This is a genomic window from uncultured Campylobacter sp. (assembly GCF_938030785.1).
Classification (GTDB): domain Bacteria; phylum Campylobacterota; class Campylobacteria; order Campylobacterales; family Campylobacteraceae; genus Campylobacter_B.
In genome coordinates this window covers 1-55,446 of the sequence record NZ_CALHIK010000004.1, presented here as the reverse complement: position 1 = coordinate 55,446, position 55,446 = coordinate 1, and the positions used below count along the sequence as shown (strand labels likewise).

At 45.9% G+C, this 55,446-nt stretch carries 53 protein-coding genes, 1 tRNA gene and 1 pseudogene; 36 read left to right on the top strand and 19 right to left on the bottom strand.

What is annotated here, in order from left to right; translation table 11 throughout:
- From Q0438_RS00475 to Q0438_RS00425, 11 genes are all read right to left on the bottom strand, one after another.
- A partial coding sequence (locus Q0438_RS00475; RefSeq protein WP_299186095.1) for a hypothetical protein occupies positions 1–691 on the bottom strand: 691 nt, incomplete at its 3' end.
- Positions 684–1,514, bottom strand: coding sequence for an ATP-binding protein (locus tag Q0438_RS00470; RefSeq protein ID WP_297915632.1), 831 nt, complete (start codon positions 1,512–1,514; stop codon positions 684–686). The genes Q0438_RS00470 and Q0438_RS00475, both read right to left, overlap by 8 nt.
- Positions 1,507–3,084 carry a pilus (MSHA type) biogenesis protein MshL gene (mshL, locus tag Q0438_RS00465; protein WP_299186091.1) on the bottom strand — a complete coding sequence of 526 codons (1,578 nt, stop codon included), beginning with the start codon at positions 3,082–3,084 and terminating at the stop codon, positions 1,507–1,509. The genes Q0438_RS00470 and mshL overlap by 8 nt, the downstream gene beginning before the upstream one ends.
- Positions 3,062–3,496 carry a hypothetical protein gene (locus Q0438_RS00460; RefSeq protein WP_299186088.1) on the bottom strand — a complete coding sequence of 145 codons (435 nt, stop codon included), beginning with the start codon at positions 3,494–3,496 and terminating at the stop codon, positions 3,062–3,064. Before Q0438_RS00460 ends, mshL begins: the two co-directional genes overlap by 23 nt.
- Complete coding sequence (locus Q0438_RS00455) at positions 3,493–4,149, bottom strand: hypothetical protein (RefSeq protein ID WP_299186085.1); 657 nt, start codon at positions 4,147–4,149, stop codon at positions 3,493–3,495. Before Q0438_RS00455 ends, Q0438_RS00460 begins: the two co-directional genes overlap by 4 nt.
- On the bottom strand, positions 4,149–5,669 hold the full coding sequence (locus Q0438_RS00450) for a hypothetical protein (protein ID WP_299186082.1): 1,521 nt from the start codon (positions 5,667–5,669) through the stop codon (positions 4,149–4,151). The genes Q0438_RS00455 and Q0438_RS00450 overlap by 1 nt, the downstream gene beginning before the upstream one ends.
- 62 nt (positions 5,670–5,731) lie before the next feature.
- A complete protein-coding gene (gene era, locus Q0438_RS00445; protein WP_299186080.1) occupies positions 5,732–6,601 on the bottom strand; it encodes a GTPase Era in 870 nt (289 codons plus the stop codon).
- A gap of 474 nt (positions 6,602–7,075) precedes the next feature.
- Positions 7,076–8,395 (bottom strand): HslU--HslV peptidase ATPase subunit, encoded by a 1,320-nt coding sequence (gene hslU, locus Q0438_RS00440; RefSeq protein ID WP_299186079.1) that lies wholly within the window; start codon positions 8,393–8,395, stop codon positions 7,076–7,078.
- Positions 8,392–8,940: an ATP-dependent protease subunit HslV gene (hslV, locus tag Q0438_RS00435; RefSeq protein ID WP_297904003.1), complete on the bottom strand. Its 549-nt coding sequence runs from the start codon at positions 8,938–8,940 to the stop codon at positions 8,392–8,394. Before hslV ends, hslU begins: the two co-directional genes overlap by 4 nt.
- Positions 8,933–9,376: a 50S ribosomal protein L9 gene (rplI, locus tag Q0438_RS00430; RefSeq protein WP_299186075.1), complete on the bottom strand. Its 444-nt coding sequence runs from the start codon at positions 9,374–9,376 to the stop codon at positions 8,933–8,935. The genes hslV and rplI overlap by 8 nt, the downstream gene beginning before the upstream one ends.
- 160 nt (positions 9,377–9,536) lie before the next feature.
- Positions 9,537–10,757, bottom strand: coding sequence for an argininosuccinate synthase (locus Q0438_RS00425; RefSeq protein WP_299186072.1), 1,221 nt, complete (start codon positions 10,755–10,757; stop codon positions 9,537–9,539).
- A gap of 89 nt (positions 10,758–10,846) precedes the next feature.
- On the opposite strand from Q0438_RS00425, the gene Q0438_RS00420 reads away from it, so the two are divergent.
- The 4 genes from Q0438_RS00420 to Q0438_RS00405 all read left to right on the top strand — a co-directional run bounded on the left by Q0438_RS00420 (position 10,847) and on the right by Q0438_RS00405 (position 13,664).
- The gene (locus tag Q0438_RS00420) at positions 10,847–11,092 is read left to right on the top strand and encodes an RNA-binding S4 domain-containing protein (RefSeq protein WP_299186069.1); all 246 of its coding nucleotides are present in this window, start codon (positions 10,847–10,849) and stop codon (positions 11,090–11,092) included.
- On the top strand, positions 11,076–11,483 hold the full coding sequence (tsaE, locus tag Q0438_RS00415) for a tRNA (adenosine(37)-N6)-threonylcarbamoyltransferase complex ATPase subunit type 1 TsaE (RefSeq protein WP_298021515.1): 408 nt from the start codon (positions 11,076–11,078) through the stop codon (positions 11,481–11,483). Before Q0438_RS00420 ends, tsaE begins: the two co-directional genes overlap by 17 nt.
- Positions 11,476–12,198: an LPS export ABC transporter ATP-binding protein gene (gene lptB, locus Q0438_RS00410; RefSeq protein ID WP_299186066.1), complete on the top strand. Its 723-nt coding sequence runs from the start codon at positions 11,476–11,478 to the stop codon at positions 12,196–12,198. Before tsaE ends, lptB begins: the two co-directional genes overlap by 8 nt.
- 647 nt (positions 12,199–12,845) lie before the next feature.
- Positions 12,846–13,664, top strand: coding sequence for an ATP-binding protein (locus tag Q0438_RS00405; RefSeq protein WP_299186064.1), 819 nt, complete (start codon positions 12,846–12,848; stop codon positions 13,662–13,664).
- Positions 13,665–14,120: 456 nt separating this feature from the next.
- Here the strand turns inward: Q0438_RS00405 and Q0438_RS00400 are convergent, their stop codons facing one another.
- The 5 genes from Q0438_RS00400 to Q0438_RS00380 all read right to left on the bottom strand — a co-directional run bounded on the left by Q0438_RS00400 (position 14,121) and on the right by Q0438_RS00380 (position 17,139).
- The gene (locus Q0438_RS00400; protein ID WP_299186062.1) at positions 14,121–14,855 is read right to left on the bottom strand and encodes an arginyltransferase; all 735 of its coding nucleotides are present in this window, start codon (positions 14,853–14,855) and stop codon (positions 14,121–14,123) included.
- Complete coding sequence (locus Q0438_RS00395) at positions 14,848–15,129, bottom strand: hypothetical protein (protein WP_299186059.1); 282 nt, start codon at positions 15,127–15,129, stop codon at positions 14,848–14,850. Before Q0438_RS00395 ends, Q0438_RS00400 begins: the two co-directional genes overlap by 8 nt.
- Before the next feature lie 8 nt (positions 15,130–15,137).
- Positions 15,138–16,571, bottom strand: a complete 1,434-nt coding sequence (locus Q0438_RS00390) for an acetyl-CoA carboxylase subunit A (RefSeq protein WP_298098876.1) — start codon at positions 16,569–16,571, stop codon at positions 15,138–15,140.
- Positions 16,572–16,686: 115 nt separating this feature from the next.
- A tRNA-Leu gene (locus tag Q0438_RS00385) sits at positions 16,687–16,773 on the bottom strand.
- A gap of 69 nt (positions 16,774–16,842) precedes the next feature.
- Positions 16,843–17,139 (bottom strand): HU family DNA-binding protein, encoded by a 297-nt coding sequence (locus Q0438_RS00380; RefSeq protein WP_177389243.1) that lies wholly within the window; start codon positions 17,137–17,139, stop codon positions 16,843–16,845.
- Between the two features lie 327 nt (positions 17,140–17,466).
- Here Q0438_RS00380 and Q0438_RS00375 point away from each other — a divergent pair, with 327 nt between their 5' ends.
- From Q0438_RS00375 to Q0438_RS00280, 20 genes and pseudogenes are all read left to right on the top strand, one after another.
- Positions 17,467–18,144, top strand: coding sequence for a response regulator transcription factor (locus tag Q0438_RS00375; protein ID WP_299186055.1), 678 nt, complete (start codon positions 17,467–17,469; stop codon positions 18,142–18,144).
- Positions 18,145–18,649: 505 nt separating this feature from the next.
- Positions 18,650–19,891 carry an ArsS family sensor histidine kinase gene (locus Q0438_RS00370; RefSeq protein ID WP_299186052.1) on the top strand — a complete coding sequence of 414 codons (1,242 nt, stop codon included), beginning with the start codon at positions 18,650–18,652 and terminating at the stop codon, positions 19,889–19,891.
- Between the two features lie 50 nt (positions 19,892–19,941).
- Positions 19,942–20,334 carry a cytochrome C oxidase subunit III gene (locus Q0438_RS00365; protein WP_299186051.1) on the top strand — a complete coding sequence of 131 codons (393 nt, stop codon included), beginning with the start codon at positions 19,942–19,944 and terminating at the stop codon, positions 20,332–20,334.
- Complete coding sequence (gene hemL, locus Q0438_RS00360) at positions 20,331–21,602, top strand: glutamate-1-semialdehyde 2,1-aminomutase (protein ID WP_299186049.1); 1,272 nt, start codon at positions 20,331–20,333, stop codon at positions 21,600–21,602. Before Q0438_RS00365 ends, hemL begins: the two co-directional genes overlap by 4 nt.
- Positions 21,603–21,633: 31 nt before the next feature.
- Complete coding sequence (locus Q0438_RS00355) at positions 21,634–21,933, top strand: AtpZ/AtpI family protein (RefSeq protein ID WP_299186048.1); 300 nt, start codon at positions 21,634–21,636, stop codon at positions 21,931–21,933.
- Positions 21,934–21,944: 11 nt separating this feature from the next.
- Positions 21,945–23,117, top strand: a complete 1,173-nt coding sequence (locus Q0438_RS00350; protein WP_299186046.1) for a hypothetical protein — start codon at positions 21,945–21,947, stop codon at positions 23,115–23,117.
- 357 nt (positions 23,118–23,474) lie between these two features.
- Positions 23,475–24,527, top strand: a pseudogene (locus tag Q0438_RS00345) (quinone-dependent dihydroorotate dehydrogenase); the annotation flags it as partial.
- A 1,070-nt stretch (positions 24,528–25,597) separates the two neighbouring features.
- A complete protein-coding gene (locus tag Q0438_RS00340; RefSeq protein WP_299186044.1) occupies positions 25,598–26,851 on the top strand; it encodes a pitrilysin family protein in 1,254 nt (417 codons plus the stop codon).
- Positions 26,844–27,740, top strand: coding sequence for a 4-hydroxy-tetrahydrodipicolinate synthase (gene dapA, locus Q0438_RS00335; RefSeq protein ID WP_299186041.1), 897 nt, complete (start codon positions 26,844–26,846; stop codon positions 27,738–27,740). The genes Q0438_RS00340 and dapA overlap by 8 nt, the downstream gene beginning before the upstream one ends.
- Entirely contained in the window at positions 27,741–28,520 is a 780-nt protein-coding gene (locus Q0438_RS00330; RefSeq protein ID WP_291937459.1) for an enoyl-ACP reductase, read from the top strand. It abuts the gene before it with no gap.
- Positions 28,517–29,071 (top strand): CDP-diacylglycerol--glycerol-3-phosphate 3-phosphatidyltransferase, encoded by a 555-nt coding sequence (gene pgsA, locus Q0438_RS00325; RefSeq protein ID WP_299186097.1) that lies wholly within the window; start codon positions 28,517–28,519, stop codon positions 29,069–29,071. The genes Q0438_RS00330 and pgsA overlap by 4 nt, the downstream gene beginning before the upstream one ends.
- Before the next feature lie 93 nt (positions 29,072–29,164).
- A complete protein-coding gene (locus Q0438_RS00320; protein WP_299186038.1) occupies positions 29,165–29,803 on the top strand; it encodes a PAS domain-containing protein in 639 nt (212 codons plus the stop codon).
- Positions 29,804–30,053: 250 nt separating this feature from the next.
- A complete protein-coding gene (locus Q0438_RS00315) occupies positions 30,054–30,410 on the top strand; it encodes a Rid family detoxifying hydrolase (protein WP_299186036.1) in 357 nt (118 codons plus the stop codon).
- Positions 30,411–30,522: 112 nt separating this feature from the next.
- Positions 30,523–31,899 carry a C4-dicarboxylate transporter DcuC gene (gene dcuC / locus Q0438_RS00310; RefSeq protein WP_299186032.1) on the top strand — a complete coding sequence of 459 codons (1,377 nt, stop codon included), beginning with the start codon at positions 30,523–30,525 and terminating at the stop codon, positions 31,897–31,899.
- Between the two features lie 10 nt (positions 31,900–31,909).
- Positions 31,910–33,073, top strand: coding sequence for a PLP-dependent aspartate aminotransferase family protein (locus Q0438_RS00305; RefSeq protein ID WP_299186029.1), 1,164 nt, complete (start codon positions 31,910–31,912; stop codon positions 33,071–33,073).
- A gap of 12 nt (positions 33,074–33,085) precedes the next feature.
- Entirely contained in the window at positions 33,086–34,453 is a 1,368-nt protein-coding gene (gene purB, locus Q0438_RS00300; RefSeq protein ID WP_299186026.1) for an adenylosuccinate lyase, read from the top strand.
- 5 nt (positions 34,454–34,458) lie between these two features.
- The gene (locus Q0438_RS00295) at positions 34,459–35,808 is read left to right on the top strand and encodes an MmgE/PrpD family protein (protein WP_299186023.1); all 1,350 of its coding nucleotides are present in this window, start codon (positions 34,459–34,461) and stop codon (positions 35,806–35,808) included.
- Positions 35,809–36,154: 346 nt separating this feature from the next.
- Positions 36,155–37,270: an RIP metalloprotease RseP gene (gene rseP, locus Q0438_RS00290; RefSeq protein WP_299186020.1), complete on the top strand. Its 1,116-nt coding sequence runs from the start codon at positions 36,155–36,157 to the stop codon at positions 37,268–37,270.
- Positions 37,267–37,905, top strand: coding sequence for a YggS family pyridoxal phosphate-dependent enzyme (locus Q0438_RS00285; protein ID WP_299186017.1), 639 nt, complete (start codon positions 37,267–37,269; stop codon positions 37,903–37,905). Before rseP ends, Q0438_RS00285 begins: the two co-directional genes overlap by 4 nt.
- Before the next feature lie 352 nt (positions 37,906–38,257).
- Positions 38,258–38,509: a hypothetical protein gene (locus tag Q0438_RS00280; RefSeq protein WP_299186014.1), complete on the top strand. Its 252-nt coding sequence runs from the start codon at positions 38,258–38,260 to the stop codon at positions 38,507–38,509.
- Positions 38,510–38,952: 443 nt separating this feature from the next.
- On the opposite strand, the gene Q0438_RS00275 is transcribed toward Q0438_RS00280, so the two are convergent.
- A complete protein-coding gene (locus Q0438_RS00275; RefSeq protein ID WP_299186012.1) occupies positions 38,953–39,477 on the bottom strand; it encodes a hypothetical protein in 525 nt (174 codons plus the stop codon).
- A 134-nt stretch (positions 39,478–39,611) separates the two neighbouring features.
- On the opposite strand from Q0438_RS00275, the gene Q0438_RS00270 reads away from it, so the two are divergent.
- The 12 genes from Q0438_RS00270 (at position 39,612) to Q0438_RS00215 (ending at position 52,229) form a co-directional block, all read left to right on the top strand.
- The gene (locus Q0438_RS00270) at positions 39,612–41,648 is read left to right on the top strand and encodes a TonB-dependent receptor (protein WP_299186009.1); all 2,037 of its coding nucleotides are present in this window, start codon (positions 39,612–39,614) and stop codon (positions 41,646–41,648) included.
- Positions 41,649–41,907: 259 nt separating this feature from the next.
- The gene (locus Q0438_RS00265; protein WP_299186006.1) at positions 41,908–42,957 is read left to right on the top strand and encodes an ABC transporter substrate-binding protein; all 1,050 of its coding nucleotides are present in this window, start codon (positions 41,908–41,910) and stop codon (positions 42,955–42,957) included.
- A gap of 10 nt (positions 42,958–42,967) precedes the next feature.
- On the top strand, positions 42,968–43,969 hold the full coding sequence (locus Q0438_RS00260; protein ID WP_299186003.1) for an iron ABC transporter permease: 1,002 nt from the start codon (positions 42,968–42,970) through the stop codon (positions 43,967–43,969).
- A complete protein-coding gene (locus Q0438_RS00255; protein ID WP_299186000.1) occupies positions 43,969–44,715 on the top strand; it encodes an ABC transporter ATP-binding protein in 747 nt (248 codons plus the stop codon). The genes Q0438_RS00260 and Q0438_RS00255 overlap by 1 nt, the downstream gene beginning before the upstream one ends.
- Before the next feature lie 197 nt (positions 44,716–44,912).
- Positions 44,913–45,596: a hypothetical protein gene (locus tag Q0438_RS00250; RefSeq protein ID WP_299185997.1), complete on the top strand. Its 684-nt coding sequence runs from the start codon at positions 44,913–44,915 to the stop codon at positions 45,594–45,596.
- A complete protein-coding gene (locus Q0438_RS00245) occupies positions 45,589–46,122 on the top strand; it encodes a hypothetical protein (RefSeq protein ID WP_299185995.1) in 534 nt (177 codons plus the stop codon). Before Q0438_RS00250 ends, Q0438_RS00245 begins: the two co-directional genes overlap by 8 nt.
- Before the next feature lie 239 nt (positions 46,123–46,361).
- The gene (locus Q0438_RS00240; protein ID WP_299185993.1) at positions 46,362–47,099 is read left to right on the top strand and encodes a DNA alkylation repair protein; all 738 of its coding nucleotides are present in this window, start codon (positions 46,362–46,364) and stop codon (positions 47,097–47,099) included.
- Between the two features lie 98 nt (positions 47,100–47,197).
- A complete protein-coding gene (locus tag Q0438_RS00235) occupies positions 47,198–47,998 on the top strand; it encodes a class I SAM-dependent methyltransferase (RefSeq protein WP_299185990.1) in 801 nt (266 codons plus the stop codon).
- Positions 47,999–48,571: 573 nt separating this feature from the next.
- Positions 48,572–49,090, top strand: coding sequence for a cytochrome c nitrite reductase small subunit (nrfH, locus tag Q0438_RS00230; protein ID WP_299185987.1), 519 nt, complete (start codon positions 48,572–48,574; stop codon positions 49,088–49,090).
- An 18-nt stretch (positions 49,091–49,108) separates the two neighbouring features.
- Entirely contained in the window at positions 49,109–50,815 is a 1,707-nt protein-coding gene (locus Q0438_RS00225; RefSeq protein ID WP_299185984.1) for an ammonia-forming cytochrome c nitrite reductase subunit c552, read from the top strand.
- 153 nt (positions 50,816–50,968) lie between these two features.
- Positions 50,969–51,421, top strand: coding sequence for a lysozyme inhibitor LprI family protein (locus Q0438_RS00220; RefSeq protein ID WP_299185980.1), 453 nt, complete (start codon positions 50,969–50,971; stop codon positions 51,419–51,421).
- A 223-nt stretch (positions 51,422–51,644) separates the two neighbouring features.
- The gene (locus Q0438_RS00215) at positions 51,645–52,229 is read left to right on the top strand and encodes a DUF4410 domain-containing protein (RefSeq protein WP_299185978.1); all 585 of its coding nucleotides are present in this window, start codon (positions 51,645–51,647) and stop codon (positions 52,227–52,229) included.
- 491 nt (positions 52,230–52,720) lie between these two features.
- On the opposite strand, the gene Q0438_RS00210 is transcribed toward Q0438_RS00215, so the two are convergent.
- A complete protein-coding gene (locus Q0438_RS00210; protein WP_299185976.1) occupies positions 52,721–54,358 on the bottom strand; it encodes a cation:proton antiporter in 1,638 nt (545 codons plus the stop codon).
- Positions 54,359–54,731: 373 nt separating this feature from the next.
- The gene (locus tag Q0438_RS00205; RefSeq protein WP_299185975.1) at positions 54,732–55,040 is read right to left on the bottom strand and encodes a hypothetical protein; all 309 of its coding nucleotides are present in this window, start codon (positions 55,038–55,040) and stop codon (positions 54,732–54,734) included.
- Positions 55,041–55,446: the final 406 nt, after the last annotated feature.

Sequence of the window (55,446 nt, the reverse complement as noted above, 5' to 3'; positions counted from 1 at the left end):
CAAACGACACGATTATAAAGCGCAAGGTTGCGCCGCTTGAACTTGGCGATCTACCGCCGAAATTTGATCTAGGCGGCACGGGGGCGCGGCCGAAATCTATAACCTCGCTTTTAGGAGGTTGGTTTGCAAACACACCGTTATTGGTATTTGGTACGTTAAAGCCCGGCGCGCTTTGCGTATTAAAATTTGAACCGCCAAAATTTTGAACCTGGGCTTGGTTTGAAAAACCACCGCTATTTTCGTAATTATTAGTTATCTTAAATCCCGCAGAATCCTCGCTAGATAGCACGCCTACGTCGTTTAAATTTAAACTCGGGCGCTCCGAAGATTTTTGCGCATGCTTGGCGGCGCGAGTATCTTTTGGAGCGCTGATATTATAATCATCGCGCGATATGTTATTTTGCACCGCAAGATCGGCGCTTTGCTCCGCATGCGTATCCGAAGCGTAAGAGGAGTCTTTTTTATTCTCGATATTTTGATTTATACTCGCCATGCTCACGCTATCGCTGTCTTTAAGCAGCCAAAATATAGCGCCCATCGCCACCGAGATCAAAATCAAAAGTCCCAAAATCGTCTTGTCGAATTTCAGCACGAAATTCGGCTTAGATTTCAAAAAGGAAAACTGCTTTCTGTTTTTGTTATACTCTTCCCATTTTTTTTCAAGTTCGTTTACTTCGTAAAATTCAAGCATTTATTATCCCCGAGCCTATCGCTGCCATCTCTATAATTTTATTATTAATCTGCGAAAAACTAATTTCCGTAGGTTTGTTTACTTCATAATACTCAAAAAGCTCATACATCTTATACATAAGCTTGTTGATGTTTCTCATATTGCCGTCCGTTAAATTTAAAATCAAATCGAAATTATCGTCGCTAAACATAAAATAGTATTGTTGAAAGCCGTGAAGCACAAGCTTCTTTTCAATATACAACTTGACTTCGCCTAAATTTGAATTAGGAAGCTCGATACTCTCCCAAATTCTAGTTTTAAAATAATCCTTTGCGAGGCGATCTTCCTCGTCCGTCTTATGAACCGTAAATAAAAATTTAAATAGTCTCGTATCCGCCATAAGGCGAATTTTTTCTATTAAATTTCCAGGATACAGCTGAGCTTCGTCGAGCAAAATAACGACCTGCTCTACCGCACCCACATTGGTAGAGATCCCGAATCTCTCTCTATAAATCCGCATAAAATTTTCATAATTATCGATCGTCTCGCTAGGAGTGGAATGAAAAATCTGCGAATAAAGCTCTAAAAAAAATTCCTTCTCATCAAAAAATGGCTGCGGCATAAACACTATCCTTACCTTTTTCTCAAGATCGACCTTGATCTTATTGAGCAAAAAGGTCTTACCGCAGCCCGGTTTGCCATAAAAAAGTATTAGCTTTAGCGGTTTTTGCAAAGCATTTAAAATTTTATGATACGCAAGGGTCGATTTATCGAGATTAACGAAGTCCGAGACTTCGTTATCCTCAATAAATATCTCCTTGATCGCCGTATAGTTATTACTCATTTTCGTAGATAGATTTTGAGTAACCTAGCTCTTTAAGCGATGTAGCAAGAGGAGCGTTAGTACTGTCGATAATACGCGGCGTAACGACAAAGATAAGCTCGGTCGTAGTCAAATGATCGGCAGTACTTTTAAACAAATTTCCGATCAATGGAATTTCCGCCAGCACCGGAACCCTGGTATTATTTTTAGCCTTGGTTTGACCAATTAAACCGCCTAGAATTATAGTATCGCCATTATCAACCCAAACTACACTCGAAATTTTCTTTTGTAAAGTATCTGGTGCAATCTCTCTAATTGTCGTTTGTCTCGCATCATCTTCCGAATACTTAAAGCTACTTAAAGACGGATTGATTCGAAGCATAATTCTATTATCGTCTGAAATCTCAGGTAGAATATTAAGCAAAATACCGATGAATACGGAATATTGCGTATAGGTAACGCTGGTTGTTCCGCTTAGGGTATTATTATTAGTGCTTTGCTCCTGAACTCGATAATTTATCGTATCGCCGACAGATATGATGGCGGGCTGATTATTCATCGTAGTAACTTTAGGGCTAGATATAACCTTCGACTTTCCTTTCGTCTCTAGAAAATTGATAAGTCCATCCAGCTTGAAGTTTAAATTTGCGCCGATAGCCCATGCGCCATTGGTGCCGCTTGCCTTACCGTTATAGGTCATGCCGCCAGCACCATTGTTTAAACCGGCGTTTCCGCCTTGGTTATTCATATATATCGTTCTTGAAGAGGAGTTTCCAAAGTTAAACAAACTAGGAGTACCCCTATTGTCTAGGTATGTATTAAATCCTAATTGAAATGCGCTCCAATCGATACCGGTAGTATATTCGTTATTCAACTCAACGGCAATAATATTGACATCAAGCAAGACCTGCCTACCTAACCTTTTTTGCATACCGTTAATATATCTTTCAACTCTAGCAATCTGAGATTTCATTGCAGTTACTGTAACCAAACCGGCATTTTGGTTTATGATAGGCGCAACAGCTACATATTTTTCAGTACCGTTATTTAATATTGAAGTAACCTCGTCACTAATCTTTTCCCAAAAGTCAAATTTTTCTTTGGTTTGGATCATATTGTCTTGTTTGTTTTTATCATCTTCTTCATCACCAATCTCGATAGGCGCAGAGTCTACCGATGATTTGGTGACTGCAGTTCCTTCACGGATCGATGTAATATAATCCACTTTAAACGTCCTGGTCTCCAAAGCGGAAATTTTTAAAACGCCGTTGGAATACTCATAGCTTAGATTATTTTCTGAGATCAGAAGATTAAAAACTTCACGCAAAGAAAGATCTTTAATGCTTATGCCCTGAATCGACTTAGATAGCTCCTCTTGAGCGATAGCATCCTTAGCTACTACCGAGAATTTACACATATCCGATAGCTGAGCCAGCATCTCATTTAGCGTAACGGTATCGTTAATCTTTATATTTAGCGCCTTTCTATCGCAACCGCTCGAAGCGGGAGCGGCATACAAACTAGTAGCCGTAACAGACAAAGCAAGCATAGCAACTATACTAAGCTTCTTACTTATATGTAATAGTGACATTTTTATTTCCTTGTTTTAGTGTTAGTTCGACTTTATTGTCATCGTCGTTGGCAATAATAACGCTGTTGCCCGTTATCTGCATAATTTTATATGAGCCTACATACTCGCCCAAACCGTACCACTTATCATTCAACTTGACTTTATCACCCATAATGCCTACCAGCTGATAACCGAGGTCTACTTGCTGGTTAACCTCTTTAGGCACGTTGGCTTCCTTCGGATAAAAAGGATCTTGCAAAGAAGCTATTTGAGCATCGCTGAGCCCTACCCTAGGTTTGCTAAGATCATCAAATATCGCATCATATTCGGCTTTATAGGAATAAACGTTACCTACGGGAACCACAGTTTGATTGTTATCAACAGCAAATAGCATCGTCGATAGCAATAAAGAGTATACAAATAACTTTTTCATTGATAATTTACTCCCCAGATAGATATACCGATACTTCCACCGATTTTACCGTTTTTGGTAGCGTTTATATCCATCTTATTTACATCTACGATCATCTCTGATTGCTCGATTAAATTAATATATCTAAGTACGTTCGGAAAAGCTCCTTCAAATTTAACATCTATATCAAGCAAAGCCTCGGGTTTAAAATTTTGTTCTACGCTAGGTGCTCTTCTATCGCTGTGAATAGCATAAATTTTAATATTGTTATTCTCTGCAATGGTAGATAAGCTATCCATAAAAGTAGCCCAATTCTCTTCGTTGTAAGTAAGCTTTGAAATATCTTTAAGCTTGCCGTCTATATAATTCCTCTCCTCAATAATATTATTGCGAGCAACTTTTTCCTCATTTAGCTTATCGCGCAACCTCTGAACAAAAGCATCGGGATCCCCCTCAAAAGGTCCATTATATTCGTCTTGAGCTTTTTGAAGACTATTTGTAGCCTTTTCCAAATAGGTTTCGCTGTCTTGTAAATATCTATCTGCAGGATCACCAAGGATAAGATACACAATCAAACATGCTACTGCCAAAGCCGCTAAAAAATATGTATTTGCGCTCGTTCCTTTGGAGGCAAACCATTGATCAAGTTGATCTAATGAACTTTTTCTTTTCATTATCGAACCTCCACACTGATATTACTATCGTAAAAGACGGTCTTATTACCCTCTTGCAATGCAATCGTCTTAGTATCTACGCCATATGGCTCTTTTTTACTGATATCCTCCAAAAGCTCAGTCATCTGCTTATCATTTTTAGTTCGCACCTGAATGGTAAGCGTTCTATTTTCGTCGCCAATTCTAACCATATTGCCCTTATTTTTAACCACCATATTGGTTAGATCAAAAATAGAAACGCCCTTCATGGCATAGTTATTCTTTTTATCAGAAATAGCATGTATCAAACTTTTTCTATCGGCCAATTCTTTATTTCTTTTAGCCGCATCCTCTCTCACTGCTTTTGTCTCCTGCTCTATCTGATCTCGCTGAGTTCTAGCGGGAGATAGTTTAGCTTCCACTTCTTGATATTGGCTGGTCTTGTCACTAGCCACCATATTATTATAATATCCATAGCCGAAGTTATACGCAGGATATGCAGCGCCTAATAAGCAACCGAGCAAAAAGTAACCTATGAGTTTACCGGTTGATCTTTGAGCTAAAGGCGGTGGCCTCATAAACGGCGAGTAGTTGTGATCGTCGTCTTTGGTAGCCAAATAATCCTGGCCGACTAAAAACATCAACACGTCTAATTGAGTTAGCGGATATTCCTTCGCATTGATAGCGATGCTGAAGTTAAAATCTCTATATCTTAGCTTCAGATTGTTTTCTACAAAAACCTCTATCGCAGGAATTTTACCGATATCCGTTCCGACATAGACGTTTTGGATATTAACGTTATAAATTTTGCTAATACCGCCCAACACGTCATTGATATAATAAAACATATCATCGAAGATCTGTATCATATAATCGCGTTCGGTCGGATTTTCTAAATTTATACCTTGATTAGAGAGCAGTCTGTAGAAGTTTTCTTCATCTATCCTGCTGCCGATCAGCTCGACATATTTCTCGTGCAAGAATTTTAGATTGTATCTTACCTGGCGGGATTGAAAATATTCGCCATTTTGATACACTACTAAAAATGCATCATTTCGTTGCAAATATATGAAACAATCGATTCCGTCTCGGGTCAGAACGCCTCTATTATACAAGCCCTCGTACAAAAACGGAGCCATTGCGATGTAATCGATGTAGTTAGTCCTAGCAGCGATCGCATCAAATTCAGAAGTGAGTTTGGCATTATCTACGACGAAGACGTTAAAAATTCTATCGTCACCGGTAGCGCCTATTACCTCACTATAAGTGATTTTGTAATCCAAAGCGGTGTCAAGCCCCAGCTCCTCATACACCTTAACGACAATCGCATCTAAAAGATCCGCGTCCTCTACCGATTTGCTTATCTCGACCGTCGTAGTCATTATATCCTTATACGGAATATATGAGACATAAGTTTCCTTCGCACGATTCGCTTTTGAGAAGTCGTGCTCGAAAACTTCATTCTCACTTAGACCGAATATGGTTTGCGTGACTTTGTTAATCGCAACAATCGAACTAGCATTTTTACTATTCTTTGCCATAACACTCCACTTCCAAATGAAATTTTCTACGCTGCTAATACTAATAGAAATAAAATAAAATGTCAATAGATAAAATCGGTTTTCACCACAAATTCGTCATTTTTCCAGCTTTTTTTTACAAAAACTGTTAATTTTAAGTAAATTTTGACCTTAGAAAAATTTGAAATTAACTTTTTGGCTCGAATTCCGATCCGCTTGATCGCCTCGCCGTTTTTGCCGATCAACATCTCTTTGTGCGAATTGCTGTCCGTTATGATCCGCGCATATACCGAGATCAGACCCGGTTTTTCCACTACTTTTTCCATCACGACGTCGCTGCAATACGGGATCTCGTCGCTCATACTCTCAAAGATCGCCTCAAGTATGAAGTCGCGGTAAATTTCGCGCTCATTCGTCGCGCTTAAAATTTCAGGATCATAAAAGTACTCGTGCTCGGGCAAAATTTTACAAATTTCATCCAAAACCTGCTTTTTATAGACCTTTTTTTTGATGCTAACGGGGATTATCGCCTCAAATTTATCGGTAAATTTTTGATATTGCAGCAGCCGTTGCACGATCTTTTCGTCGTTTACTTCATCAATTTTGGTTAAAATCACGATGTGTTTCGTGCCTGAGTTTGAATTTAAAAATTTTTCATATTCTGCGGTACCGTCGTGCACCGGCGCCAAAAACAGCACCAAATCGCAGCCCTCAATCGCTCCGAGCGCCACTTCGACCATCAGTTTATTCATCAGCTTGGCGCTTTCGTGCAGCCCCGGCGTGTCCGTGAAAATCACCTGATCTGCGCCGTTCATCGCGATGCCGTTAATCTTGCGGCGCGTGGCGTTGATTTTGTGCGAGACGAGCGAAATTTTCTCGCCGCAAAGATAGTTTAACAGCGAGCTCTTGCCCGCATTCGTCCGCCCGATGAGCGTTACAAATCCGCTTTTCATATTTTCCTTAAATTTATAAATTTATCTTGCAACCGCAGCACTAAGCCCTTACGGGTAAATTCTAAAAATCTCGTTTTGTGCAGGCCGGCTCCGCACGAGCGTCGAAATTTTAAAATTTCAAGCTGCACGGTAGCGCTAAATTCCGCCCCCCTAGGCGCAGAATTTTATCTACTTCAAATTCTGCGCGCCATAAATTTTACGGCTTCATAAACTAGCAGCGAAATTTTAAATTTCATCCCACGACTACATTATATATAACCCGCACCGCGCAGAATTCAATCATCCTTGAAATTTTACAGACTTAAAATTTTAAAGCATCGTCAAATTTAAAAGGACGAAATTCTGCGCATTTTAAAATTTCGCTAAATTTCGCGCCCTAAATTCCGGCGCTTTGCAAATTTTAAGACCGCAGAATTTCACTATCCGCAAACTTCCGCGGCTCCGCAGAATTCTAAGAGTAGCTGCCGCGCCGCCTTATAAAATGTATTTCGCCAGATCCTCGTCGCTTGCGATGCCTGCGAGCTTTTCGCTTACGAGCTTTTCATCCACGACGATCTTTTGCCCTTTAAACTTATCCGCTTCAAAGCTGATATCCTCAAGCACCTTTTCCATTATCGTATGCAGCCTTCTAGCGCCGATGTCTTCGACTTTTTCGTTCGTGCTTGCCGCAAATTTCGCGATCGCTTTAACCCCGTCCTCGCTAAATTCCAGCTCCACGCCCTCGGTTTTTAAAAGCGCCGAGTACTGCTTAAGAAGCGAATTTTTAGGCTTGGTTAAAATTTCGCACAGCGCCGCCTCGTCTAAGCTGTCAAGCTCGACGCGAAGCGGGAAGCGCCCCTGAAGCTCGGGTATGAGATCGCTCGGCTTGCTGATATGAAAGGCGCCCGCGGCGATAAAAAGGATGTGATCGGTGTCGATATTGCCGAATTTCGTGCTTACGCTGCTGCCCTCCACGATCGGAAGCAGATCGCGCTGCACGCCCTCTTTGCTCGGATCTTGCCTGCCGCTATTACCGCTTGAAACCGCCACCTTATCGATCTCATCGATAAAGATAATGCCTTCGTTTTGCGCGCGCCTAACGGCTTCGGCTTTGATGCTCTCCATATCCAAGACCTTCTCGCTAGCCTCGTTTTTAAGGGCAACTTTGGCGTCTTTGACCTTCATCTCTTTTTTGCTTTTGCGCGTCGAAATTCCGATTACTTTGATGAAGCTTTCCTGCATATTCGCCATCTCGGGCGGTAAATTCGGATTTGATTCAAGCGCGTTTTCGCTTACTTCAATCTCGATGCTAAGATCGTCCAGATCGCCGCGCTCGAGCTTAGCCGCCATCTTTTCGTAGCTTTTTTCATAATCTGCGATCTTCTCCTCACTCGCGCCGCGCGGAAGCGGCGGAAGGACTTTTTCTAAAATTTTACGCTTGATATAATCATCGATCTTGTCTTTGTTCTTTTCAAATTCCTCGCCGCGCACTAAATTTACCGACGCGGCGGCCAGATCGCGCACCATGCTCTCCACGTCGCGCCCCACGAAGCCTACTTCAGTATATTTGCTAGCCTCGACCTTGATAAAAGGAAGCCCAAACATCTTCGAAAGTCTGCGCGCGATCTCGGTCTTACCTACGCCGGTAGATCCGATCATCAGGATGTTTTTGGGCATCACCTCGTTTTTCATCTCATCTTCAAGCGCCATTCTGCGATAACGGTTTCGCAAAGCCACCGCTATCGTGCGTTTGGCGCTATTTTGTCCGATTATATATTCGTCTAATTTCTCTACAATCTCTCGTGGCGTCATCATCTCTTTTCGTCCCAAATTGCGTATGTTTTGATGTTTTCATTCGTGTAAATGCAAATCTCGCCCGCGATCTTAAGGCTTTGCTTTACGAGCTCTTCCTCGTCTAGGCTTGCAAATTTATCCAAAGCTCGCGCCGCGCTAAGAGCGTAATTTCCGCCGCTTCCGATCGCCGCGATCTTGCCGTCATCCGGCTCTACCACGTCGCCCGTGCCGCTAAGCAGAAAGATATTTTTGCGGTCCAGCACCAGCATCATCGCTTCGAGCTTTCGCAGATACTTATCTTTGCGCCACTGCTTGCTAAATTCTATCACGGCCCTTAAAAGATCGCCCTTTGCGCCATCTAAGCACTTCTCAAACATATCAAAAAGATTAAACGCATCGGCGGTGCTGCCTGCGAAGCCCGCCAAGACGCCCCCATCTTTGCCGATCTTTCGAATTTTAGTCGCATTGCCTTTTAAGACGGTGTTTCCGAATGTCACCTGCCCGTCGCCGCCGATGACGGAGCCCTTCGCGCCTTTATAAGCTAAAATGGTAGTCGCTTCAAACACTAGCCACCTCTATCTCAAATTTAGCGCTTATACCGTGCTTTAGCTTGGCATTTACGTCGTAGATCCCGGTCGTTTTGATGGCTTCGGTCTCTAAAATTTTCTTATCGATTTCGATCCCCTTTTGCTCTTTTAGTGCGGTTGCGATCTCATCTTTGGTCACCGAGCCGAAAAGCGCGCCGCTCTCGCCCGTCTGTTTTACGATCTTTACGCGGATCTTAGCTAGCCCCTCGGCTAGTTTCTGCAGGCTCGCGACCTCGTATTTTTCAAGCTCGGCTTGCTTTTTCTTATCCGCTTCAAATTTACGCAAAACCTCCGTCGTAGCGGCTTTGGCATAACCTTTGCCGATTAAGAAGTTATTGCCGTAGCCGTCCTTGACCTCCTTTACCTCGCCCGCCTTTCCGAGCCCTTTAACGTCTTTGATCAATAATACTTTCATCCATTATCCTTTTAAATTTAGCTTTAAATTTATAAACGCGGGCGGATCTGAAATTTTGTAAAATTTTATGAAACCTGCCCGCAGCCGCTCGCGCTTTTTTGATAAATTTTAAAATTTCATTTTGTGAAATTTGCCTATCCGCCGTGCGGCAAAATTTCAGCTAAAGCTTGCGTCCGTTCTTTCCCGCGATGATAAATCTTAGCGCGCTTAGTTTGATAAATCCGTCGCCGTCTTTTTGATTGAAGACCCTATCCTCTTCAAACGTCACAAAATCGGTATTAAACAAGCTATCGCTCTTACTCTCCCTGCCCAGCACGGTCACGTTGCCCTTATAAAGCTCTAGCTTAACCTTACCGTTTACGTGCTCTTGGGATTTGTTTATCAGCTCTTGAAGCAGCAAGCGCTCCGGGCTGAACCAAAAGCCGTTGTAGATAAGCTCGGCGTAGCGCGGCATTAGATCGTCTTTTAGATGCGCCGCGCCGCGATCTAGCGTGATGCTCTCGATCGCGCGGTGAGCCTTTAGCATGATCGTGCCGCCCGGAGTTTCGTAGCAGCCGCGACTCTTCATGCCTACGTAGCGATTTTCTACTAGATCTAGCCTGCCGATGCCGTTTTTAGCGCCGAGCTCGTTAAGCGCGGCTAGCATCTCGTGCGGCTTAAGCGCCTTGCCGTTTAGCTTTACGGGATCGCCGTGTTTGTATTCGATCTCGATGATCTCGCTCTTATCTGGCGCATTTTTAGGGCTCACGGTCCATCGCCACATATCCTCCTCAGGCGCATGAGCGGGATCTTCCAGCACCAAACCCTCGTAGGAGATATGAAGGATGTTAGCATCCATTGAATACGGCGATTTGCCTGGCTTTGAGGCGATGTCGATGCCGTTTTTCTTAGCATAAGCAAGCAGCTTCTCGCGAGAGTTCAGATCCCACAGCCTCCATGGCGCAATCACCTTAATATCGGGATTTAGCGCGTATGCGCCAAGCTCAAAGCGAACTTGGTCGTTGCCCTTGCCGGTCGCGCCGTGGCTTACAGCGTCCGCACCGGTTTTTTTCGCAATTTCGACTAGCTTTTTGGCGATCAGCGGGCGCGCGATCGACGTGCCCAAAAGATACTCGCCCTCATAAACTGCGTTTGCGCGAAACATCGGAAATACGTAATCTCGCACAAATTCCTCGCGCAGATCCTCTACGAAGATATTTTCCTTTTTGATGCCTAGTTTCACGGCTTTGTTTTTGATCGGCTCTAAATCCTCGTTCTGACCGATATCTGCAGTAAACGTCACCACATCGCAGCCGTAAGTATCGCCGAGCCACTTTAAAATAATGCTAGTATCAAGTCCGCCGGAATACGCTAAAACGACCTTTTTTACATCTTTTGCCATCTCAAATCCTTTACGTAAAATTTGGCGAAATTCTACCAATAAATAGTTTAATAGTTGCTTTTAAGGCAAATATCGCTAAACTCACGCCTATGAGAATCGATAAATTTTTAAACGCAGTAAATATCACTAAGCGGCGCGCCATCAGCGAAGATATGTGCAAAAGCGGCGTCGTAGCCGTAAACGGCATCGTAGCAAAGCCCGCCAAAGAGCTTAAAGTCGGCGACATAATCACAATAAGCTTTTTAGATAGAAAACAAAGCTTTAAAGTCCTAGCCTTTCCTAGCGCGAAAAATACGCCCAAAAGCGAGCAGGCAAAGTATGCCCAAGAGCTTTGAACTCGTCTGCGGCGAGGATGAAATTTCACGTCTCGTGCAAGCTCTGCCAAAAAGCGGCATAATCTTGCTGATCGGCGATCTTGCCAGCGGCAAAACAACGCTTGCGCGCGCGATCGTGCGAGCGCACGGATCGGATGAAAACGTAAGCTCGCCAACATTTTCAATTATGCAAAATTACGGCCAAATTTATCATTACGACATCTACAACGGCGGCTGCGAGGGGATTTTAAAAAACGGATTATTTGAAAATTTATTTGAAGAGGGGCTTCATCTGATCGAATGGGCGGATGAAAATTTGATAAATTTACTTAAAAAATACGAACTTGATTTTTGCGTAGTGAGGATCACGCCGCACGCGCAAGGGCGAAAATACGAGGTAAGCTATGCATAAACTGGAAGTCAGAGGTCTTAAAAAAACCATAAAAGGCACGCCGATCATCAAGGGCATCTCGCTGGAGCTTTACAACGGCGAGATCGTAGGGCTGCTGGGACCCAACGGAGCGGGCAAAACCACGACGTTTTATATGATCTGCGGGCTTATAAGCGCTAGCGGCGGCGATATATTGCTCGATGAGCGCAGCATCGCAAAGGTTCCGCTTCACAAGCGCGCCAAGCTCGGCATAGGCTATCTGCCGCAGGAAAGCAGCGTTTTTAAGGAGCTCAGCGTTGAGGAAAATTTAATGCTCGCCGCGGAGATCACCTACAAAAACAAGGCCGAAGCATCGCAAAAGGTCGATGAGATGTTAAATTTGCTCAACATCGAGCCGATCCGCCAACGCAAAGGCGTGAGTCTAAGCGGCGGCGAGCGCAGACGCTGTGAGATCGCGCGAAGCCTAATGATAACGCCTAAATTTCTGCTTTTGGACGAGCCGTTCGCGGGCGTCGATCCGATCGCGGTTAGCGACATCCAAAGCATCGTGCGAGACCTAAAAAAGCTCGGTATCGGCGTGCTCATCACCGATCACAACGTCCGCGAGACGCTTGCGATCTGCGACCGCGCCTACGTCATCAAAGACGGCGAGCTGTTCGCAGGCGGCACCGCAAAAGAGATAGCCAGCGATCCAAATGTGCGCAAATTCTACCTCGGCGAGGATTTTATAATCTAAATTTATCGCCGACGGCTCGCCGCAGGTTTTAAATTTACGTAAATTTTAAATTTAACGAGCGACTAAATTTAGATTTTACATTTAACGCGATTTTACGCGTGGCAAGCCGCGGCAGCGCTGCATTTTAACGACATTTTATCATTCATCAAATCAATGACGTTTTATCATTTATCAAACTCCTGCGATCCAATTATCGCGGTACTTTAACCATTTCCGCACCTTTAAAATTTGAAATTCCGCACATCCACCTGCTTTATCGCATGGCGCCTCCGGTTATTTTATCGGTCTTATCGCGCTTATTGCGTCGCCTTGAGCTATTATGTCGCCTTTTATTCGACGCTCTCACACTATAAATTGAACAGATAAAAGTATAAATTTACGCCGCCCTTAAATTAAAATCGTAAAATTTAACATATAATTTTACATATAATTATGTATTTAATTTTACAAAACTTAGAGCAAATTCCGAAATTTCGTTCTAAAATTTACCGACTCGTTTAACTAAAATTGCACTTTTATTTGCTCTGCGGGTTTAAATTTCGCTCATCTTAAAGCTTGCCGCGGAGTTTAAAATTTTAACCGGACGCCCAGCGCTTTCGGTTTAAATTTTAAAATTCTTAAAATTTTGGCGAGATCAAGGAGAGATTATGAAAAAAGTTCTACTTTCGTGCGCCTTAGTGGGCGCGCTTTTCGGCTTGGAGCTCGATGGATTCAGTGCGCCCGAGGGCTCGCTAATCACCGAGGACGCTTTTTACATCGCAAATCGCGGCAAAAACGAAGATTCGCTAGGCAGGAGCGGCTTTATAAGCAGGATCGTAAAAAATTCCAATGTCGTTGAGACCAATTTTATAGACGATCTGGTAAATCCCGGCGGGATGGCGCAGATCGGCGACGTGCTCTACGTGTGCGATCTGGATGCGATCAGAGGCTTTAGCAAAGGCCAGGAGGTTTTCAATCTAAAAATCGAGGGAGCGCAGGCCTTAAACGACGTCGTAGCGCTCGGTAGCGAGGTTTTGCTCGCAAGCGATAATGCGCGCAGCGTGATTTACAGCATAAATTTAAACGCAAAAAGCTACGATGAGTTCGCACGCATCGACCCATCGCTCGGCAATGCGGGCGCGCTTCTGCTCAAAGGTGACAAGCTTCTGATCACTACCTTCGATCTTAGCGGAAAGGTTCCTGGGCGCGTGCTAAGCATGGATCTAAAATCTCGCGAAATTTCGATCTTTGCCGATATGAAGGGGGTTTTCTACGGCATAGCGCGTGGAAAAAACGGCGAAATTTTAGTTAGCGACTGGGGTGAGGATCTTTTAAGCGGCAAAATTTGGCGTATCGATTCAAATGGACAGATACGCAAAATAAACCTCGGCGCGATGCAAAGACCTGCGGACATCTCAAGCGACGGCAAGGTCTTATTAATCCCAAAATCGCTAGAAAACAAAGTCGAGCTGATAAATTTGCCCTGAATAAGCCGCTTTTTTGCTCCGCCGCTTACGCGGCGGTACCCGCTAGAGAACCGAAGCTAGTTTCTGCGGTGCCAAAACTAATCGCCCTTTTTCGCGCGCACTCAAGAGCCAAATACGCCCAAAAGCCGCGCGTGCCGTCTTGCGACACGCAAATGCCGAGCCTACCGCAAAATTTGCAAATCCATCCGCTCTACTTTTAAATTTCCTCGCCTTAAATTCCATCGCTATAAATTCACTCGCCGCAGATATTTTCGCAGGCCGAGCGGCGCTAAATTTCAGCGCGGGATTTGACGCCGAGGCGTGCTTTTAACATACCTCGTCGTATCTGCGCGCGACCGAATTCTATGCGGCGGCACGATCTTGGCTCCTGCGCGCTGTCGCTGTACGGGCGCGCGGAGCTTACCATTCTACGCAGCACCTATGTTTAGGCTGCTTCGGGGCGTCCGCGCGTAGAACCTATTTCTCTGTGCGCCCCTCCCAGACGGCGGGGGCGTCAAGCTCTACGTATGAGTTTAAAATTTCATACGGCTCGTAGCTAAATTTATACGCTAGGCTCGGGCACTGCTTCACCGCGTAGCCCAGATAGATCCATCGTAGCCCCAGATCTTGGGCAAACTCGATCTGTTTTAAAAGCGAAAATTTACCCAGACTTAGATGCGGCAGATACGGATCGTAGTAGCAATACACCGAGCTGATGCCGTCATCCACGATATCGATGAGATCGACGCAGATAAGTCGCCCGTCCTCGCCGTAGTAAGAGATTTCTTTGCCGAAGTCGCCGTGGCCCTGGACGTAAATTTCGTCATATCGCTCAAAATCGATCTCTTGCACAGGCCAGCCCTTTTTTAGATGCATGTAGTCGTGATAAAGTGCGAAAAGCTCCAAACGCGCATCGTTTAAAAGCGGGCGAGATTGCCATACATAGGCGGTCGTGCGATTATTTTTATAGACGCGGCGGTGCGATCTGCTAAATTTAAAATTTAAAGCATCGACGCGCAGGCTTTTACACTCCGCGCAGGCTGCGCAAACGGGCTTTTGAAAATACCTGCCGAAGCGGCGGTAGCCGTGCTGCACTAAGTTTGAATTATACTCGAAGTCGCAGTCTTTTATGTAGAGATACTCGCTGCGTGCGGCTCTGCCGCCTAGATAGGGGCAGGCAAAATCCAGCGTACAAAATGGAATTTCAGTCATTCAGCTTTTTGATATTTGCCGCGTCTACGTATTTTAAAAACTCGTCTTTGAGGCGCTTTTCGCGTGCGGCGATGCTTTCTTTGGCTATGTCAAATTCCTCCGCGGTGCCCCCTAGACCGCTTTCGCTTTGCAAGCTCAAATCATCATCTTTAAAAATATCTTTAAACTCGTCGCGATTTGGATTAGGTTTTTTGGGCTTTTTGGGCGCGGAACTTGCCGTCTTGTCCTTAAGCATATCCTTTTTTATATCTTTTAAACTATCTAAAAAATCCATGCTCTTTCCTAAATCCGCGCAGATTTGCGCATCGCAGCGATGATAGCTGCGATCGCTTCGTTTTTATTCGGCTGCATATCATCGATAGTGTTTTCTAAAATTTTGTCTAAATTTTTCTCGACGTAGCTCGTGTCGAAAAAGCCGAGTCGGAATTCGCGCGATTTGCTGATGCTGAGTAAAAACGGAATGATGGTGCGCACTCCCTCGATACGAAATTCCTTCAGCGCGCGCTCTAGTTTATTAACAGCTAGGTCGTAGTCGGTGGTTTTGATGATTAGCTTGGCTAGAAGAGAGTCGTAAAACGGCGGAATTTTATAACCTTTGTAGATGTGGCTATCGACGCGCACGGAAGGACCGAGTGCTGGATAATAGTCGCTGACAGTACCGGGAACCGGGGTGAAATTTTTCCAGACGTTTTCGGAGGTGATACGCGCTTCGATCGCGTAGCCGTGCGGCTTGATATCGCTTTGCTCAAGCTCTAAAATTTCGCCGTTTGCGATGCGGATCTGGCGTACGACGAGATCGACGCCCGTGACCTCCTCAGTGATGCCGTGCTCGACCTGGATACGGGTATTCATCTCCATAAAATAGAAGTTATTGTAGTCATCGAGCAAAAATTCTACCGTGCCGACATTGGTGTAATTCACCGCTTTTGCCGCAGCGACTGCAGTCGTACCCATAGTTTTACGTAGATGCTCGCTTATCGAGGGACACGGCGCAATCTCGATGATCTTTTGGTGGCGGCGCTGGATCGAGCAATCGCGCTCGCAAAGATGGATAATGTTTCCATAATTGTCGCCGATGATCTGAAACTCGATATGGCGCGGCTTGACGACGAGCTTTTCCATAAAAATTTCATCGTTGTTAAAAAAGGTCTTCGCCTCCCTCGTGCACGAGTCGTAGGCGCTCTGCATATCCTTCTCGTCCCACACCTCGCGGATACCGCGTCCGCCGCCGCCGCCGCTAGCCTTTAAAATTACGGGATAGCCGATCTCGCGCGCATATTTTTTGATCGTATCCATGCTCTCGTGATTTAGCTTTTCGGTGCCGGGCACGATCGGGATGCCGTTCTTGCGCATCAGATAGCGAGCGATGTTTTTATTGCCCATTTTGCGGATAACGTCGGGTTTTGGACCGATGAAAATAATGCCCGCGTCTTCGACCTCTCTTGCAAAGTCGTAATTCTCGCTCAAAAAGCCGTATCCAGGATGTATCGCATCGGCACCGCACTCTTTGGCGACTTCTACGATCTTTTTGGCATCCAGATAGCCTTTTAGCGCATCGGTACTGACCTCGTAGGCCTCATCGGCGATTTTTACGTGTAAGCAATCGACGTCGGGTTTGGTGTAGATCGCGACGCTTCCGATATGCAGATCTCTGCAGGCTCTAATGATCCTAACCGCGATCTCGCCGCGATTAGCGATAAGAATTTTACGTATCATAAATAATTGCCTCTTTTAAAGAAATACCGCGGTAATAATAGTATAAAAAATTTTATAGCAAGTTGAAATTCATAAAAGGCGGTTGAAATTCCGAATAAAATTTAAAGAAGATTTATGGTGCCCGAGGTCGGAATCGAACCGACACGAGGTCGCCCCCGCCAGATTTTGAGTCTGGTGCGTCTACCAATTTCACCACTCGGGCATTTAAAAAGTTATGATTGTATAAATTTAAAAGAGAAAAGCCCCGAAGACGGGGCTTAGAGCAAGAAAATTATTTTTTCTTCTTGCCTTTTGCAGCTGCAACAGCCTCTTTTAGCTGTTTGCCAACTTTAAATTTTACTACTTTAGTAGCAGGAGATTTGTAGGTTCTGTTTGTACCAGGAACTTTACCCTCGCGAGCTGCACGCTCTGCGATGCCGAAAGATCCAAAGCCGATGAAGCTTATGTCATCACCTTTTACCAAAAGCTCTTTGATAGCCTCAAGTGCAGAATCAACTACCTTAACGGTATCTTTTTTAGAAAGACCTGCCTTCTCGGCAACTACTTGGATAAAATCAGCTTTTTTCATGCTAATCCTTTAAAATAAAGTGGTTTCGGCGGTATTCTACAATAGTTTCGCAAAAAATACAATAGTTTTTTAAGAAAAAAACGCAAAAATCGGCAAAATTTAGCCGAATTTAGCCCAAATTCGTCAATTTTTCAGATTTTGCTTCTTTAAATTTCAAAATTCCGCCATATTTTTGGGGCTGATTTTTGAAATTTCGCCCGGTTTTGAAAAATTTTAAAATTTCTCCTCTCCGCGCCTCATTTTTGTAAAATTTCGCCTAAATTTGCCGCTTTAAAATATATAAACTATATTTTGTTATAATCCGCGCAAAATTTCAAAGGTTTTTTTATGACTAAAATTTTAATGATAGAGGACGATTTAGAACTCGCCGAAATTTTAAACGAATATCTGCAGCAATACGATATTGAAGTAACCGTCGCGGACGATCCGTTTTTGGGACTTTCTAAGCTAAATTTAGAAAATTTCAACCTCGTGATTTTAGACCTCACGCTTCCTGGAATGGACGGGCTTGAGGTCTGTAAAGAGATCCGCAAAAACACCGATATACCGATCATAATCTCAAGCGCCCGCCACGATCTGACCGATAAGATCAACGCTTTTGACTTCGGCGCGGACGATTATCTGCCAAAGCCCTATAATCCGCAAGAGCTTTTGGCGCGCATCAAACGCCACATCGAGCGCTACGACATAAACTCGCTCCAGCGCGCCGCAAAGCCAAAAAAAGACCTCGAGGTGGACGATTTCCGCCACGTCATCAGCTTCAAAGGACAGCCGCTATCGCTCACCATCGCCGAATACGACGTGCTTTCGTATCTCATCAAAAAGGAAGGCGGCGCGATCACCCGCGAGGAGCTCATCTACAACTGCAGCTCCATAAGCGAGGAATCCTCGAGCAAGAGCATCGACGTCATCATTGGCCGCATCCGCCTAAAGCTTGGCGAAACGTCCAAGGCGCCCAGCTACATCCACGCCATCCGCGGCGTAGGATATAAGCTGATACAATGAGCGGACTTGCGCCGGACAGGCGATGCGATGAAATTCCGATGCTCGCAGTTTTAAAGCTTTAAATTTAATTGGTTTTGGTGCGGCGAAATTTAAAGCTCAAATTCCGCACGCTTTTACTATTAAAATTTAAGGCGCCGCAATTGAAGTGTTAAAATTTTACGATAAAATTTTATAGTTATAAATTTGGCACGCGATTTTAAATGGGCGTGGAATTTTATCGTTGTAAATTTCGGCAAAATTCGGCGCTGCGGGCAATGACGAGCTGTAAAAAACCGAGCTGAGAGCGGCGAAAGGGCGAAATTTTAAAATTTAAAGCAGCGCGGATGTTAAAATTTAAAAGCGCCACGCTTTGCGATAAAATTTTAAAATTTAACGCGCCGCACCTTTAAGACGCGCCGCAAATTTAAAGCCGGGTAAGCCGCAAGCCGCTCCGCGTGCCAAAGCAAAGCAAGCCCGCGGCTTCAAAGCTTTAAAATTTTAAAAATTTAAGGATCATATAAATTTAATGAAAGTAAGATCGTCGATTTTTTATACCATCACGTTCATCTTTGCACTCGCTGCTGTGGGCGTTTCGCTCGCCCTACTCTGGCTCATCGGCTACGATCAGCAAAACTATACCCGCGAGCTAAACTCCAAGTACTCCATCGTCGCGCGCGCAAACCTATATCAGATGAGCAAGCTCATCAGCGATGTCGAATACGAACGGCAGGTCGCAAATTTCGAGTTTTCGACCATCCGCGATGAAGCCAAGCGCGATGAGATCATCAAAGGCGCCGAAATTTTAGATAGCATCTCCGCAGACATCGGCTCTGCTGATATCCTGCTTTTTAAACGTAAGCACTATCTAAAAATCACTCACGCTGGCGAGACGCGGCTTTTAAACGACAAGGATTATCAGCCCTATCGCTACGATATTTTCAAAGCGATCTACGGCGTCATTTTGGCGATCATCCTGCTTGCGTATATCTTCATCATCCGCAAAATTCGCCCCCTTCGCAAGCTCAAACGCCAGATCGATAAATTTGCTAAAGGTAATCTTCAGATCAAGGACGTAAGTGCAGGAAACGACGAAATTTCCGAGGTTTCGCACGCATTTTACGAGGCGGTCACGCAGATAAAGAAGCTCAACGAATCGCGCCATCTGTTTTTGCGAAACATAATGCATGAGCTCAAAACCCCCATCACAAAGGGTCGTATCGCCGTCGAGATGATCGAGCGCGGCAAAAATCAGGAGCGCCTCATCTCGGTCTTTGAGCGGCTGGAGAGCCTAATCAACGAATTTGCGGCGGTCGAGCGCGCGACTGCGGGCACGGCGCTAATCGAACGCGGAATTTTTCCCATGGATGAAATTTTAAAAGAGGCGCTCGGCATCGCGATGATCGAGCCCGGCTGCGTCACGCTGCAAAATCCGCTAGGCCTGAGCTTAAACGTCGATCTGAAGCTCTTTTGCGTCGCAGTGAAAAATTTAATCGACAACGCCGTAAAATACGCCGCAGACGGTAAAATTTTAATCCGCCTAAACGCAGAAACGATGGACTTCATAACGCTCGGCGAGCCGCTACAGAAGGATTTTAGCTACTACAAAGAGGTCTTTGTAAAGGGCACGAACGCCAAGCAAAGCTTCGGCCTGGGGCTCTACATCGTCGATAATATCGCCAAGGCGCACGGGCTAAAATTCCTCTACCGCAGGGAGGATGAGTTAAACGTATTTTATTTTGAGGGGATCGAAAATATAGCGACGTTATGAAATTTAAGCACATTTTTTATATTATTGCGCCAAAAATTCGAAACGAGAAGATGCGAAATTTCATATTTTTAGCGCTATTTTTAACCGCGACATTATTTTTTCTGCCTCGCGGCGCACAAGCCGAGAGCTTTATCACCGACGAGGAGTACGGCGCGATGCTGTATAAAAACCCCCGCGGCGTGGGCTGCGATAAGTGCCACGGCGAAAAGGGCGAGGGCTCGCTGATCGTAAAGTATAAAGAATTTAACCGCACCTCGGGCGCCTACTACGAGCGCGCCCTAAACGCGCCGCCGATTAACAATCTCTCGCTTCAGGAGCTCGCCGACGGGATCAGCAGCTCGCGCGACGTGATGCCCAGCTACTTCCTGACGCAAAACGAGATCATCATCATCTACAAATATATAAAATCGATAAATCAACCCAAAAAGAAGGAGAAAAAATGAATAATCACGACGAATTTTTAGCAGCACAAAAACTTATCCCAGGAGGCGTCGATTCGCCGGTGCGAGCATTCGGTAACGTTGGCAGCGAGCCTTTTATGGTAGATCGCGGCGAGGGCTCGTACATCTACGATGTCGAGGGTAAAAAATATCTCGACTTCGTGCAGAGCTGGGGTCCGCTCATCTTCGGTCACGCCGACGCGGACATTGAGCGCGCCGTCGTGCAGACCGCCAAAAAAGGGCTAAGCTTCGGCGCATCTAGCCCGCTTGAGACGCAGCTTGCTTCGCTCGTGCTAAAAAATTTCGATTTCCTAGACAAGATCCGCTTTACCAGCAGCGGCACGGAAGCCACGATGAGCGCGATCCGCCTCGCGCGCGCCTTTAGCGGACGGGATAAAATTTTAAAATTTGAGGGTTGCTACCACGGCCACAGCGACAGCCTGCTCGTCAAAGCGGGCAGCGGCGCAAGCACCTTCGGTAACGCAAGCAGCGCGGGCGTGCCTGGGGATATCGCAAAAAATACCTACCTAGCCAGATACAACGACATACAAAGCGTAAAGGACATCCTAGCGCAAAACGACATCGGCACGATCATCATCGAGCCGATCGCGGGAAATATGGGCCTAGTACCCGCTGATCCTAAATTTTTAACCGAGCTCCGCGCGCTGTGCGATGAGAAAAAGATGGTGCTGATAATCGACGAGGTAATGAGCGGCTTTCGCGCGAGCGAGCTAGGCAGCTACGGCATTTACGGCGTCCGCGGCGATCTGGTGACCTTCGGCAAGGTCATCGGCGGCGGTATGAGCGTAGCGGCGTTTGCGGGCAAGCGCGAAATCATGGATATGATAAGCCCGCTAGGAGCGGTGTATCAAGCAGGCACGCTAAGCGGAAACCCCGTCGCAATGGCCGCAGGTATCGCCAGCCTAAGTAAAATTTACGCTAGCGGCGGCCTTTACGAAAGACTCGGTGAGCTAGCACACAGGCTTACGGACGGGCTTTGCGCCATAGCACGGCGCCGCGGCATCGCGCTGCAAACCGCCTGCGTAGGCTCGATGTTCGGCTACTTTTTTGCAGACGAAGAGGTGCGCGACTACGACGGCGCCCTGCGGGCAGACACCGCGCGCTTTGCGAAATTCCACGGCGAAATGATTAAGCGCGGCGTATTTTTGGCGCCTAGTCAGTTTGAGACGGGCTTTATCTGCTCCACGATGAACGAAGCGCAGATCGACTTTGCGCTAAACGCCGCAGATGAAGCGATGGCGGCGCTTTGAGGGCTGCATTTTAAATTTAATCGGATTTTAGATGAGAGTAACGAAAAATTTAAACAAAATCGTAAAGGGCGCCTGTGACATCAGCCTAGGCATCTCAATCGTCGTAGCGATCGGCATCGGAGTAGCGATCGGACTTGGGCTGCGGCACCTCACGGGCTCGCTGCTTCTGCTCTGGCTTGGCATCGCCATCGGCATCGCGGCGGCATTCTTGAACGTTTACCGTGCGTGCAAGGCGCTAAATTCGAGCCTAAAAGAGCTCGAGGACGATCCGAGATACAAGGCGGATCCGAAAAATTTTGACGACGACGATGAATGGGATGAGCGGGATTGAATAGGCGGTTTTTGCTCATATACTGCACGCTAAACGCGGCGTTTGCCCTGCTTGGGCTAGCGCTTTGCGGCGGCGGATTTTTGGGCGCGGGCTCTTTCGTCGTGCGGGCGCTTGCGTGGCTTCTTAGCTTGGAAGCGGGATTTTTGGGCGCATTCGGCGCGGTATATTTTTCATTTCGCGCTTACCGCAACAAAATAGAAGATGAGCTAAGAGCCGGTAAATACGATGAATTTTTATGGCGAAGTCCTAAAAATTCCGCAGGTTTCATAAGCGGTAAAACTTCCGCCAGCGATACGAATGCCGCAAGCTTTGGCGGCGAAAACCGAGGCGACGTAAGCGACGGCGATGAAATTTCATACGGCAAAATTTGCGGCGGTGAAATTTTAAAGAGCGAAAGCTTTAGGGGCGTAAATTCAGGCGCTGAAATTTCAAACGCGCAAAATTCCGAAGGCGCCGTAAATTTCACAAGCGGCGAGACCAGCACCGAAAACGGCGATAGTTGCGCTCTGTACGACGAAACCGCCGCCGAGCGTACCGCAAGCTCCGCCGATATAAATTTTACTCGCAGCTCAAATTTAGACGCCGAGCGCAGCAGAACCGCTGCTACCAAGCGCGACTTAAATTCTACCGAAGGCAACCGCAACGAAATCTCCGCTTGCAACGCGACCGCTTTGGGACACGTCGCCGATAAATTTAATATGAAAGATTGCGCGACTTGCGGCAACTCACACGGCGGCATAAACGACGAAGCTAGCGATAGTTCGCAAGACGGCATAGGCGAGCGTTACGACGACTTAAAAAGCGAAGCGAGCGGCGACGGCTTAGATAGCGGCGAGCGGAGCGACGGCACAGATAGCGGCAATCGTGGCGGCGATGTAGATAGCGAACCGGACGACGGTACGAGCGATTTTGGGGGTGGGATTGGCGACGCGCACGACGGATCAAATGATGATTTCGACGGCGCGGACGATTTTGAGGGCGAGCTTGAGCGGAGCGAGGTTCGGAGTAATTTTGCGGGGGCGTTTTTCTCTCCGTTTAAAATTCTATCCTACGCGGCGCTCGTAGCGGCGATCTATCTGCTTGCCAAGCTGTCCTTGCTAAACCCGCTAGCGATTATCTTGGGCGTTACGATCATTCCTCTAGGTACGATGATTGCTGCTTTCGGCGGCAAAGACGCGCGCTAAAAGCTCAAACGGCGCGAGCAGAACACTTTAAATTTTAAAATTTAGCTTGGGCGGGATTGAGCGCAGTCAGACGCAGGATAAAAATCTCACTACGATGCCCGCCATCGCGAGCCACACCACGGATACCGCACGTTTCGGCACGTACCCGGGCGGGCTAAATTTATAAAATTTGCGCTGCGCATCTTTAGACTTCTGCGTAAATTTAAATCGCTCATTGCAAGCCGTAGAAATTTTACCGGCATTTCTCGCGTAATTCTAAAACTAAATTTAACCGCCGCGAATTGCAATTCAGCGCGAAATCCTTATCTATATTTAATTAAATTTTAGCTACCATTACGCAAAATTTGAGGAAAAATTATGAATTATGATACCTTGAAAAAAATCTTTTTTCGATTTGATCCAGAAACCGCTCACAAGATCGCAGAATTCGGACTTCGCGCGCTCTATGCGACTCCGGGCGGACTTGAAGCTTTGGCAAAATTCGGCGTTTATAAAGATGAAATTTTAACTCAAAATATATGGAATCTCAGCTTTGATAATCCCGTAGGTATCGCGGGAGGCTTTGACAAAAACGCCACGATGATCGCGCCGCTGGCTGCTCTTGGCTTCGGACACATCGATTTTGGCACCTTTACGCCGCGCCCTCAAAGCGGCAACGAAAAGCCGCGACTTTTTCGCCTCGTTAGCGAGCAGAGCATCCAAAACGCGATGGGCTTTAACAACGAAGGCGCCGATGTTATCGAGCATCGCGTGCGAAAAATTTATCCTTTTAAAATCCCGATCGCCGCAAATATCGGCAAAAACAAAGCTACCCCGAACGAGGATGCGCTGAGCGATTATGAGGTCTTGGCGCGTAAATTTGACGGGCTGTGCGATTTTTTCATCATCAACGTAAGCTCGCCGAACACCCCAAATCTGCGCGCTTTGCAAGAAAACAGCTTCATAAGCGAGCTCATCGGAGCGATGAAAAAGATCACGAACAGGCCGCTCGTCTTAAAGCTGGCGCCCGATATGAGCGCGGATCAGGCGATCGCGCTGTGCGAGTGCGCGGTGCAAAGCGGCGCAAGCGGCATCATCATAAACAACACCAGCGTTGATTATTCGCTAAGCCCCAATGCTAGGGACTTTGGCGGTCTAAGCGGTAGGCTGATCACCGAAAAATCGCGCGAGCTTTTCGCACAGGTCGCTCGCGAGCTCTTCGGCCGCACGATCCTAATCAGCTGCGGCGGCATAGACAGCGCGCAGGAGGCCTACGAGCGCATCAAATCAGGCGCGAGCCTGGTTCAAATTTTTACCGCCTTTATCTTCAAAGGCCCGTTCGTCGCAAAATCGATCAACGAGGGGCTAGCAGAGCTTTTGCGCGCGGACGGCTTTAATAACATAAGCGAGGCGGTCGGGGCGAATTTAAAAGATCGCGCGGGCGAAGGATACGGCATCAGAGGCGATCAGGCCGAAAATCGCGGCGACGGCTCGGATTTGCGCGCTTACGAAAGCAAAGAGGCGGATAAAATTTCAAGCGCACCCGAAGGCGAGGAAACGAGTGAAATTTCAAACGCACCCGAAAGCAGGGATGCGGACGAAATTTTAAACGACGGCAAAAGCGAGATATCGAATGCCCAAGCTGATGAAATTCCCGCTGCTAAAACAGATGAAATTCCAACCGCTCAAACAAACTCAAGCTCCGAAGCAGACGAAAATTCTAGCGCTTCGGCAAATTTAAATGCTTTGATAAACACAGATACTGCGACGGATCAAAGATCAATCGAGCAAAGCGGTGCGGAGAGCGGAAATTCGGAGATTAAAAGCTCAAAACGAAGCAGCGCAAAAAGCGAAAATTTAGAAGCTAAAAGCGCAAAGCAAGGCAGCACCGATGAGAAACAGGATAAAATTTCAAAAAGAGCTTCCAAAAGCGGTGCGGATCAAAAACAAAGTCAAATTTCAAAAAGCGGCATAACCTCCAAACGCGGTAAAATTTCAAAGGACGCTACGCAAAAAGACGCCGTACAAAAAGATACTGCGAAAGATAACGACGCTTCGCAGAAAGATGGCGCGCAGAATACTGCGCAGTATGATGACGCTTCGCAGAAAGATGGCGCGCAGAATACTGCGCAGCAAAAGGGCGCTGCAGCTAAAAACCTCTCGCAAAGCGGCGCAAAGAGCGAGAATTTAGAGGCCAAAAACGCGAAACAAAGCAGCGCGGCAAGCAAAACCACCAAAACCAAAACTGCGCCAAAAAATATAACCGCAACTAAAGCCGCGCCAAAAAACGACATAGAAAGTAAAAATTCTAAAACTAAAGCCGCGTCAAAAAATAGTGCGGAAAGCAAAAGCTTAAAAGCCAAAAACGCAAAGCAAAGCGGCGCAAAAACTAAAAATGCCGAGGCTAAAGAGATCAAAGAGCTTAAAGAGGCTAAAAAAGCGAGCGGTGCCCAAGACGCGGAGCAAAACTCAAGCAAAAAACGAAAGGCGAAAAAAGATTAATGTTTCCGAAATTTAAGAAAATCACGCTGCAAAACGGACTTCAAATTTATCACATCCCGATGAATAAAGGCAGCGGCGTCATCAGCGTGGACGTGTTTTACAACGTCGGCTCGCGCGACGAGACGATGGGCAAAAGCGGCATCGCGCACATGCTGGAGCATCTAAATTTTAAATCCACGAAAAATCGCAAGGCGGGCGAGTTTGACGCGATCGTAAAGGGATTTGGCGGCGTAAACAACGCAAGCACGGGCTTTGATTACACGCACTACTTCATTAAGTGTGCGAGCTCAAATTTAGAGGTCTGCTTGGATCTTTACGCCGACATAATGCAAAACTTGAGCCTCAAAGACAAAGAATTTCAGCCCGAGCGCAAGGTCGTGCTCGAGGAGCGGCTGTGGCGCACCGATAACGATCCGTTCGGATATCTATTTTTCAGGCTCTACAACGCCGCGTTTTTGTACCACCCGTACCACTGGACGCCGATCGGCTTTCGCAAGGATATCGAAAACTGGAGCATCAAAGATATCAAGGAATTTCACGCTAAATTTTATCAGCCTCAAAACGCCGTACTGCTGATCACTGGCGACATCGGCGAAAAGGCGGCGTTTGATGCGGCCAAAAAACACTTCGCGCCCGTAAAAAACAAAAGCGAAATTCCGCGCCTTCACTGCACCGAGCCCGCGCAAGACGGCGAAAAGCTTAGCGTTATTTATAAAAACAGCGAGGCGCAGATCGTGGCCGTCGCCTTTAAAATTCCGCCGTTTAACCATCCTGACGCCGCGGCGATTAAAGCGATGGATATATATCTTAGCGGCGGCAAGAGCTCGCTTTTACAGCGCGTGCTGGTCGATGAGAAAAAGCTCGCCAATCAGATCAACATCTACGATATGAGCGCCAAGGACGAGAATTTATTTATAGTCTTTGCCGTTTGCAACCAAGGCGTAAGCGGCGAGGCGCTGAGGGATGAAATTTTAGCGCTGATCGAAAAAGCCAAAAAAGCAAAAATAAGCGACGACGATATGCTAAAGATCAAAAACACCCTAAGTAGCGATCTGATCTACTCTCTCGACAGCGCTAGCAAGGTAGCGCAGATGTACGGCAGCTACATCGTCCGCGGCGATCTGGACGCGCTATTTAGGCTGGAGCGCGAGATCAAAAGCCTAGATAAAAACGCGGTTAAAAAAGCGATGAAGACCTATCTAAGCCTTAAAAATTCCACGAGCATTATCTTACGAAAGGAAAACGATGAATAAAAATGTCATAATCGGCTCTATGACGGCGCTGATCACGCCTTTTAAAGAGGGCAAATTGGACGAGCAGACCTACGCCAAGCTCATCAAAAGACAGATCGCAAACGGCATAAGCGCGGTCGTACCCGTCGGTACCACGGGCGAGAGCGCGACGCTGACGCACGACGAGCACCGCGTCTGTATCGAGATCGCCGTAGATGCGTGCAAGGGCACGGACGTTAAGGTGTTAGCGGGCGCGGGCAGTAATGCAACTCACGAAGCGATCGGACTCGCGCAGTTTGCACAGGCTCACGGCGCGGACGGAATTTTATCCGTAGCGCCCTACTACAACAAACCCACCCAAAAGGGGCTGTATCTGCACTACAAAGCGATCGCGAGCTCGGTAGATCTGCCGGTGCTGCTATATAACGTCCCGGGTCGCACCGGCTGCGACATCGCCGCAGATACGATCATCAAGCTTTTTAACGACTGCGAGAACATCTACGGCGTCAAAGAAGCAAGCGGCAGCATCGATAAATGCGTCGATCTACTCGCGCACGAGCCGCGCCTTAGCGTGCTTAGCGGCGAAGATGCGATCAACTATCCGATACTAAGCAACGGCGGCAAGGGAGTGATCTCGGTTACGGCAAATTTACTGCCCGATTACACGGCGAAGCTTACGAAATTTGCGCTGCAAAATGAGTTTTTAAAAGCCAAGCAGATCAACGACGATCTCTACGCGATCAATAAAATTTTATTCTGCGAGAGCAATCCGATCCCGATCAAAGCGGCGATGTATATTGCAGGCCTAACGCCGAGTTTAGAGTACCGCTTGCCGCTTTGCGAGCCGAGCACGGAAAACCTCAAAAAAATAGAAAACGTAATGAAACAATACGCTATCAAAGGATTTTAATTGACGAACGAATTTAAAGGAAAAACGCTAGTTATCAGCGGCGGCACGAGAGGCATAGGCAGGGCGATAGTTTTGGAATTCGCAGCTGCGGGAGCAAATATCGCTTTTACGTATAATTCCAACGAGGAGCTAGCGACTTCGCAAGCAGCCGATCTTGAGAAGGCTTACGGCATCAAGGCACGCGCTTATGCGCTCAATATCTTAGAGCCCGAGACCTACAAGGAGCTCTTTGCCAAGATCGACGAGGATTTTGCGCGAGTGGATTTTTTCATCTCAAACGCCATCATCTCGGGTCGCGCGGTCGCGGGCGGATACACTAAATTTATGAGGCTAAAGCCGCGCGGTATCAACAATATCTTTACCGCGACCGTAAATGCCTTCGTCGTGGGCGCACAAGAAGCCGCAAAGCGCATGGAGGCGGTAGGCGGCGGCTCGATCATATCGCTTAGCTCCACGGGAAATTTAGTCTATATCGAAAACTACGCGGGTCACGGCACGGCGAAAGCCGCAGTTGAGGCGATGGCACGCTACGCCGCGACCGAGCTCGGCGAAAAAAACATCCGCGTAAACGTAGTAAGCGGCGGACCGATCGAGACGGACGCGCTGCGGGCCTTTACGAACTACGAGGAGGTGCGCGATAAAACCGCCGAGCTTAGCCCGCTAGGACGTATGGGGCAGCCGGAGGATTTGGCGGGAGCATGTTTATTTCTATGCTCGAGCAAGGCTAGCTGGGTGACGGGGCACACCTTCATCGTCGATGGCGGAACAACCTTTAAATAATGCTAAATTTACCCAATATTTTAGCGAGCTTTCGCGTTGCGCTGGCGCCGCTGTTTTTCTGGCTGATCTTACTAGCCGGTCATGCGGACGGCGGCGGCATGGTGGGCTCGGTGCACGTAAGCTGGATCGATTATTTTGCCGCGCTAGTCTTTGTAATCGCCTCCGTTACGGACTTTTTCGACGGATACATCGCGCGCTCTTGGAACCAAAAAACGAGGCTCGGCGCTATCATCGATCCGCTCGCCGATAAGATGCTGACGCTTGCGGGCTTTTTGGGGCTTATGTTTATCGGGCGCGCCAGTCCGTGGGCGATCTATCTGATCCTAATCCGCGAGTTTTTCATCACTGGCCTTCGCGTGGCGATGGCGGGCGACGGCGTAGAGGTCGCCGCGTCGATGGCGGGCAAGGTGAAGACGGTCTTTCAGATGATCGCTATCGGCTGGCTAACGATGCAGTGGCCCTACGCAAACGCCCTACTCTGGATCGCGGTCGCACTGACGCTATATTCGGGCTTTGAATATATTTTGGCCTACGCGCGAGCAAAGCATTGAACTAGGTTGTATAATTATGTTTAAATTTAAACTTTATTTTATTAGTAAAATGGCTGCTACTTAATCTTTATAATTTTAAACGAGGTATGAAATATGACTGATGATTTAAAAAGACGGTATGAAAAGTTAGTAAAATTTTTAGGCGAAGTTCTTGGTCAGAACTATGAAATAGTTCTGCATGATATAAATCAAAAGGGCTCAAGCGTAGTAGCCATCGAAAACTCTCATATCAGCGGGCGTAGTATAAACTCCCCGCTAACGGGTTTTGCTTTGGATCTCATCCAATCAAAAAAGTACCTAGAATGCGATTATATAACCAATTATAAGGCAAAAACTAGTTCAAATTTAAAGATCAACGGCTCGACCTTTTTTATAAAAAATGGACAAAATATTGAAGGAATGCTATGTATAAACTATGACGGAAGTAAATTTGAAAAACTTTCAAACGATCTTTTAAAGCTTGCAAATTTAACTGCGCAAGACGCCAAAACAAGCGCCCAAGACGCAATAGAGCAACTTAGCGAAAATATAGAAGAGATTATAGAGGATATACTGAAAAGGCATGATCTAAACGCGAGCGATCCAAAGCCTAAAAATAGGGCTAAATGCATTAAGAAGCTTTATGAAAACGGAATTTTCAACGTCAAGGGATCGATACCCAAAGTAGCCAAATATCTAAATATCTCAGAACCGAGCGTTTATCGTTATCTGCAAAAAAACCAAAACGACTAACATTATTGTATAAAATTTTTTTACCAACATGCTTAATCGTTGCTTTTATTAAATTGTATCTAAATTTAATAATTTTTTATCAAATTATTTTAAATTTGAGAAAAAAGGCGACTATATTTGAATTAACCCTAAATCTTTAATAAAATATAATAAATTTCTCTTAGTTATCTTCAAATTTCAATAAAAATTTATCTTATATCTTGTAAAATTCTTTATAAATAATAAAATTTTATTGCATAGGAGGAGCTTTATGAGCAAATATCCAAAGGCTATAGGTCCTTATAGCGCTTATAGGGTCTGTGGAGATCTGATATTTATTTCAGGTCAACTACCAATCAACCCTACCGATGGCAAGCTTGTAGATGGCATAGAAGCCCAAACGAAAAGATCGCTTGAAAATATAAGTGCCGTATTGAGCGAGCTCGGGCTTGGCTTTGAAAATATCGTAAAAACAACTGTATTCTTATCGAATATTGGAAATTTTGCCAAAATGAATGAAATTTACGGAGGCTATTTTAAGGAGCCGTACCCCGCAAGAAGCGCCTTTGCGGTCAAAGACTTACCAAAGGACGCTATGGTAGAGATAGAAGTAATCGCCAAAAAATAAGGTTGATTTAGCTCGTTACCATACGCGCCATGGGTACTATGGCATAGGTTTCGGGTTAAATTCGTTACGTTTATGTTTAATTTTAAACAAATATTATAACAAGGACAAAACAATGTTAGGACTAATCATAGCCTTGGCTATCATAGCATTCTTAGTTTTTATGCTTTATAAGAAGGTCAACGCACACGCAGCCTTACTTATAAGCGGTCTTTTACTACTGGCTCTAGCAGCTATTTTTGGTATAGGAGATATTATAGAGTCTAAAAAGAGTTTAAATTTTGCATTTTTTGATCTGTTTGAAGTGATAAATCAAAAAATGTCCTCTACTCTTGCGGGACTCGGCCTTACCCTCATGTGTATAGCAGGATTTTCTGCATATATGGATCATGTAGGAGCTAGTTACTCGCTTTTTAAGGTATTTGAAAAGCCGCTTCAAAAGGTCAAAAACCCATATATGCTACTAGTCGTTTCCTATTTTGTAGTGCAAATCATCGTCCTTTTTATCCCATCTCATGCAGGGCTTGCACTACTTTTAATGGTTACGCTATATCCTATTTTAATTAGAACCGGAGTTAGTAAGCTCTCGGCACTTTCGGTAATAGGCTCTTGTCAGTTTATCGATCACGGTCCCGGAAGCGGAAACGTAATATATGCTTCAAAAGTAGCAGGCATTGATCCTGCGGTTTATTTCGTAAGCCATCAACTTCCTACGACCATTCCTATCATCATAGCCGTTGCGATTACTGTATATTTTTCGCAAAGATATTTTGATAAAAAAGAAGGCTTCGTATTTGATGCCGTTGCGGTGGAGGATGATCTCAAAGAAGCCGGAGAAAAAGAGATCAAAAAGCCGCCTCTTATTTATGCTATACTTCCCATAATTCCGATAGTTCTAATACTTGGCTTTAGTAAAATTTTCGGCAGCTCTATTAAAATGAATGTGCCGGTAGCTATGCTGATTTCGACTGTGGTCGCCATTTTATTTGAGTGTGTCAGATATAAAAGTCTCATAGAAACGGCAAATTCATTGATGATATTTTTTAAAGGAATGGGTCATCTTTTCGTAATCACCGTTTCGCTCATCGTCTGCGGTCAGGTTTTTGCAAGCGGTCTTTTAGCAGTCGGCTTTGTCGATACTTTGATAAATTTTGCAAAAGACGCAGGGGTCGGTGTATTTGCTATCATCGTTTTTGTCTCTTTCCTTCTTGCAATAAGTGCATTTTTGATGGGTTCGGGAAATGCAGCATTTTTTAGCTTTGCTGGACTAATTCCGGATATCGCCAAATCATTTAATGTCGAGACAATCTCTATTATCCTACCGGTTCAAATAATGACGGGCTTCGGTAGATGTATGTCACCTATCGCACCCGCTATCATCGCAGTTGCTACAATAGCTAAGGTTAGCCCATTTGCCGTAGTTAAAAGAACGGCACTTCCGATGATAATCGCCGGGCTTACGAATTTAATAATGACATTTATATATCTATAAGGAGAATTTTATGCAACTGGATACCAAATTAACACACCTTGGAAGAGGCGATGACAACCTAAATGTTCGTCCTGTCAATGCTCCCGTAATGAGGGCTTCTACGATTTTATTTAAAAATCACGACGCTTGGCAGGCGACGAGAAAAGCTCGTGAAACACAGCGAGTCTTAAGCTACGGCGCGAGAGGAACCTGCACTAATTTTGAGCTCGAAAAGCTTCTTTGCGAGCTTGAGGGTGGATACAGAGCCCAGCTTTTCCCTACCGGACTTGCCTCTTTGGCGATGGTTTTGTTAAATTACGCAAGTGCGGGAGCTCATTTTATAATAACTGACGCCATATACGGGCCCGTTCGTGCGATATGCGAGAAATTTTTAAAAAATGTGGACATACAGGTAGATTTCATCAAGGCCGATGCAAGCGACGTGGAATCAAAGATAAGACCGAATACCAAATTAATACTCTGCGAGAGTCCAGGCTCTATTCTTTACGAAATCATCGATCTACCAAAGCTTTGCGAGATAGCCCACACGCATAATATCCCCGTAGCCATAGACAGCACTTATAGCTCGGGCTATTTGCTACACCCAATAAAACTTGGAGTGGATATCGTGGTAATTGCTGCAACAAAGTATCTAAGCGGTCATAGTGACGTAACAATGGGCGCCGTAATAATTAATGAAAAAGAGTGGAAAAATTTCGACAAGCTTCCTGAAATTTTTGGCTTTACGGCAAGTCCCGACGATGCTTATCTAGTCTTAAGAGGCATCAGAACTCTTGGCGTAAGGTTAAGAGAGCATGAAAAATCTGCCAAAAAGATAGTAGAATTTTTGCAAAGCAGGAAAGAGATAAAAACGATATTTTATCCTACCTTAAAAACACATCCTAATCACGATGTTTTTATACGCGATCATCTAGGTGCAAATGGAATGATAACGATAGAGTTTAATGATGGTATAAGTAAAGAAAGTGCGATAAAATTTGTAGACGATCTTGAGCTTTTTTCTATCGGAGCCTCTTGGGGTGGATATGAGAGTTTGGCTACTGTTACAGTTCCTCCTAGAACGGCGAGCGACTGGAGCAAAAGAGGACCGTTTGTTAGATTTCATATTGGACTTGAGGACGTTGGTGATCTCATAGCCGATTTAGCTAGGGCGCTTGATAAAATTTTAAAATAAGAGGGTAGATTTATGCAAAAAGTAAGCGTATTTGATATGCTCATACTTCAGGACTCTTGGAGTACTCCTGATATGAGAGAGGTTTTTTGTGAAGAAAATAGGATTCAAAAATGGCTTGATGTCGAATCTGCACTAGCTAAAGCCCAGGCAAAGCTTGGCATAATTCCCAAAGAAGCAGCCAGGGAGATATCCCAAAAAGCGTTTTATAAATTTATGGATATGAAATTTATCTTTAATGAATCCAAAAAAACAAAACATCCTCTAGTGCCGACCGTTAGGGGGCTTGAAAAAGCTTGTGAAAATGGATTCGGAGAATTCGTGCATTTTGGCGTTACTACTCAAGACATCATTGATACAGGGCTTGTTTTGCAGTTTAAAGAGGGTCTTGGGCTTATCAAAAAAGATCTTAAAGATATAGCAAAAGCCCTTTTAAAACTCACAAAGGATCACAAAAATACCCCTATGATGGGCAGGACACTATCTTTACAAGCTCTTCCCATCACGTTTGGACATAAAAGCGCTATTTGGTTATCGGAGTTAAATAGACATTTTGAGCGAATAGAAGAACTAGAAAAAAGATTATACGTAGGCTTGATAGTCGGGGCAGTAGGGACTAAAGCATCATTAAGCGATAAATGTAATGAAGTAGAAGGGCTGGTCGATAAATCTCTCGGACTGCAAACCCCAGATATATCTTGGCAGCCTGCAAGAGATAGATTTATAGAGCTTGGCTACGTACTTGGCAATATAAATGCAACTTTTAATAAAATCGCTCATCAAATTTTAATTATGTCGCACAATGAGCTTGATGAAGTAGCCGAGCCTTTCGGCAAAGGCCAAGTGGGAAGCTCCACGATGCCGCATAAACGTAATCCGGCTATAAGCGAAAACGCAGTAACCGTAAGCAATACCCTTAAAGCGAATATAGCGATACTTTCGGATATCGAAAGACACGAGCATGAAAGGGACGGCCAAGTATGGAAAATGGAATGGAAGCTGCTACCTGAAATTTTCTTAATGCTCTCGGTGGTTTTAGCCAATATGAAAACCGTCTTATCTGGGCTAGAAGTCAAAAAAGATAAGATGCTTAAAAATTTAAACGCATTAGGCGGCTTCGTTTTGGCAGAAAGAGTGATGTTCGCTCTTGCGGATCGATTCGGCAAGCAACACGCTCACGAGATAGTTTATGAAGCGGCAATGAGGGGCATAGAGGGAGGCCTAAGTTTTAAAGAGGTTTTACTAAAAGATAAAAACGTATCGAAAATCCTCGATAAAAAAGAGATAGAGAGGCTGCTTGATCCGACGACTTATGTCGGCTATGCGCCGCAGCTCGTGGATAATTTTTTGCAAAAAATTAAAAACAGCAAAATTTTAAAGTAGCCGCTATGTACTCGGTAGAAATTTCTAAATTTATCTCGACGCTCACTTATAAAAGCATCCCGCAAGAGGTTATCTTGCGGGCTAAAGAATTGATGCTTGATTGCATCGGCGTAGGCATCGCGGGTAACAACGAAAAAAGCGTACAAAATGCCATAAAAACTATAAAAAAATTACCGGGCGGCGACGGAGAGTGCAAAATTTGGGGGCGAAACGCAAAATTTGCGCCTAATTACGCAGCTATGATAAACGCCATCAGCTCGCATGCGCTTGATTTTGATGATACGCATACGGAGGCGATCGTGCATGCAAGCGCAATTTTAACGCCCCTTTGTCTAAGCTATATGAGCTACCTGAAAATTCCTAAATGCAGAATTTTAACCGCTTTCGTAGCGGGATGGGAGGTCGCCGCAAGACTTGGTATAGCCTCAAAAGGAAGCTTTCATAAACGTGGATTTCACACCACGGCAATCGCAGGGATTTTCGGCGCCACCACCGCTATGTGCGTAGCATTAAGACTAAAGCAAGAGGAATGCATAAATGCCTTGGGGCTCGCTGCAAGCTATGCAAGCGGCATCAATGAATTTTTATCAAACGGCTCTAATTCCAAGGTGATACATGTCGCAAACTGCGTAAATAACGCTATTTTGGCGGTGAATTTCGCAAAAAACGCAATGAGCGGACCGGTTAGTATTTTCGAAGGCAGAGATAATATCTTTAAGACCTTCGGTATAGAAAGCGAATGCGATAAAAGCCAACTTATAAGGGGTCTTGATAAAATTTGGCAGATCATGCAGGTATCTATCAAACCATATCCGAGCTGCCATTTTGCGCATGGGCTGATCGACTGCGCAATCCTGCTTAGAAAAGACGGGCTAAAAAGCGATGATATAAAAAGCATAAAATGTTACGTCGATGAGGTTCCCATAAGCTTTATCTGCGATCCGATAGAGCTTAAATATACCCCTAAAACAGCTTATGAGGCAAAATTTTCTATGCCGTTTCTGATGGCTACGGCTTTTTTTGACGGCGAGTTAAATTTAAAAAGCTACGAAAATTTAAATAGAGCAGAGGTAGTAAAACTTGCGAAGAAAATAACCTATGAAAAGCGCAAAAATGAGGGCTTTCCTAAATACTTCCCCGGACACATAGAGGCTGCTTTAAAAGATGGAAAGATCATAAAAAAAGACGTTTTTATCAACCGAGGAAATTTCGATAATCCACTAAGTTTTGATGAAATTTTTGCAAAATTTAGACAGTGCGCATCTATTAAATTTAGCGAAAAGAAGCTTTTGGCAATCAAAGAAGCCGTAAAAAATTATGAAAGTTCCGAGGTGGACTTAGATAAAATTTTATAATTTTCCCAAAGCCCAGTGGAATTTCAAAACAAGCTAAATTTAAAGCATCATTTTGATCGCCTAGATCGTCGCAATCAATTTATTGCACTGACTACTCAAACCTCGATAAGCTGCGCAGGAGCAAGTTTTATTTCTAGGAAAGGCTTATGTTATACCGACTCAAGTATCGCTCCGACTACCCGCCGCACACCTTAATTTAGCTAAATTTACAGCCCGAAACGGCGGCGGGCTAAGCTCAAAAAGCCAACCAAGTTTAAAAAGCGAGCTAAGGCTTTAAACGGCGATCTAAGCTTAAAATTTACAAAATCATAGTAAGCTTAGCCCATTTTTTACAAAGGTCTGAAATTTGAAAAGCATAATTTTAACGCTGGCGATCCTGGCGGTCGGATTTTATTTTTACTCGATAAATTTTATGGTCACGGTGCTGGCGATCAGCTTCCTCATCTTTTTCCACGAGCTGGGGCATTTTTTGGCGGCACGGGCGCTGGGCGTGGGGGTGAACGTCTTTAGCGTGGGCTTCGGCGAGAAGGTCTTTACCAAGCGCATCGGTGCGACGCAGTACGCCATCAGCGCGATCCCTCTGGGAGGCTACGTGAGCCTTAAGGGGCAGGAGGATTTGGATCCCGCCGCAGTAAGCGCGGACCCCGATAGCTACAACTCCAAAGGCCCGATCGCGCGCATAATCATACTTTTTGCGGGGCCGTTTTTTAACCTGCTGCTTGCGTTTTTGATCTACATCGCGCTGGGCTACATCGGCGTCGAAAAGCTCGCGCCCAAGGTCGGCAAAATTTCGCCAGGCTCCGCCGCGGCAAGCGCAGGGCTAATGCTAAACGATGAAATTTTATCGATCGACGGCAAGCAGATCCGCGAGTGGGACGACATCTCAAAGCAGGTAACCGCAGCGCCGCTAAGTTTAGAAATTTCACGCGGCGGCGAGCGGCTGAGCCTACAGCTCACGCCGAAGCTCGGCGAGAAAAAAACCATCTGGCGCGAGAGCATAAGAGTGCCGCTCATCGGCATTTCGCCCGATTATAACGCGACTGTGACGCTGTATCACAAGGGCGCGAGCTCGCTTAGCTTCGCGTGGGATCAGACGGTGGAGGCATCAAAGCTCATCTTGGTAGGGCTCGAGAAGCTCGCTAGCGGCGTCGTTTCGCCTAAGGAGATGGGCGGCATCGTCGCCATTACCGATATCACCTCAAAGGCGGTAGATTACGGTGCTGCGGTCCTGCTCGCGCTCGTGGCGCTAATATCGGTAAATTTAGGGCTTATCAATCTCTTTCCGATCCCCGCGCTCGACGGCGGACACATCGCGTTTAATCTCTTTGAGCTTATCTTCCGCCGCCCCGTACCAAAACGGGTGTTCGTTGGCGCCAGCTACGTAGGAATGGGGATTTTAGCGCTTTTAATGATATTTACGGTGCTAAATGATTTCGCTAGAATTTTGGGATTTTACAAATGAGGCTGGATGAAATTTTAAAGCGCATTGAGGCTGCGAAAACAGGTGCGGGCGACGTGCAGCTAGTCGCGGTGAGTAAAAACGTAGGCACGGATGAAGTACGCGAGCTGTATTCGCAAGGACAGATCGCGTTTGGCGAAAACAGAGTGCAGGAGCTGAAGCGCAAAAGCGAGCTACTGGGTGAACTGCCGCTAAAGTGGCACTTCATCGGCACCCTGCAAAGCAACAAAATCAATCAGCTCATCGCTCTGCACCCGACGCTGTGGCAGAGCTGCAACAGTCGCGAACTCGCGCTTGCCGTAAATAAGCGGCTAACTTATCCGCTAGATACGCTGCTGGAGATCAACGCTGCGGGCGAGAGCTCCAAAACGGGGCTCGATAAAAACCGCGCCGTGGAGGAGTTTTTACGCATCAAGCAGGAGTGCAAAAATCTAAATTTAATCGGCGTGATGAGCATCGGCGCGCACGTGAGCGAGCCCGCGCAGATCGCGCGAAGCTTCGAGGCGACGCGCGAAATCTTTGACGCGCTCGTGCCGCACGGCGCGCGGATCTGCTCGATGGGGATGAGCGATGATTTTGAGCTCGCGATCAAATGCGGCTCGAACATGATCCGCCTGGGTAGAATTTTATACGCCTAGGCCCCGAGGGACGGGCCTAGGGGCGGACGGCGTTAAATTTAAACTCGACGCAATAATCGGTCGCGCACGGCTCATGCTACCCTCTATGCAAGTTCGGCGCTCAATCGCAATGTAAAATTTTGATGCGATAATATGGCGCAATATTAAATTTACGCATCTCAGCGTATTTTGGCGAAAAATTTTAGCGTGCCTTAGCGGCATAAAATTTTAAAGCGATATGGCGGCGCTAAATTTTAAACGACATAGCGCGGACTCTACCGATAAAATTTAATCAACGCCGAAATTTTAAAATCTAACACACTTCGCTGCTGTAAATTTAAAACAACGACAAACGTAGAATGGCTATGCGCCGATGACAGATGAAGCAATGCCCGTCAAGCGGCGCAAATTTAACCAGCTTGCGCTACAAAATTTCAAAGCGGCAACGCAGACGACGCAGTTCGGCGAGCGATGCAATGTTTTCAGAAACGGTATTTGGCGGCGCGCCGATAAAAGGCAAGGCGCGATCCTTTATACTTTTGCAAACAAGCATTCCGATATGTCCGATCTGCGCTCACACCAGCGTTTAAGGCGCGCAGAGCAGCCCTGCCCTTTAAAATTTTAATCCTCATAAATTTACTCGCCCGTTTAAATACCGAATATAGAAGCGTCATATTTTGAGCGACAGCATCCGCGTCCGCTGCCTTGTATCTTGCGTTTTTATATCTACTTTGCAGACTCGCGCTTTTTTTAAGCCGCGAATTCAAAAATACCCAATAGCTTTAAATTTACCCGCCGCGACCCGCTTTAAATTTTAAAATTTCGCCTATTTTTTATCGCGCTGAAAAGTATCACGCAGATAAAGCTCTCCGCGCTCCAGCGCCTGAAAGCGCAGTCGTAACAGCTGATTTCGCCGCCGCAGGCCATCTCCTCTTCATCGTTATCTAGCTTAAATTTGGCGCAGTTTTCGGCGGTTTCGCGCGCTTTTTCGTAGCTGGATTTGCCAAATTAAACTCACCTTTTTCACTAAAATTTGCACGCATCAAAACCTCCGAAGCTCTTTTACGCTTAAGTTTCTAAAGCCGCCATCCGCTTCTTTTTTAGCGAGCAAGGTGCCTTGAAATCCAAAAATACCGGCTTTAGCGCGCCGATGACGCCGCGAGCGCCGCTTTTTAGCTCTTTTAAAAATACGTTTTGTGTACTTGCCGTCTCAAATGCCCGCTCCGTGCTTAAAAATATCTCTTTCGCGCTTTTGCCGAAATTTATCAGCTCTTGCGCGTTTAAGATATCTTTTTCAAAGGCCGCCGCGATACCCGGCTCCGCGCCGGGCGCGCTTTTGCGCTCTAGTAGCTGAAGCGCAAAATCCAGCACGCGCTGCTTTTGCGACTCGGTAAGCCAGGCCTCAAGGCACATAGTGCTGTTATGCGAGGTATAGTTGATGCGAGGATCAAGCAAGAGCTGATGGCGCGTGACGAATGAAACTGGCGCGAACGAGCCCGCAAACGCGGCGATCTCTTCGGCAAGCAGGCCCGTAGAAATATCGCCGCCGAGCTCGTCCGTGTCGTCGATGCAAAGTAGAAATTTAAATTTCATTTTAAAAGCCTTAACATTTAAGTCGATTTTAAATATTTATAAAATAAAATTATATTCAAATATTTTAATAAATTTATTCCATAAAATGGTATTTTACATAATATATAATAAAAATTTTATTTTAAGGAGTTAGGATGAAAAAGATTGGCTTAATCGCCTGCTGTGCCGCGATAGCGCTTCACGGCGAGGTGTTTACGCTCGGACAAATCGAGGTCGTAAAAAACGTCGGCGGCGTGCAAAAAAGCGACACGAACGTCGTGACCATCGATGAGCAACAGATGCAAAAAGACGAGATAAAGCGTCTCTCGCAGGTCGCTTACAGTACGCCGGGCGTTTATGCGGATAAAAAAGGTCTGCGCGCCGAGCAAAATTTCTACGTTCGCGGTTTTGATTCGCGCAGGGTGCCGCTTTTTATCGACGGAATTCCCGTTTACGTGCCTTACGACGGCAACGCGGACTACGGCAGGTTTAGCACGTTCGATCTAAGCAGGATCGACATCTCAAAGGGCTCAAGCTCGGTGCTATACGGTCCAAACACTATGGGCGGCGCGATAAATTTAATCACCAAAAAGCCTAGCAAGGAGCTTGAGGGAAATTTAGGCTACGGCTTTGAGACGGGCAGAAGCGGCAAAACCTACGGCAACAATGTCGATTTGAACGTCGGTAGCAAGCAGGAGCTATTTTACGTACAAGCAGGCGGCAGCTTTATGGAGGATATGGGGCAGCAGATGTCTCGTAAATTTAAAGGCGACGCAAATAACAACGAGGATGGCGGCAGACGCGATAACTCCGTGCAGCGAGATAAGAAATTTAATATCAAACTCGGCCTTACGCCAAACGAAACCGACGAATACGCAATCACCTACGTAAACCAAAAGGCAAGCAAAGAGCAGCCTATGTATGCGGGAAGATATACGGCTTTTAGCCAAAAAGATCGCAAATGGGAGTGGTATCAATGGGACAGACAAAGCGTCTATTTCCTATCGCATACGGAATTTGCAAATAGCTTTTACATAAATACTAAGGCTTTTGCCGATGAGTTTAAAAACGGAATGTTTGATATCGATAAAAAAGAGGATAGCAAGTATAAGGATAACGCATACGGATTCGGTTTGGAAATGGGCGGAGACGTAAGCGATAGCAACACGCTTAAATTCGCCACAAACTACAAACACAATAAGCACTCCGGACATAAGATCCACTATATCGGAATATTCGGCACCGAACCGACCGTTACCTTTATAGATAGAACCTACGGTTTCGCGCTTGAAGACACTCACAAATTTACCGATTTTACCAAACTGATTTTGGGCGTTAGTTACGACACGAGAGATGCTATTAAGGCCGAAGACTACATCCAATATAAAGGCGGAGGCGGCGGAGGCGGCAACCCCGCTAACTGGAAGCTAACCTCGTTTGACGTAGGCAAGAAACACGCCTTTAATTACCAAACCGCGATCAAACATAGCTTTGACGGCGAGGATGAGCTAAGCTTAAGCTACGCCAAAAAGACCTATTTTGCCAGCATGAAAGATAGATATAGCGAGAGGTTTGGGCGAAATTTCGCAAATCCGCACCTAAAGCCCGAAGTAGCACACCACTACGAAGTCGGCTACCAAAGGAATTTTGGAGAATTTTTAAGGCTGGAAACTTCGGTATTTTACTCCAGAGTTAAAGACGCTATCGGCACGACCAGCGTTACTAGATTTGCGCAAACCAGAGATATGAACGTAAACGTCGATAAGGCTCATTACAAGGGCTTTGAGTTCGCCGCAGCATATTTTGCGACGCAAGATTTGGAGCTTGGCGCAAATTATACGTATATGAACGCCAAATACAAAGAAAGCGGCGACAGCACGATCGTCTATGATCTGCCTAAACACAAAGGATTTTTATACGCAGATTATAAAATTCTGCCTAAATTCGGCGTTTACGTCTCCCAAGAGCTTAGTTCGAGCTTGTGGAACAGAGTGCCCACCGGTAGAAGTAGTCATATAGATCACAAAACGGCGGGCTTTGGCGCAACCAATCTCAAGCTTACGTATGAGCCCGTCGAGAGCTTAAGCGTAGAGGCGGGAGTATCGAATCTGTTTGATAAAAACTATGAGTATAGAGAGGGCTTCCCTGAGGAGGGTCGCGTATTTTTCTCAAACATCAGATATAAATTTTAATTCAGGTTTAAACGGCGGCGGCATTTTGCCTTTTCATTAAACTCCGATGGCGAGCGGTTTTGAGCCTCATCTCAGACCGCCCGCCCCTTTTAAATTTAACTTTTCAAATTTTAAAGCTCAAATTTTGCGCCGAGCAATATAAAATCACCGTCTGTAAATTTTCAAATTTAGCAGCTAAATAGGCGTCTAGCGAAGATAAATCTATTTTAAAATTTCTTTTGCTATACTTGCGAAATCAAAAATTTCAAAAGGAAAAAAGGTGAAAAAAATATTTCTATTTCTCTGTGCCGCGAGCATGCTTTTTGCTCTGAGCGAGGCGCAGATCAAAGACTACATCGCGCAAAATAGCGAAAACATAGCTCAGCTGCAAGGCACTCCGTCTAAAATTTACGCCAGCTCGCCGCCGCTTTTATATATGCTCTACGCGCTTGATCCCGCTAAAATCAGCGGCGTAAATTTCGAGTGGAACGCCTTCGAGCGCCCCTACGTCAAAAAAGAGGTGCAAGAGCAGCCAGTCGTGGGCGGCTTTTTCGGCCAGGGTAAAATTCCAAACGTCGAGATGCTGCTGCACCTAAATCCCGAGCTCATCCTCGTAAACGCAAGCTCTCGCAACACTAAAAAGATGAGCGAGGTTTTCGGCTCTATCAAAAAACCGATGCTATATCTAAGCGCGACGAAGCTCGAGGACTACTTGGACGGATTTGAAATTTTAGGCGAAGTGACGGGCAAAAAGGAGCGCGCCGCACGTCTCATAAGCTACGCGAAAGAGTCGCTAAATTTAACCGAGCAGATCGAGGAGTACATCAAGAAAAACAAACTGCAAAAGGTAAAAATTTACTACGCGCAGGGCAGCGACGGGCTAGCTACCGAGTGCGAGGGCTCGTGGCACGCGACTCTCATTGAGCGAGCCGGCGCGCAGAACGTGCATAAGTGTAGCGAAGATCCAAACGCCAAATCCTTCGGACGCGTAAAAATCAGCTTCGAGCAGCTCGTTAAATACGACCCGGACGTCATCCTCGTCTACGAAAGAGAGCTGTTTGATAAAATTTACGACGATCCGAAGTGGCAGCTGCTGGGCGCGGTAAAAAACAAAAAAGCCTACTACATCCCGCGCGAGCCATTTTCGTGGTTTGACCGCCCGCCTTCATTTATGAGGTTTTTGGGGCTAAAATGGCTGGTAAATTTAACCTACCCCGAAGCGTTTAAATTTGACATGATCCGCGAGACGCGCGAGTTTTATAAGCTATTTTTGGATCTTGAGCTCACAGACGAGCAAATTTATAAAATTTTAGGACGGGGCGCCGAGTGAGTAAAGAAAAATGAGCAAAAGGGCGTTTGCGTTTTTGGCCCTGCTGCTGGCGCTTTGCGTCGCAGGTTCGCTGTTGCTTGGCAAATACGGCTTTGGTGCAGAGGACTACGCGCGCTACGTCACGGCGCTGCTGCGGGGCGAAAGCTTGAAAGATTTCGAGGTCATGCACACGCTCTTACTTGAAATTCGCCTGCCGCGCATACTTGCTTGCGTGCTCATCGGCGCGAACCTCGCGATCAGCGGTGCGGCATATCAGGCGATGTTTGTTAACCCGCTCGTTAGCCCCTCGATCCTGGGCGTTCTAAGCGGCGCGGGATTTGGCGCGGCGGTCGGGATGTTTTTCAAATTTAACGAATATCTCATCCAGCTTAGCACCTTTGGTTTCGGCTTTCTTGCCGTGGCAGTGGCGCTTGGCGTCTCGGCGCTGTATTCGCGCAGCGGTAGCGTCATCGTGCTGGTTCTTGGCGGCGTCATCAGCGGCTCGCTCTTTACCTCGCTACTCTCGGTGCTAAAATACGCCGCAGACCCAAACGACGCGCTTCCTGCGATTACCTATTTTTTGATGGGAAGCCTGGGCTTTGCGTCCAAAAGCTTTATTCAAATTTCGATCCTGCCGATGTGCGCGGGTATTTTGCTGCTGGCGCTTAGCGGCAAATACCTAAACGCGCTAAGCCTTGGCGAAGAGGAGGCAAAGAGCCTGGGCGTAAATACGACTCGGGTTAAAATTTTCATCATCCTTGTTGCGACCTTCGTTAGCGCGCTTAGCGTGACGATCGCGGGCATCATCGGTTGGATCGGACTTATCGTGCCGCACATCGCGCGCTTTATCTTCGGCGCCGACAACCGCACGGTGCTAGCTAGCTCGGCGATGATCGGCGCGATATTTCTGCTCTTTTGCGACAGCTTCTCGCGGCTCATTTTTACCTTTGAGATCCCCATCGGCATCGTCACCTCGCTGTTTGGCATCCCAATGTTTATCATCGTGCTGCGCCGCGCCAAGAGGAGCTTTTGATGCGAGAAAATTTGATAGAAGTGCGAAATTTGCGCTTTGCCTACCAGGGCAAGCCCGTGCTAAAGGGCATCAGCTTTGACGTCGCGACGGGCGATACGCTAAGTATCCTAGGCGCCAACGGCAGCGGCAAAAGCACCCTGCTTCGCATAATGCTCGGATTTTTAAAATTTGAAGGCGAGGTGCTAATCGGCGGCAAAAGCGTGCGCGACTACGGCAAAAAGGGGCTCGCCTCGCTCGTCGCCTACGTGCCGCAGACGCACGCGCCGTCCTATGACTACAGCGTCTTTGACGTTGCGCTGATAGGCGCACTGTGCAGGATGCCGCTGTTTTCCAGCTTTAGCGCGGCGGATAAAAAGCTAGCCGAACAGGCGCTGGAAAAGATGGGTATCGCGCATCTAAAAAACGCGCCCTACACAAAGGTCAGCGGCGGCGAGCGGCAGCTGGCGTACATCGCACGCACGCTGGTTCAGGGCGCGAAAGTGATCTTTATGGACGAGCCGACTAACGGGCTGGATTTTGGCAATCAAATTAGGCTGCTCGAGATGATAAAGGCGCTAGGCGACGAGGGCTATACCTTCGTGCAGACGACGCACTACCCGCGGCATGCGAAGTTCGTTTCAAATTTGACGCTGTTTATAAAAGACGGCGAAATTTTAGCCTTCGGGCGCAGCGAGCAGCTCATAAACGCCGAAAATATCGATAAAATCTACGGCATAAACTACGAAAGATACGAGGATAGATTATAAATTTTACGGGCGCGTAGCGCCGTTAAATTTAGCCGAATTGGGGTAAAATTGCGCGTATAGAATGACTTTTCGGCGGGTAAGACGGCGCGCCCTATAAAATGCAAGCTTGCGAGTCGCGACTGCGGTAACGTAAGCGGCAAACCGAATTGCTAGCGAGCAAAACGTCTAAATTTAAACGATAAATTTAAAGGAAAATCATGACTCCGCGGGAGATATTTTTAAACGGCTGCGCCGAGATCGCGGCAAATTTTACGGACTTCAAGCCCACGCAAAAGGGGCAAAAACTAACGAAGCTCGCAAGCGACAAGGAGATTTTATTTGAAATTTATTTTGGCTCCAGTATGCGCAACTACGCCGGCAGCGTGAGCATCCTGCCGCAGATAGCGATCTACTGCAAGCGCCTAAAAAAGCTGATGCAAGAGGAGCTGCCCTACTCGAGCGACCTTGTTTTCGTATCGTATCTGAGCTATCTCACGCCGCGCAGGCAGTTTCGCGACTGGCAGCTCGCGGGCGCTAGCTTTGAGCCCAGCGTGTGTGAGATTAGCGCGGCTATCAAGGATTACGCGCTGCCTATTTTTGAGCTGTTTGCGGACAAGCAAAAGGCGGTGGAGTTTATGACGCAACGCGGCGCTAAATTTAACAAAAATCTAAGCGCCTTCGATCTGTACCCGATCTACTTTGTATATTATTTCGGCGGCAGGGACGCGGCGGAGGCATTTTTCAACGTCTGCCTAAGCGATTGCACCTACAAAGGGCGATTTTATAAGCTTTACGAGGAGCTTGCAAACGGCGCGGAGGCAGATTTTAGCAGAAGTTCGTTTTGGAGCGATACGGAGGCGAAATTTGCATTTGTAAAAGGACTTAGAATTTTAAATGGCTGAAGCTTTAATTCAAATTTTAATCGTAATTTTTAGCGTTTTGCTCATAGGCGGGATTATTTGGACGCTCTTTTGCCGCAACCCTCGCAGACTTAGCTTGCACCGGCTTGCCGCGATAGATGGGATAAGCGAAGCAGACGCGGTAAAAAGGCTTTCCGTGCGACCGTTTTTCTTTTGGTTGGAGCGGTTTTTCATTTCGTGCGAGAGCCTTTGGTTCGATCAGGATTTCATCTACATTTTTGACGAACAGAAGCTCGCGGCGAGGTATAAATTTGAGCAAATTTTAGAGCTTGAAGTCACAAAAATACGGATAAATCACGCTAGGATTTGGCGGATCAGCTTTGCAGGCGACGCGAGCGAACTTGAACGCGGCAGCACGAACGAGCCCGAGCGAGACGGCGCGAGCGAGTATAAATTTGCACCCGCCGCTTCGATTTTTGAGCCTAGCTTTAAAGAATTTTTGCAAATTTTGCGTGAGAAAAATCGAGAAGCGATCAAGACGGAGTCTAGATTTTGGGAGACCGTTTAGCGAGGCAGAATTTTACAAAGCGGATTTGCAAAAAATAGAAAAGGCGCGCAGCTTTCAGGCGCGATCGTCGCAAAGGGCGGAAAAAGCTACGCGCGAAACCGCAAGAGGCGATAAATAGATAATGGGAGGCAAAATGAAACGTTGGAGCAAACTTCAAAAACGGCTTTACGAACTCGTGGATGAAAGCATTGATTTTAAGCGGCGCGAGCGGCTTTAGGTAATTTATTTAAAGGAAAAATATGGAAAACGGCGGACTGGCTGTATATTTTGGAGAAAATTTGGCGCAAATTTTATCGCAAAAGATAAAGGCGGTTTATCCTAAATTTGACGCGCAGAGCTACTGCGAGCAAATCGCTGAAAGCACGCCAAATTTCGGCTATTCGCAACGGATTTTGGCGCACGCAAACGCGCTAAATGAACTTTTGCCGCCGGATTTTAGGCGCGCGGCGGAGATTTTGGTCGCGATTTTAGGCGAAGAAAACCCGAACGAAACGGGTATGTTTAAGCACTTTTACTGGACTTTGCCACTGGCAAAATACATCGAAATTTACGGCCTAGACGACTTTGAAACCTCGATGAGCGCGATTGAGGAAATCACGAAGCGCGGCACGGGCGAGTATGCGGTGCGCGCCTTTATCAAAAAATATCCGCAAGACTCGCTAAAAACCATGACGCAGTGGGCGCGCTCGTCAAATTTCCACCTGCGTAGGCTGGCATCCGAGGGCCTGCGACCAAAGCTGCCGTGGGCTAGCAAGCTGGAGCTTTTCATCAGCGATCCGAGTCCCGTTTTTGCAGTCCTAGAGATACTAAAAGAGGACGAGGTGCGCTTCGTACAGCGCTCGGTCGCAAACAACGTCGCGGACTATCTAAAGGTAAATTTTGCCGCCGCAAAAGAGCTGCTCGTGCGCTGGCAAAGCTCGCAAAACAAAAACACGCAGCAAATCATCCGTCACGCTACGAGGAAGATAAAAATTTAGCTTTTGCGTTCGGTATTAAATTTCAAATGGGTGCGTAAATTTACGCTAAAATTTAACGAAAACCGGTGCGGTCTACCCGATAAATTCAGGAAAGGATAATGATGATTTTACCTTCAAACTACGATGAAATCGACTTTGACGCGCTTTATAAGGCGCAAAAAGCAAAAAGCTCATTCAGCAAAAAACTGGCCGAGCATTGGGACAAAAAGGCGCCTAGCTTCAACGAGGGCGTGATGAAAAGCGCCTACGCGCGCGAGTTTATAGACAAGGTCGATTTTGCTGGCGTTTCTACGCTACTTGATTTCGCGTGCGGCGCGGGCGCACTAAGCGTGCTGGCGGCGGAAAAGGTGGATCAAATTTACGGCTACGATTTTTCGCCCAAAATGCTGGAATTTGCCCGCGAGAATGCTCAAATTTATGGCGCGAAAAACGCAAAATTTGCACAAAAAGCCTTTGAGGACGACTGGTCGGACGTGCCCGCGTGCGATGTCGTTTTCGCCTCGCGCTGCCTTGAGGTGGACGATCTAAAAGCCGCGCTTAAAAAGCTTCTTTCAAAGACCAAAAAGGCGCTTTATATTACGTTTAAGGTGGGCGGCAGCTTCGTGGACGGGGATATTTTGGACGCGATAGGGCGCGAAGTGGAGCAAAAGCCCGACTTCGTCTATCTTTTAAACATCTTGTTTCAAATGGGCTATCTGCCGAGCCTCAGCTACATTAAAGCCCAATGTCACGGCGGCGGAGCGAAAAGTGCGGAGGAGTTTGTGCAAAAGACGCGCTGGATGCTCGGCGGCGAGCTAAGCGGCACGGAGGAAGCGCGGCTAGCGGAGTATTTTAACGGCGGCAAATACGAGCCAGAACGCGATTTTATGCACTGGGCGTTCGTGCGGGTGGATGTGTAGCGCATAAATTTGCGTCAGCAAGCCGCCCTGCTTCGCCTTTGCTCTATTATCACATTTGAATGTATTATAAACGCAATGATGCAATAAAATTTACCCGCGACAAAGCAGGTTCGACCCGCACCGCCAGTATGTGCGAATGCTCAAAATTTACTCTTAAATTTCAGATTAAGCCCATTTGATCCGCACATAAATATCCGCGGCGTAGATTGTATAGATATTAAAACCACGCTAAATTTTAACAAAGACTGCTCTTTAAATTTGCCTACTTTAAACGGCGCTCGTTTAAAATTTACCTGCGGGATTGGCGCGAATTTTAAATGAGCTTCATTTGCTATCAAATTTTAAAAGCGGCTTAAAAATTTAAGCGCGTCAAATATATCTTAAAATCACGATTATACCCGATATATAGGCAAAGTATAAAAATCAATAGTTTATCTTGGATATATAGAGTTTATTGAAAAAATATTGATTTAAATCAATTATTTTAAAGGATAAAAACTATACAATAGGCAAAAAATTAAACCAAAATTGAAAATTTATTTATAATCAACTAAGGAGGTTAAAAATCCCGTCATGCAAAAAGCAAAGAAAAAAGCATCAATCTGGATAATCCTTTTACTGGTATCGTTCGGATTGGTAATCGGCCACGGACTTTATACGTTCGTTTACGCCAAAGGCTTTTCATACTTCAGCCCCGATCCCGCGGCCTGTAAAAACTGCCACGTGATGAATCAGGTCTATGAGAGTTGGATGAAGGGCGGCCACCAAAATGCCGCGACCTGCAACGACTGCCACTTGCCGCACGATTTCTTGGGGTATTGGATAATGAAAGCTCAAAGCGGCCTCGGGCACGCCTACGCCGTTACTTTCAAGAAAAATCCATACGCATTTACCGCTCATGAAAAGACCAAAAAAAATATGACGCAAAACTGCGTCTTTTGTCATAAAGATTACGCCGCAAACGTAATCGATCCGCGTGCCATAGGTAATGCTGTGCCTAACGATAAGGCTCAAAGTCATAAGGGCAACGACTATCAAGCCCTTGAATGCGTTTCTTGCCACAGAGAGGCCGGACACGCGCACAATTTTTAAATTTAACAGGAGGAAAAAATGAATAAAGTGTTGTACGCGATCGCCTTTTTAGTGGCGGTAGTTTTAGGCGCTGCGATGTTCGCTCTTTTTACCGATATAGGCGAAAAGAAAGCGGAGGAGAAAACCTATCCGCTAATGCTAAATAAGGTAAGCGAGCTCGAGCCGGATTTTGAAAAATGGGGCGCAAATTTCCCAAATCAGCTTGACGGCTACAAAAAAATGGAGCATAAAAGCGACGCAAATCCAAAAGGAAGCGAATTTATAGAAACGGCTTTCGGCGGCGATTTACCTTATAGCAAGATTATTCGCTGGCCTGCGGCTACAGTGTTTTGGAACGGCTATGCATTCGGCGTAGATTACAGCAAACCTAGAACTCACTACTACTCTCAGATAGATCAGATCGAAACCAAAAGAAACGATAAAGAGTATCTAAACGCTCACGGGCTTCCTGCATTTAAGGGTCAGCCAGGATATTGCGTCAATTGCCACACCGGATATTTAACCGCGCTTCAAGTTGATGGCGATTATAACCTAACTGCCGATCCTACGCCTGCTGCAACTAAGCCTATGCCGTTTTTCGACGTAATGCCTAAAGAGGAAGGCGAAAAGAGAAAAGCCGCGTGGACGAAGATGAACTCTATTCCGTATTTTGACGTCATGAAAAAGATCGCGGCTAAACACGGCGAGAGTATCCACGGGTCGCATCTAGGCAGCACCTGTGCGGACTGCCACCACCCGGACGATATGAGCCTAAGAGTAACAAGACCCGCATTCGTAAACGCAATGGTCGCTAGAGGCTACCAAGCCGACGCAAAAAGCGGTATAAAGGCCACCAGACAAGAGATGAGAAGCTATGTTTGTATGCAGTGCCACGTAGAATACTATCCTGCAGGCAAAGAATCCGTTTTAACCTTCCCTTGGAATTTCTGGAAGAAAGACGAGCCGTTTAAGATCGAGAATTTCGACCAATACTATGACGATCAGTTAGCCAAAGAGGACGGGTTTAAATTTGACTACATCCACAAAGATACCGGCGCTAAAATCATCAAGATGCAGCACTCAGAAGCTGAGCTAAGCTCAACCGGTATCCACGGAAGAAGCGGCGTAACGTGCGCAGACTGCCACATGCCGTATAAACGCGCCGGAGCTCAAAAGATCACCGAGCATGAAATTTTAACTCCCCTTGCCGATATAAACGCGGCTTGCAAAACTTGCCACCCGCAAAGCGAACAAGTGCTAAAAGATAGAATTTCATTCGTACAAAATCGCCACGCTTACGAGCTAAGAAACTGCGAAAACGCGCTACTTTCTTTGATCCAAGACATAAAAACGGCCAGAGCCGAGCTAGCTAAGCATGAGAAATTTGCTTCGATCGCCGATGAAAAAGAGAGAAAAGAAGCTATCAGTAAGGCTCTTGAAAAGACTCTTTACTTGCACCGCAAAACTCACATCCGCTGGGACTTCGCATTTAGCGAAAACAGCTACGGCTTCCACGGAGACGAAGAGTCGGCTAGGATCCTAGGTCAATGTAAAGAATTTGCTCGCCAAGGACAAACCGAGCTAGTTAACGAGCTTGCGCCTTACGGCATCAGCATCAAGCTAACTCAAGAGGCTACTCCTGTTGCAGCACCTGCTCCTATCGGACACAAATGGCCTATCGGCGCTGTTCCGACAGAGAAGATGAAGCAAACAGACGAGAACGTCAAGAATCTAAATTTTAAATAAAACCCCTAAACCCAAGGCCTGCGGGCTTTGGGTTTTTAAATTTACGCACTTATCCTTCAAATTTCAAAATCCTAATTTACTTATAAATTTAAATTTTATTGTTTATTTAGCCGTTTTAGGCGATAATCCTCATCAAATTTAAAGGAGAAAAATATGCTTAAAAAAATTATTTTTGCGGCGTTTGCGGCTAGCCTTGTTTTTAGCGCGCAAGAACTGGCGATAAAGATAAAACCTTCGCCGAATTCGCCGTCGATTTTAGAGACGAATCTTGAAGAAAGGGACGAATCGCAAAGGCGCATAGATGAGTGCATGCAAAAAGATAGCTCGACTGCAGGCATGATTCAGTGCGTAAACGCCGAATTTGCTATTCAGGATAAAATTTTAAACGAAAACTATAAAAAGGCCATGGACGTGCTAACCGAAGAAAACCGAAAAATTTTAAAAGACGTCCAGCGCAAATGGATTGCCTACAAGGAGGCAAAATGCGCTTTTTATCCTAAGCAAGGAACGATTCACCGCCTAGACGCGGCTGATTGCTATCTGCAGATGACCAAAGAGCGCATAGGCGAGCTTGGGCATGTCATCGAAATTTTTAAAGGTCAATAGTCCGCTTGCTTTCGTTTAAATTCTCGGCGGGTTTGCATTTGCTAAATTTACGCAGCGCCCGCCGAGATCAAATTTTAAAATTTATCCAAACGACTGCTTTTAAATTTACGCTTTAAAATTCTGCACCTTTGCGGAATTTTTATTTAAATTAAAGCTAAATATTAAACTTACATTTATCTTTTATTTCATATAATCTCGTGAATATTTTTTAAGGAGTAGTCCTATGAAACAATTACTGATTGCGGTGAGCGTTATGGCCATTTTGATCTTTAGCGGCTGTAGCAGGAAGGTCGATGTGATAAACATGGAGGTGTATAACGATACCAAGAAATTTGACGGCGTTACCATACAGTGCCTGGACGACAATGAAAGCAAGCAGCTGCAAAACCTTCTAGAAAGGACATTCAAATCCAAACGCATCCCGCTTAACGGAGGCTTGGTGGTTAGATGCGGATACGGCATTTATGATAGGGGCAATCGTTTCTTGCGTTCAACGATAGGATTTGGCGCGGGTCATGCGCGCGCAGCGGCAAATTTCATACTCCAAAGCAAAACGGGCGAAAAGATCGCCAAATTTGACGTAAACATAATACTAAATCGCGGCCCTTTCCTCGGCGGAAGCGCAGATTGGATGCATAAAGCCGCCGTAAAGGAAGCCTATGCCGAGATACAAAAATATATAGAAAAAAACTCGCTTACAAGAGAGGAGATAAAAGCCAACGCTCAGGCGGCGACCCCTTCGCAATCAAATACTCCTCCGCAAGCGGCGGATAGCAAGCCGAATACCGCAAAGGTAAAAACTAAGTAAAATCGAGCCTAAAGAGATAATGTGCAAGCAAATTTAAACGGATAGGCGTTACGGCGTTGCCGAATCGCGATCCGTTTAGCACACAGAAAGAAGCGGCTTGTTTCATTTGGGCTTTTCAAGCCTAACCGGTTGATCTAAATCGTGGTTCTATAAGCTCGATCGTGCAAAAAATATCTTTCGCTCAATCTGCGCTGGCCGAGCGTCCTTTTTACCGCAGCTAGCGAGTTTAAATTTTAAAATTTAGATCAAATTTTAGACGGCATATCCGCGTGCGGTTTTAAATTTGCAAGCTATTTTGCAAAGCAAATAAGCCGCACGCGAAAGTAAAATTTGGAATTTTTTAGCTAAGATCAAACCGTTTTAAATTTAGCCCCAAACGGGGCATTCCGATAAAAGAAACAAACACAAGAAAGATGCGAGATAAAAGACAGCGATAAAATTTTCCGGTCCTTATCAAGGCACTTTAAATTTAACTCCGAACCCGCCGAAAGCTACTGCGTCAGCTTGCATTTCAGCGCCTCTTGTAGCAGCGCGTTTGCCACCACCCTCTCCTTTTTTACGAATATAAAATTCTCGCCGTATTCGTCCTGCAGCTCGCTTGTCGTATCCGCGCCGGTATGCATCACTATGATGCTTGCTTTCAAATCTAAAGAATTTAGCAGCCCCGCTACGATCTCTAGGCGTTGTTGATTTGCAATCGTGAGGATGATGACGGAGGCGTCCTGCGCGTAAAGCTCCTTGATCGCGGTTTTTTGCATCATATTGACGAAATATATGTTCTCGCCGCGCGATTTACCCAGATCCACGAGCTCCAAATCGCTCTCGGCGACTACGTAAAGCAGCCCCTGATCTTTTAGGCGCAGCACGATCTCCTGGCCTATCCTGCCGTAGCCCGCGACGATGATATGGTTTTTCATCGGCGGAATCTGGATCTTGTGCGTCTCGTCCTCGAGCTTTTCGACCTTGGATTCAAAGCGGTTGGCGATTTTATTTAAATTTTTAAGGATAAAAGGGGTCAAAATCATCGTCGCAACCACCACGGTGATTAGAATTTGCCCGTTTTCTCTGCTTATCATATTTCGGTTCATAAGCAGCGAAAATATAGCCAGCGCAAACTCGCCTATCTGACACAGCGACAGCGCAGCTTTTAGCGCCACCCTTTTATTAGTCGCAATAAATAAGATCGCATAAATGACCCCCGTTTTCAGCGCCATTATTATTATAATAGCGAGCAAAATAAGCCCATAGTGCGATAGGATGACTTCGAAATTTATCTGCATTCCGATCGTGATAAAAAAAAGTCCGAGCAGTATATCGCGAAACGGCGTGAGATCGGCCTCTATTTCGTGTTTGTATTCGGTCTCTGCGATAAGCATGCCCGCGATGAACGCGCCCAAGGTGTAGGAAAAGCCGAAAACGTGCGCCAAAAAGCTAGCCCCCACGACGGTAAAAAGAATGGTCGCGATAAAAATTTCTTTAGAATTCGTCCTTATTACGTAAGTAAGCAGGCGGTTAAAGGCAAATTTGCCTATCAAAAAAAGCGTAACTACGACTATGGCGGCGCTTATGACGGTTTTTAGAATGAGATAATTTACCGGGGTGCTGTCGGTCGAGCCGAAGATGTCGATCATCAGCAAAATAGGAATAACGGCGAGGTCTTGAAAAAGCAGAATTCCAAGCGCCTTGCGGCCGTAGTTTTGGTTGATCTCGCCCGTTTCATTTAGCGTCTTTAGCACGATCGCGGTCGAGCTAAGCGCGAGCGCGAGCCCTATGATCGCCACTGTTTTGATATTTGCGCCGAAAGCTTGCTCGATGATGAGCACGAGGATGATGGCGGTGCCGAGCATCTGCAGCGTGCCGTTAAAAAACACGTCCTTTTTCATGCTCATAAGGTGGCGGAAGCTGAACTCAAGCCCGATGGTAAACATCAAAAATACTATGCCAAACTCGGCAAGCTCGGACATATGGGCGTTTTCGACGCTACTAAGGATGTAAATTTGCGAGAAGCAGATGCCCGCGACTATGTAGCCAATGATGGTTGGAATTTCAAAAATTTTAAAAACGATATTTAGCACTATCGCGAGCGCGGTGATCGCAAGAAATAGCTCTATAACAAATTCAAATTCCATCCACCCCTTCTTATCTTGCAAAATCATTCGCCGAATTTGATCCGCGATTATGAATTGCGCAGTTAATTGAAACAGAAAATTTAGCCGCTTTGCGTTACGCCAAAAGACCTATTTCGAAAAATAATTTTACAAAAATAGCGCTTAAAAACAGAAAAAATCGGCTTGCGCGGCCTTTCAAATTTAGATTTTTAGTGGCTAAATTTAAAAAATTAAAGCGGCTAAATTTTGACTCGCGGCAAAAAGCTTGGATGATTTTAAAAAAAGACGGCGTTTTTAAATTTAGCGGTCGGTTTGTCTTTTAAATTTAAAGACTTGCAGCTAAATTTAAAGATCTGCGGCTGCTAAACGGGATTAAATTTATTCGGGCTCACGCCTATTTTGCGCAAATTTTATTGTAATCTCGCACTGTCCGCTCCAGCTCGTCCGATTTAGAAATATAATCGTTGGCGACGCTAGGGTTGGCGTATGGATTTTGCACCGCCAAAAGCTCCGCTTCAAGCGATCTGATACGTTCGTAGGTCTGAGCGCAGGCTTGTTCCTTTTCATCGCCCTTTAAAATCTCTAAATTTTGCGGCTCACCGCTCGCGCAACCGCCGAGCACCGCCGCAATGACGCAAAGCGCAAGCGCAAAAATCATATTTTTCAAAGCAGCCCTTTCAAATTTAGTTTCATTCGTTTTCATTTCTCATTCACAGAGCCTTGCCTGCTTTATCCCGACGCTTGCCTTTGAATCTCGTAGCGCCCTGCTCTTTTAACCGAGCGCCCGTTAAATTTTATAGCCGTCAAATTTCGGCTGTAAATTTAAGCGCGATTTGCGCGATAAAATTTAAAACCGATCCTAGACCGCAGCCGATCAGTTTTTCAAAACGGCGCGCCGCACAGCCAAGTCGCGTATTTAATAGCCATATCCCCACACAGACGCGCAACCACGCTATTTTGCGAAACATTGAGCCGATAAAGCGCCGCCTCATTGTCCCGCGCGAAAAATTCATAAAATTTTAGCGATTTTGAAATTTTAAAAGAGGTGTGGTTATAAGCCGAGTTCCGTTACAGCGGTCATTTATCTAGACCGATTTTTGCAAATCGGT

What these genes read in the sequence shown, in the direction of transcription:
- Q0438_RS00470 (WP_297915632.1), bottom strand. Translation starts at nt 1,514, where the DNA reads ATGAGTAATAACTATACGGCGATCAAGGAGATATTTATTGAGGATAAC.
- mshL (WP_299186091.1), bottom strand. Translation starts at nt 3,084, where the DNA reads ATGTCACTATTACATATAAGTAAGAAGCTTAGTATAGTTGCTATGCTT.
- Q0438_RS00460 (WP_299186088.1), bottom strand. Translation starts at nt 3,496, where the DNA reads ATGAAAAAGTTATTTGTATACTCTTTATTGCTATCGACGATGCTATTT.
- Q0438_RS00455 (WP_299186085.1), bottom strand. Translation starts at nt 4,149, where the DNA reads ATGAAAAGAAAAAGTTCATTAGATCAACTTGATCAATGGTTTGCCTCC.
- Q0438_RS00450 (WP_299186082.1), bottom strand. Translation starts at nt 5,669, where the DNA reads ATGGCAAAGAATAGTAAAAATGCTAGTTCGATTGTTGCGATTAACAAA.
- era (WP_299186080.1), bottom strand. Translation starts at nt 6,601, where the DNA reads ATGAAAAGCGGATTTGTAACGCTCATCGGGCGGACGAATGCGGGCAAG.
- hslU (WP_299186079.1), bottom strand. Translation starts at nt 8,395, where the DNA reads ATGATGACGCCACGAGAGATTGTAGAGAAATTAGACGAATATATAATC.
- rplI (WP_299186075.1), bottom strand. Translation starts at nt 9,376, where the DNA reads ATGAAAGTATTATTGATCAAAGACGTTAAAGGGCTCGGAAAGGCGGGC.
- Q0438_RS00425 (WP_299186072.1), bottom strand. Translation starts at nt 10,757, where the DNA reads ATGGCAAAAGATGTAAAAAAGGTCGTTTTAGCGTATTCCGGCGGACTT.
- Q0438_RS00420 (WP_299186069.1), top strand. Translation starts at nt 10,847, where the DNA reads ATGAGAATCGATAAATTTTTAAACGCAGTAAATATCACTAAGCGGCGC.
- tsaE (WP_298021515.1), top strand. Translation starts at nt 11,076, where the DNA reads ATGCCCAAGAGCTTTGAACTCGTCTGCGGCGAGGATGAAATTTCACGT.
- lptB (WP_299186066.1), top strand. Translation starts at nt 11,476, where the DNA reads ATGCATAAACTGGAAGTCAGAGGTCTTAAAAAAACCATAAAAGGCACG.
- Q0438_RS00405 (WP_299186064.1), top strand. Translation starts at nt 12,846, where the DNA reads ATGAAAAAAGTTCTACTTTCGTGCGCCTTAGTGGGCGCGCTTTTCGGC.
- Q0438_RS00400 (WP_299186062.1), bottom strand. Translation starts at nt 14,855, where the DNA reads ATGACTGAAATTCCATTTTGTACGCTGGATTTTGCCTGCCCCTATCTA.
- Q0438_RS00395 (WP_299186059.1), bottom strand. Translation starts at nt 15,129, where the DNA reads ATGGATTTTTTAGATAGTTTAAAAGATATAAAAAAGGATATGCTTAAG.
- Q0438_RS00390 (WP_298098876.1), bottom strand. Translation starts at nt 16,571, where the DNA reads ATGATACGTAAAATTCTTATCGCTAATCGCGGCGAGATCGCGGTTAGG.
- Q0438_RS00380 (WP_177389243.1), bottom strand. Translation starts at nt 17,139, where the DNA reads ATGAAAAAAGCTGATTTTATCCAAGTAGTTGCCGAGAAGGCAGGTCTT.
- Q0438_RS00375 (WP_299186055.1), top strand. Translation starts at nt 17,467, where the DNA reads ATGACTAAAATTTTAATGATAGAGGACGATTTAGAACTCGCCGAAATT.
- Q0438_RS00370 (WP_299186052.1), top strand. Translation starts at nt 18,650, where the DNA reads ATGAAAGTAAGATCGTCGATTTTTTATACCATCACGTTCATCTTTGCA.
- Q0438_RS00365 (WP_299186051.1), top strand. Translation starts at nt 19,942, where the DNA reads ATGCGAAATTTCATATTTTTAGCGCTATTTTTAACCGCGACATTATTT.
- hemL (WP_299186049.1), top strand. Translation starts at nt 20,331, where the DNA reads ATGAATAATCACGACGAATTTTTAGCAGCACAAAAACTTATCCCAGGA.
- Q0438_RS00355 (WP_299186048.1), top strand. Translation starts at nt 21,634, where the DNA reads ATGAGAGTAACGAAAAATTTAAACAAAATCGTAAAGGGCGCCTGTGAC.
- Q0438_RS00340 (WP_299186044.1), top strand. Translation starts at nt 25,598, where the DNA reads ATGTTTCCGAAATTTAAGAAAATCACGCTGCAAAACGGACTTCAAATT.
- dapA (WP_299186041.1), top strand. Translation starts at nt 26,844, where the DNA reads ATGAATAAAAATGTCATAATCGGCTCTATGACGGCGCTGATCACGCCT.
- Q0438_RS00320 (WP_299186038.1), top strand. Translation starts at nt 29,165, where the DNA reads ATGACTGATGATTTAAAAAGACGGTATGAAAAGTTAGTAAAATTTTTA.
- Q0438_RS00315 (WP_299186036.1), top strand. Translation starts at nt 30,054, where the DNA reads ATGAGCAAATATCCAAAGGCTATAGGTCCTTATAGCGCTTATAGGGTC.
- dcuC (WP_299186032.1), top strand. Translation starts at nt 30,523, where the DNA reads ATGTTAGGACTAATCATAGCCTTGGCTATCATAGCATTCTTAGTTTTT.
- Q0438_RS00305 (WP_299186029.1), top strand. Translation starts at nt 31,910, where the DNA reads ATGCAACTGGATACCAAATTAACACACCTTGGAAGAGGCGATGACAAC.
- purB (WP_299186026.1), top strand. Translation starts at nt 33,086, where the DNA reads ATGCAAAAAGTAAGCGTATTTGATATGCTCATACTTCAGGACTCTTGG.
- Q0438_RS00295 (WP_299186023.1), top strand. Translation starts at nt 34,459, where the DNA reads ATGTACTCGGTAGAAATTTCTAAATTTATCTCGACGCTCACTTATAAA.
- Q0438_RS00285 (WP_299186017.1), top strand. Translation starts at nt 37,267, where the DNA reads ATGAGGCTGGATGAAATTTTAAAGCGCATTGAGGCTGCGAAAACAGGT.
- Q0438_RS00280 (WP_299186014.1), top strand. Translation starts at nt 38,258, where the DNA reads ATGACAGATGAAGCAATGCCCGTCAAGCGGCGCAAATTTAACCAGCTT.
- Q0438_RS00275 (WP_299186012.1), bottom strand. Translation starts at nt 39,477, where the DNA reads ATGAAATTTAAATTTCTACTTTGCATCGACGACACGGACGAGCTCGGC.
- Q0438_RS00270 (WP_299186009.1), top strand. Translation starts at nt 39,612, where the DNA reads ATGAAAAAGATTGGCTTAATCGCCTGCTGTGCCGCGATAGCGCTTCAC.
- Q0438_RS00260 (WP_299186003.1), top strand. Translation starts at nt 42,968, where the DNA reads ATGAGCAAAAGGGCGTTTGCGTTTTTGGCCCTGCTGCTGGCGCTTTGC.
- Q0438_RS00255 (WP_299186000.1), top strand. Translation starts at nt 43,969, where the DNA reads ATGCGAGAAAATTTGATAGAAGTGCGAAATTTGCGCTTTGCCTACCAG.
- Q0438_RS00250 (WP_299185997.1), top strand. Translation starts at nt 44,913, where the DNA reads ATGACTCCGCGGGAGATATTTTTAAACGGCTGCGCCGAGATCGCGGCA.
- Q0438_RS00245 (WP_299185995.1), top strand. Translation starts at nt 45,589, where the DNA reads ATGGCTGAAGCTTTAATTCAAATTTTAATCGTAATTTTTAGCGTTTTG.
- Q0438_RS00240 (WP_299185993.1), top strand. Translation starts at nt 46,362, where the DNA reads ATGGAAAACGGCGGACTGGCTGTATATTTTGGAGAAAATTTGGCGCAA.
- Q0438_RS00235 (WP_299185990.1), top strand. Translation starts at nt 47,198, where the DNA reads ATGATGATTTTACCTTCAAACTACGATGAAATCGACTTTGACGCGCTT.
- nrfH (WP_299185987.1), top strand. Translation starts at nt 48,572, where the DNA reads ATGCAAAAAGCAAAGAAAAAAGCATCAATCTGGATAATCCTTTTACTG.
- Q0438_RS00225 (WP_299185984.1), top strand. Translation starts at nt 49,109, where the DNA reads ATGAATAAAGTGTTGTACGCGATCGCCTTTTTAGTGGCGGTAGTTTTA.
- Q0438_RS00220 (WP_299185980.1), top strand. Translation starts at nt 50,969, where the DNA reads ATGCTTAAAAAAATTATTTTTGCGGCGTTTGCGGCTAGCCTTGTTTTT.
- Q0438_RS00215 (WP_299185978.1), top strand. Translation starts at nt 51,645, where the DNA reads ATGAAACAATTACTGATTGCGGTGAGCGTTATGGCCATTTTGATCTTT.
- Q0438_RS00210 (WP_299185976.1), bottom strand. Translation starts at nt 54,358, where the DNA reads ATGGAATTTGAATTTGTTATAGAGCTATTTCTTGCGATCACCGCGCTC.
- Q0438_RS00205 (WP_299185975.1), bottom strand. Translation starts at nt 55,040, where the DNA reads ATGAAAACGAATGAAACTAAATTTGAAAGGGCTGCTTTGAAAAATATG.